Here is a 54,588-nt window from a genome sequence, read left to right as displayed (position 1 = left end):
CCCCCTCACCGCCGCCCCCCCGGGGCCCCCCGGGGGGCCCCCCCGCCCCCCCACCCCCCCCCCGCCCCCCCCCCGGCGCCGCCCCCCCCCCCCCCGGGGGCCGGCCCCCCCGCCACCGGTGCGGTGCGGGCTCCGGCCCACCGTCGCGGTGTGCCGGAGCCCGGGGGTCACTCGACCCCGGCGTTGAGGAAGATCCCGCCGTCGACCACGAGGGTCTGGCCGGTGATCCAGCCGGAGTCGTCGGAGGTGAGGAAGGCCGCCGCTCCCCCGATGTCCTCGGGTGTGCCCAGCCGCCCCATCGGATAGCGCCCGGCCACCTCCTCCTCGCGCCCCTCGTAGAGCGCGGCCGCGAACTTCGTCTTCACCACGGCCGGGGCGATGGCGTTGGCCCGCACGCCCGGCGACAGCTCGTGGGCGAGCTGGAGGGTGAGGTTGACCATCGCCGCCTTGCTGATGCCGTAGGCGCCGATGAAGGGCGAGGCGGACAGCCCCGCGACGGAGGCGATGTTGACGATGGTGCCGCCGTGCTCCTTCTGCCAGGCCGCCCAGGTGCGCTGGGCGAACCCGAGCGCGGAGAGGACGTTGGTGTCGAAGACCTTGCGGGCGACGTTCAGGTCCAGCTCCGCGATGGGCCCGAAGACCGGGTTGGTGCCCGCGTTGTTGACCAGGTGGTCGACGCGGCCGAACGCCTCCATGGTGCGCTCGACGGCCTCCGCCTGGTGGGCCTCGTCGTGGGCCTTACCCGCCACGCCGATGGCCCGGTCCGCGCCGAGCCGCTTCACCGCCTCGGCGAGGGCGTCCTCGTTTCGGCCGGTGATGCACACCCGGTCGCCGCGGGCCACGAGCGCCTCGGCGATGCCGTAGCCGATGCCGCGGCTCGCCCCGGTGATCAGGGCGACCCTGCCGCTGTCCTGCACTGCCATGAGCTTTTTCCGTTCCGTCGTTTTCGCGGTGCGGCCGTCGGCGGCCGTCAGTTGAGCGGGCCGCCGGCCACGTACAGCACCTGGCCGGAGACGAAACCGGCCTCCTCGCCGGTGAAGAACGCGATGGCGTTGGCGATGTCCTCGGGCCTTCCCACGCGCTGGACGGGGATCTGGGAGGCGGCGGCCTTCTGGAAGTCCTCGAAGTCCATGCCGACGCGGGCGGCGGTGGCCGCGGTCATCTCGGTGACGATGAAACCGGGGGCCACGGCGTTGGCGGTGATGCCGAACTTGCCCAGCTCCTTGGCGAGGGTCTTGGTGAAGCCCTGCAGACCTGCCTTGGCGGCGGCGTAGTTGGCCTGGCCGCGGTTGCCGAGCGCGGAGCTGGAGGAGAGGTTGACGATCCGTCCGAAGCCGGCGTCGACCATGTGCTTCTGGCAGGCCCGGGACATCAGGAAGGCACCGCGCAGGTGCACGTTCATGACGGTGTCCCAGTCGGAGTCGCTCATCTTGAACAGCAGGTTGTCGCGGAGCACTCCGGCGTTGTTGACCAGGACGGTCGGCGCTCCCAGCTCGCCGGCGACCCGCGCGACGGCGGCCTCCACCTGCTCGGCGTCCGACACGTCGCAGCCGACCGCCAGCGCCCTGCCGCCCGCCGCGGTGATCTTCTCCACGACGTCCGCGCAGGCCGACTCGTCCAGGTCGAGCACGGCGACGGCCCGGCCCTCGGCGGCGAGCCGGACGGCGGTGGCGGCGCCGATCCCCCGGGCTCCGCCCGTGACGATCGCGACACGCTGCTCGGTGGTGGGCATGCTGGTTCTCCTCGCACTCGAATGGGTGAGCAACCGCTTAGTACCTTCGGCAGACGTGACGCTAGAAGCACGGACACGCTGTGTCAACGGCCGAAGGCACGGTGAGGCCCAGCCCACGTCCGGGCCTCCGCCCCCTCCGGTGCGCCGGGTACGGCCAGGAGCGTGTGGTGCGCCCGCTCAGCGCACCAGCACCTCCAGCAGCCGCTCGGTCTCCGCCTCGGGGTCGGCGGTCAGACCGGTGTGCACCGGGCCCGGCTGGAGGACGGTGGAGCGGGGGGCGACCAGCCACCGGAAGCGCCGCCCGGCGTCGTCGGCCGCGGCCTGCCCGGCCTCCGCCCCGCCGCGGCACAGGCACTCCACCGCGTGCAGGGCCGCCCGCACCCCCTCGACGTCGGCGTGCGGATCGAGCGCCCGCAGCCGTTCGGCGTCCAGATGGGTTCGGGCCGCGACGAAGGAGCGGGCCCGGCAGTAGACGACGACCCCGGCGTTGATCATCTCGCCGCGCTCCACTCGTGGGACCAGACGCAGCACGGCGTACTCGAAGACGTCACGCCCGCCGAACTGCCCGCTCACCGCGTCCCTCCGCCCTTGTTCAGCCCGCTGACGGCGTCCGCCCAGTCCTTCAGCCAGCCGGGCGCCCTGGAGGGCCCGTCCTGGCTCGGAGCACCGACGGTGATCCGCTCGTGGACCGTACCGGCCCGGGCGGCCAGCACCTCGGTGTAGGCGCGGCGCAGCTCCTCCGGGGTGTCGAAGCCGGGCTCACCTGCCAGCCACTCGTCGGGGATGTCGGCCGCGCATTCGGCCAGCAGTTCCCGCGTCACCCGCGGCGCCAGCTCGGCGGCGGCCGAGACGATGTCCGGGCCCATGGGCGCCAGGGCGTGGTCGGAGGCGTCGTACGGCTTGTCGGCAGCGCTGGCCGCGGTGGCCCAGTTGTGGTGCCAGATCAGGCTGGCGCCGTGGTCGATGAGCCACAGGTCTCCGTGCCAGACCAGCATGTTGGGGTTGCGCCAGGAGCGGTCGACGTTGCCCGTCAGGGCGTCGAACCACACCACGCGCCCCGCCTCCCGCGCGTCCACCCGGTAGGCGAGCGGGTCGAAGCCCATCGAGCCGGGCAGGAAGTCCATTCCCAGGTTCAGCCCGCCGCTGGCCTTGAGCAGTTCCTGCACCTCCTGGTCGGGCTCGCCCAGACCGATCACCGGATCCAGCCGCACGCGCACCAGATCGGGCACGCGCAGACCGAGCCGCTGGGCGAGCCGCCCGCACAGCACCTCCGCAACCAGGGTCTTGCGGCCCTGCCCGGCTCCGGTGAACTTCACGACATAGGTGCCCAGGTCGTCGGCCTCGACGATGCCGGGCAGCGATCCGCCCTCGCGCAGGGGTGTCACATAGCGCGTGGCGGTGACTTCGGGAAGCATTTTCACAGGCTATCCGACGTGCCAGCCTTGCAATCCACGGTCGGCCCCAGAAGCCCCCGGACCGGCGACCCCGCCGGAACCACTCCCGAACCACCCTGGGGAGAATCTGGGGAGTTTCAGCCGCCGCCCGGCCTCCCCCGCCTGCCCAGCAGTCCGTCCATGACGGTGCGCCCCTTACTCCCGGCCTCCGGCATGAAGTGAGCGTAGTAACCGAGCGTGACGGCCGGCGAAGAGTGCCCGAGCCACCGCGCCAGGGTCACCACGGACTCCCCCGCCTCCAACATGACCGAGGCGTAGGTGTGCCGCAGCACATGGAAGCCGTCCCTCGGCGCCGCCTCCCGCGGAACAGCGCGGGGTGCCCGACCACAAGATTGGTTATGGAATTCGTTTTCATGTAATCTCCGGCGAGACGCCCCCGACCGGAGGAACACCATGGCCGTACCCAAGCGGAAGATGTCCCGCAGCAACACCCGCCACCGCCGCGCCCAGTGGAAGGCCCGCACCCCGCGACTGGTGCCGATCACCGTGGACGGCACGTCTTACCTGGTTCCGCAGCACCTGGTCAGGGCCTACCAGCGCGGCCTGCTGCGACCCGAGGACTGAGAACGGCATGACACACCAGCGCCTGCCGGTGACCGTCCTGTCCGGGTTCCTCGGCGCGGGCAAGACCACCCTGCTCAACCATGTCCTGGCCAACCGCCAGGGCCTGCGGGTGGCGGTCATCGTCAACGACATGAGCGAGGTCAACATCGACGCCGCCCTGGTGCGCGGCGGCCAGGCGGCTCTGTCGCGCACCGAGGAGCGCCTGGTGGAGATGACCAACGGGTGCATCTGCTGCACCCTGCGCGACGACCTGCTGGAGGAGGCCGACCGCCTCGCCCGCGAGGGACGGTTCGACCACCTGCTCATCGAGTCCAGCGGCATCTCCGAGCCGATGCCGGTCGCCGCCACCTTCGCCTTTCCCCGCGACGACGGCGCCACCCTGGCGGACCTCGCCGACCTGGACACCATGGTCACCCTCGTCGACGCCGCGAACTTCCTGCCGGAACTGACCGCCGGGGACGGGCTCGCCGAGCGGGGCCTGGACCAGTACGAGGACGACGAGCGCACCGTCAGCGACCTGCTGATGGACCAGATCGAGTTCGCCGACGTCATCGTCCTCAACAAGCTCGACCTCGTCGGCGCCGGGGACGCCGACCGGCTGCGGGCCGCCCTCACCCGGCTCAACCCGGCCGCCCGCATCGTGCCCGCCGTCCACGGGCGGGTGGACCTCGGCGAGGTCCTGGGCACCGGGCTGTTCGACCTGGGGAAGGCGCAGCAGGCGCCGGGCTGGGTGATGGAGCTCAACGGCGACCACGTGCCGGAGACCGAGGAGTACGGCATCTCCTCCACCGTCTTCCGCTCCGAGAGGCCCTTCCACCCCGAGAGGCTGTGGTCCTTCGTGACCGAGCGCCTCGACAGTGGGGAGTTCGGGCAGGTCCTGCGCTCCAAGGGCTTCTTCCGCCTGGCCTCCCGCCCGCATGTGACCGGGCTGTGGTCCCAGGCCGGCTCCGTCACCCGCTTCGAGCCCTCCGGTGCCCGCGAGGCAGGAGACGGCCAGGGGCAGGAACTGGTGTTCATCGGCACCGGCCTGCGTCCGGAAGCGCTCGAGGCCGCCCTGTCCGCGTGCCTGCTGGCCGACGGCGAGGCGGCTCCGCCCCACGATCCGTTCCCCGTGTGGGACACCCACGGCATCGAGGACGCCTGCGAACACGACCACCCGCAGCCGCTGCCGGCGGCGTGACGGACTCCGGGCCGGGCGGTGGTGCAGCCACGGCACCGCCCGGCCCGGCCCCGGCCGGCGCACCGCGCCCGGACACGGGCCGAGCGATGGGAGCGCGGGACCGTCGGGGAGTTCGGCGGCCCTTCGCTGCCAGTACCGCGTGGCCTCGGCCCGGCCCCGGCCGTCGGCCGCGGCGGAACACTCATGTGCCCGCTCGGCGAAGGCCGCGGGCGGTGACACCCCGAAGGACGGGGTCGGCAGGAAAACGAAAACCGTTTCCCATAGAATGTCACCATGTCCAGTGACGCCACGTCACCGACGGGCTTCCCCGCCCCCGGGGGAGGATTCGCACCCCCTGAGCTACAGGAGTTCCGCGCGACGCGGCGGCCCCAGGGAGAGCCGCGGACACGGAAGGGGCCGGCCCCGCCCCCTTCCCGCGGCGGGACCGCCCCGCGGGCGCGCGCACTGCCCGCGGAGACGCCCGAGAGTCGGCCCGCCGCTCGAACACACCGGGGCACCCCGGCAAACGACGCCCCCCGGCCCTCCGACCGGTGGTCCCCGCTCCCCGGAACCCGCCGACGGCAGGCGACGGTCCTGCGATTACTCGAAGGGCTGGATGTGTTCGCCGGTGCCCGGCAGATCCACCGGCACCTCCAGCGCCAGGGGAATCCGGTCAGCCTGAGCACCGTGTACCGGGCGCTCGCCGCTCTGGAACGCCTCGGCCTGGTCGATGTCGTGCGCGACGGCAGCGGGGGGAAGTCCTACCGCTACAGGGACACCACCGAACACCGGCACTACCTGGTCTGCCGCAGCTGCGGGCACAACGTGCCCGTCCCCTGCCGGGAGTTCGAGGAGTGGCTGGCGGCTGCGCAGCGGCAGCACGGGTTCGTCGACGTACGCCACGTGCTCGTCTTCGAAGGACGGTGCCGGAAGTGCCCGGACGGACGGACAGCCTGACAGCCCGCATCCCGCCGACCGGAGCGAGCGGGCCGCAAAGCCCCGGCGGCGGTTCCGCTGCACCGCGCAGCCGCCGGTCCTCAGTGCTCGTCCCAGTGGCCCTCGTGGAGGGCGTGCCGGCATCCATCGTGGACGTAATCGATGTGGTCACCGTGCGGGACGGCGACGTGGCCGCAGCTCCCGCCGTGCCGGTGCGGGTGGTCACCGTGGACCGCGTGCCCTTCGGGCTCGCACTCGTCGACGTGACCCTCGTGGACGCGGTGGATGTGGCCTTCGTGCACGTAGTCGGTGTGGTCGCCGTGCCCGAAGGCGACGTGGCCGCAGCCCTCGCCGTGCCGGTGCGGGTGCTGGGTATGGGGGGCGTGTGCGGTAGCCATGTCCTTCGCCTGCCTGTCGGAGCGTTCTGGACGCCTTGGCCGCGTATGACTCAGGTTCCAGGTTCCTCCCGACCGGTGGTTTCTTCAAATCCCACCTGCTCCACGACGGCCGGCGCCGCCCCCGCCGCGTCATACGGGACCGTCCTCGAGCGGGGGGTCGAAGAAGGCTCTCCAGCCCTCCCGGCCCAGCGGCGGTTCCGCGTCGGTGAGCAGCGCGTCGTCCAGCACCGGGCGGTTGCGTCCCCCGTCGGGGCCGACGCCGGTGAAGACGGCCTCGCTGCGCCGCTCACCGCGGTGGTCGTCCCGGAACCACGAGGCGAACGTGCGGCATTTCGGCGAGGCCGTCTCCCGGGCACGCCGGGCATCCGCGCGGAGTGTGACTGCCGGTGAACTCAGGGGCCCTCGGTGAGCTGCTCGGTCCAGATGGTCTTGCCACCGGGGGTGTAGCGGCTGCCCCAGCGGTGGGCGAGCTGGGAGATGAGGAACAGACCGCGGCCGCCCTCCTCGGACAGGCGGGCGCGGCGCAGGTAGGGCTGGGACTGGCTGGGGTCGGAGACCTCGCAGACGAGCCGGTGGTTCCTGATCAGCCGCAGGCCGATGGGGCCGCCGGCGTAGCGGACGGCTTTGGTGACCAGTTCGCTGACGATCAGCTCGGTGGTGAAGTCCAGCTCGCCCAGGTCCCACTCCGCCAGCTGGGCGGAGGCCAGGGCCCGGGCGCGTGCGACGAGGCTGGGGTCGGCGGGCAGTCGCCAGAAGGCCGTGTCCCCGGGCGGCACCCGGTCCACACGGGCCAGGAGCAGGGCGAGGTCCTCGTCACGGTTCTGCTCCCGCAGGCGGGCAAGGAGGCGGGGGCCGACCTCGCTCAACGGCTGTTCGGTGCTCGCGGCGGTCCGGGCGCTCTCGCACATCCGCTCCAGGTCCCGCTCGGTGTTCCGCACCGCCGCGGTGAGCGGTCCGCTGTGGAAGGCGAGGACATCGCCCGGCCGCAGGAGCAGTTCCACCGGTTCGAAGGGTTCGGTGCCCCCTCCCAGCGGCGGCCCGGGACGGAGTTCGACGTCGTCCGCCGCGCAGCCCCGCCTCCTGGCCAGGACGGGGCCGGGGTGCCCGGCACTGGCGACGAGGCACCGTCCGGTGACCGGGTCGTAGGCGGCGTACAGGCAGGTCGCTCCGTGCAGGGAGCTAACGGCCGGTCCCGCCCGGTGCCTCTCGTCCTCACCGATGCGGGTCACCAGGTCGTCCAGATGGCTCAGCAGCTCGTCGGGCGGCGGGTCCAGGTCGGCCAGGGTCTGCACCGCCGACCGCAGCCGTCCCATGGCGCCGGCGGCGTTCACTCCGTGCCCGGCGACCTTGCCCACCACGAAGGCCACCCGGACCCCGGACAGCCGGATCACGTCGTACCAGCTCCCGCCGGTGCCGGCCGCGGTACTGGCCGGCGCGTACATCCCCGAGGTCTCCGCCGCCGCCAGACGCACCACCGGAGGAGGCAGCAGGCTGCGCTGCAGAGCCTCGGCCGTGCGCCGCTCCCGGGTGTACCGGCGGGCGTTGTCCAGGCCCAGGGCCAGCCGGGAGCCGATCTCCTCGGCCAGGGTCGCGTCGCCCCGGTCGAACGGCATCCGGTCCCCGGTCCGCCACAGCGGCACGGCCCCCAGCACGGTCCCGCGTGCCCGCAGCGGGAGGACCAGGAAGGAGGTCGCGGCCTCGGGCAGGGTCAGCCGGGACCGGCGCGGATCCCGTGCCGCCGCCCTCCTCAGTCCGCTCAGGTCCGGCATGATGCCGGCCGACCCCCGCAGCAGGTGCTCCCGCTCGACGTCCCCGATCGAGAACGTCTCCCCGAGGCCGTAGACTTCCTCGGGCCACATTCCCTCCCCGGCGGCCACGGCGACGCGCCTCATGGAGGCGTCCGCGGCGAACTCCCCGAGCTCCTCCCCGGCCAGCACGTCCTCGGTCAGATCGACCGCACCCAGATCGGCGAACACCGGCACCAGCAGGTCGACCAGTTCCTCGGCGTTGCGCGCCACGTCCAGCGAACCGCCGACGCGTACCGCCGCCGCGTGCAGCAGGTCCAGCCGCTGCTGTGCGCGCGGACTGGAGGCCAGCACACCGCCTCCGGCCAGGGCCACCCGCATCCCGAACTCGTCCTCGAGTTCGGCTCCCGCCGCGGGCACCAGCCAGACGAGGAAACGCGCCCCGCCTCCACCTGCGAGCGCGAACACGCTCACGTCCACGTCCACCCGGCCGCCGCCGACGCGCCGTAGCACCACGCGCCCGTCGCTGCGACGGCCGTGCCCGGCGCTCTCCGCCAGCCGCGCCCACTCCGAAGGCTCCTCGAGGAAGGAGCCCAGCTCCCTGCCGCTGAGCTCCCCGGCCGAGCCGCCCAGCAACTCCAGCACGGGCTGCGTGCACGTCATCACCGCACCGGCGGTGTCCAGCACCAGCTCGGCGGGCTGCCCCCAGCCCGCCGCCCCGGTTCCGGGGGGACCGCCACGGCCGGTCATACGCCTCCCAGCACGATGTCGTCACAAAGCCCCGTGCTTCCCAGGAGAAGACCTCGCTCCGTCCGCCGCAACCCGGCTGCGCCCCGAGGGGCAGGCGGCGGTCCGCCCCGGCAGGGCCTGCCGGGGCCCTCACCCCCGGCCCCGGGCGAACGCCTCTGCGCTCCTCCGCCACGGGGCCCCGCCGGCCGGGGAAGTACCCAGACGTGCCCAGGCGCCTCACCGGTCAGCACCTCGTGGGGCGGGCCGTCCCCGGCCGGCCGGCGTGGGGCAGCAGGCAGCGGCCGGACCGTCCGGCCGCCGCCGGATCGCGGGTGACGTACACGGCCCTCTCCCCGGTCACGGGACCGCCGCAACACTCGTCACACCGTCCACGGCAGTCACGCGTCGCGATGACACCGACGTGCCCGACCCGCATCGACGACATGCCGCGTATACGAGGGCACAGCTTCCCTCCGGGGAGGATCCGGGAGGATCCGCGCCACCGGGGAGTCCCTGGGAAGGATCGACCGTGCAACCCGGCACATCCCGGAAAGACGCCGAAAGGCTTGTCCGCGCAGGTCACTCATAGAATTGGCCGCGTCATCGCAGGTCAGCGCCGCCGGGTGGGCAACTTTGCGATATAGGCGCCCATGTCGTCGGCCTCGATGATGCCGGGCAGCGAGCCGCCCTCGCGCAGGAGTGTCACATGGCGCGTGGCGGTGACTTCGGGAAGCATTTTCCCAGGCCATCGGACGTGCCGACCTTGCGATCAACGGCTTTCTCCAAGGGTCCCGGGGCCGGGATCCCGCCGGAACCACTCCTGAGCCGCCCGGGGAGAATCCGGGGGTTTCAGCCGACACCCGACTCCCCCGCTCTCCGGCAGTGGCGCGCGCCACCGGCACGGTGTTCGGGCACTCTCGACGACACCGGCACACGTGCCGCCGCACCCCCTTCCGCCACCTTCCGAACCCCGCGCAAAAAATTCTCCAGAGACTGTTATTCTGCGTGACCAAGCGTCTCCGGAGGGGCATGGTGGCGAAACAAGAGAGAGCCTTCAGGACCCAGGAGAGGTTCCTGGACGCGTCGGCCGAGGAGTTCTCGCGGCACGGCTACGCGGGAGCCAACCTGCAGCGCATCGCAGCCCATGTCGGCATGACCAAGGGCGCCCTGTACGCCCACTTCTCGTCCAAGAACGCCCTCGCCGCCGTGTTCATTTCCGAGTTCGACCAGATATGGCGCGAACTGCTGCAGGACATGAGCGACAGCGACCCGCCGCTGACGAACCTGCAGCGCCTCACGGCAGGCTTCCTGCGTCACATGCACACGGACATCCGCTTCCGCGCCGGCCTCCGCCTCGTCTGCGAGGAGGCCTGTACCCGGGGGAAGGCTCCGGCCGTGATGGCCGACCTGTCGGCCGTACTGACCCAGATCGTCGGCGAGGCCCAGGAGCAGGAGGAGCTGACCGCCGCGCAGAGTCCGGAACTGATCAGCTCACTGGTCCTGTCGCTGATCTTCGGCACGTACCACACCACGGCACTGGACGACCCCTTCGACGGCACCGAACAGGTCTGCCAGGTGCTGCGGCTGCTCTCGCGAAACACCACGGCGCCGGCCGACCGGCCCGAAGGGCCCTGCCGCGCCCGGTGAGAGCACCGCCCCGCCGGAGGGCGACGCCACCGCGCACCTACCGTCAGCTTCCGGTCACGCCAGGCATCGCCCGCGCACCGCAGGACGTCGCCGGCCAGCCGGTCCCGACTTCCGGGATCGGCGACCGAAATGTCCATGCGAAGCCCGTGGGCTCGTGAAACAGCGGTGCCCCGAGTGATCGGAGGCGCGGCGCGGGCCCTCGGACGCCACAGCCCGCAGCGGCCACGCCATACTGAAGCCTTCGGTTTTCCGCCATTCTGAAGTAAGATTCCTTCTCAAAGGTATGTAACCGGACCGCCGACCATGCCCGAGACCCGGGGAGAGGCAAGGCATGGGTTGTTCTGTTTCCCGACGAGAGGGCGACAACGGCCCGACCCCCTCGCCGCACGCGGGGCTGGGGCGGGAGGAGGGCGGCTCCGCCCCCGCCTCCGGAGCCCGCCGGGGCCCGTGCCGATTCGGTCCGGCGGAGCGATGACCGGGAGGGACGGCGCGGTGCCGGTGTACCGGGCGGACGGGAGCCCTCTGGATCGCGTCGGCGGACATCAGGAAACCACTTCTGCAAAGAGCGTCGGGATGATAAATCGCGTGACCCCGTGGCCGCCGACTTCGCATCGGGAGAAGACGCTCAAGCAGGAGCGCGCGGTACGGACGCGGGAGCGCGTGCTGGACGCCGCCGCCAAGGCGTTCGCCGTCAAGGGATACCCAGCCGTCACCATCCTGGACGTGGCCCGTTCCGCGGGGATGACCAAGGGCGCGGTCTACTTCCACTACGACAACAAGGAAGCCCTGGCGGTCGCGGTCACCGACCTGTTCTACCGCCGGATCGCGGCCATCGCCGACTCCGTCGAGGAGTTGGGGCTCCCACCCGTCAGCTCCGTGGTCGAGCTCCTGATCCGGACGGCCGTGGCCTTCCGCGACGAGACCGTGCTCCAGGCCGGGGCGCGTCTGCAGTTGGAGCGGCAAGTGACAGGCGTCCGGCTCCCGGTCCCGTACGAGGCGTACACGGACCTGATCACCTCCTGGCTGGCGAGGCTGGAGAGGACGGGCCCGCGGGACGGCTCCCCCTCCCCCACCACGCTCGCCACCGTCCTGGTGTCCGCCTTCTTCGGCGCGCAGCACATCTCATGGGTGCTCAACAACCGTGCCGATCTCCCGGAGCGGACCGTCGCGATGCTGCGGACGATCATTCCCTGCACCGAGGAGGACATCGACCTGTGCCCGTCCGCCCCGCGCCGCTGAGGGACGGGGCGCCCGGCGGCGGGTGGGCGCGGTGCGACCCGGGCCGAGGGCCTCCTCATCCGGCCCCGCCGGTCGGCCAGCCGAGCCGCGTGGACGCGTGGCGCACCGCCTCCTCCGTGGTCAGCCGCGCGCCGCGCTCGAACGCCCGTGTGAAGGCGGGATCGCCCAGGGTCTCCCGGGCCGCCGCCGCGATGCGGTCGACATCACCGCGCTCGGCGGGTGGCAGCGGAGCTCCCAGGCCGCGCCGCGCCTCGTTCGCCGCCCCGAGCAGCACGGCCGCGCACTCGGCGGCCTGCCCGTGACCGCGGCCGAGCAGCGCCGCCGCTCCCGCGAGGCCTTCCAGGGAGAGGGCGAGAGCGCGGGGCTCGCCCAGGGATCGGGCGATCTCCAGGCCGCGCAGATGACAGGCTGCGGACCGGTCCGCATCGCCGCGGAGTTCGGCCACGAAGCCGAGTTCGGCGAGGAGCAGATGGTCGCCCGCCTCCGAGGACACGTCCGCGTAGCCGTCTCGGATGCGCGTCAGGTGCGCCTCGGCGCCGTCGAGGTCCCCGGAGCGGCGCGCGCCGAGTGCGAGGCCCATCTCCGAATGGATCTCGCCGTACTTGTAGCCCTGCGCCACGGCGATGCGGCGTGCCTGCTCGTGCAGATCGCGGCCCCGTTCCCAGTCGTGGGCCAGCAGCGCGAGCCGGCCGAGTCCGGACAGCCGGGCCGACACCTCCGTCTCCAGGCCCAGTTCCCTCGCTATGCCCAGCCCTTCACGCTGACGGCGTGCCGCGTCCTCGTAGTCACCTCTGATCTCGGCGAGCACGGCGAGTGGTGTGACGGTCTGCAACTCCCCCCAGCGGTCCCCTAGTTCGCGGAAGATTTCGGCGCTGCGCAGGCCGTCGCGGCCGAGTCCCGTGAGGTCGCCGCGGATCAGCGCGAGTGCCGCCCGCAGGCCGAGGGCGGCGGCGGTCCCCCATCGGTCGCCCGCCGCGGTCAGGAGGCCGAGGGCGCGCGTGTTCAGTCCGTCACCGGCGGCTGCTTCGCCCGCGCTGAACATCCCGTACGCGCACAGCCACAGGGCGCGGGCGCTGCGCACGGGGTCGGGGACGGCGTCGGCGGCCGCGTCGAGGTCCGCCTCGGTGCGGTCGCCGGTGAGCAGCGCGAACGCGGCGTGCAGCAGAACGGGTTCCGGCGCCTTGTCCCCGGCCGCGGCCAGGACGGCCGCCAGACTGCGGCGGGCCTCGGTGAAGCGGCCGCACAACAGCCACCACCAGGACAGGGCGGTGACGAGCCTCACCGCTTCGTCGGCCCGACCCTCGGCCGCCCGGCGGACCCCCTCGTCGAGTGCCGCGCGTAGATTGCCGGCCTCGGCGTCCAGACGGGCGAGCCAGGTCCGCTGGTCCGCGCCTCGCAGCCCGGGCTCGGCACGCTCGGCGAGTGCGAGGTAGTGGCGCAGATGACGGTCCCGTACGGCGGTGAGGTCCTCCATCTCGTGCAGCCGCTCCGCCGCGTACGCGGTGACGGACTCCAGCAGCCGGTAGCGGGGCCCGGCGGGGCCGTTCACGACGACCACCAGTGACCGGTCGACCAACCGCGTCACCAGATCGAGTACTTCCTCGCGGGCGACACCGTCGCCCGCGCACGTCGCCTCGGCTGCTTCCAGGTCGCAGCCGTCGCTGTGCACCGCGAGGCGGCGCAGGACGATCCGCTCCGGCGCGCTGAGCAGCTCCCAGCTCCAGTCGATCATGGCCCGCAGGGTCTGCTGGCGGGCGGGTACGCCCCGCTGCCGGGATGTCGTCAGCACCCGGAACCGGTCGCCGAGACGGGCCGCCAGTTCCTTCACTCCCAGAGCGCGCACACGGGTGGCCGCGAGTTCGAGGGCGAGCGGGATGCCGTCGAGGCGGCGGCAGATCTCGGTGACGGCCTCCTGGTCGGACGTCTCCCGTTCAAGACGGAAACCGGGAGCGGACGCGGCGGCGCGTTCGGCGAACAGACGTACGGCGTCGGCGGTCCGCAGGGGCTCGACCAGGAACACGGCCTCTCCGGCCAGGCCGAGCGGCTCCTGGCTGGTGGCCAGCACGCGCAGGCCGGGCGCGGTGCGCAGCAGCAGCTCGGCCAGTTCGGCGGCGCCGTCGACGACATGCTCGCAGTTGTCCAGGACGAGCAGGGCCCGGCGGTCCCGCAGGGCGGCTGCGAGCCGCTGTGCGGGGGGCCGCTCCCCGGCCCCGTTGCCCGGCAGGGCGGAGGGGGTGTCCTCCCGGATGCCCAGGGTGGCGGCGGCGATCTGGGCGAGGTCCGCGGAGGTTCCGGTGCGGACGCCGGCGAACTCCACGAGCCAGACGCCGTCGGGGTATCCGCCGGCCGTGGCGCCGGCCGCCGCCACGGCCAGGCGGGTCTTGCCGACGCCGCCGGGCCCGGTGAGGGTCACCAGGCGTGCGGTGTCCAGGAGCCGGGAGAGGCGGGAGAGGGCCTGGTCCCGGCCGATGAGCGGGGTGAGCGGGACGGGCAGGTTCGAGTCGGGACCCGCTGCGGGCGGTGGCGCGGCCGGCACGGAAGCCGTCCCGGCCCGGGCGGAGTCCGGTGCGGCCGGCACCGGGGGGAGCGGGTCCCGGCGGAGCACCGGGTCCTGGCGGAGCACCGCCTGGTGCAGTGCGCCGAGTTCGGGGCCGGGGTCGACGCCCAGCTCCTCGGCCAACCGGGCTCGCAGGTCCTCGTACGACGCCAGGGCCTCGCTCTGGCGGCCCGCGAGGTAGAGAGCCCGTATCTGGACGGCGCGCAAGCGCTCCCTCAGCGGGTGCCGGGCCACCAGGTCGGCCAGCTCCCCCGCGAGGAGTACATGGTCTCCCGCCGCCAGCCGCGCCTCGGCCTGTTCCTCCAGAACGGACAGCCTCTGCTCGGTGAGGCGGTGCGCGGGCCCCCGTGCGAACTCCTCGTCCGCGAAGTCCGCGTACGCGGGCCCCCGCCACAGGCCGAGGGCCTCGGTGAGCAGCGCCGCCCGTGCGCGGGGATCGCCTACGGGCCCGGCCTCGGCCACGAGGGCCCGGAAGCGGTCGGCGTCCACCTCGTCGACAGCCGGGTCGAGCCGCAGGCGGTAGCCCGGCCCCTCCCGCACCACGCGGTCCCGGCCCAGGACACGGCGCAGTTGGGAGACCTTGGCCTGGAGGGCTCCCGCCGGTTTGCCCGGCGGTCCGTCGCCCCACAGGTCGTGGACGAGGCGGTCCACGGACACCGGATCCCCACCGTGCGCGAGCAGGTCCGCCAGCAGCGTCCGGACCTTGGCCTCGGGAACCCTGACCGCCTTCCCCTCGTCGTCCCACACCGCGAGTGGCCCGAGTAACCCAAACCGCATGTGAGCCACGGTACACGCCCGGTTCGCGCCGCGCGCCCGCGCGCTCCGGCCCTTCCTCATCCGTCACACCCGCTCTCCGGGGGAGGCCGTCAGCGGACCGTCAGCGGCTCCGAAGTCCCTCCGAAGCGCCATCACGCACAGTCTTTCCGCCGGATGACGTGGCGCTCCCGGGAAGTACAGGGCGCCGGAAGGGAGCGGCGGGCATGACCAGGTACGCGGGGAGGAGGGCGGTCGTCGTCGGCCAGGCCACCGGTATCGACCTGGCCATCGCCAAGCGTCTCGTGGAGGGGGGCGCGGAGGTCCTGCTGACCGCCCGTACCCCTCGGGAGCGCGCGTACGCGAGCGCCGAGCTGGGTTCCGCGGCCCGGGTCGTCCCCCCTTCCGCCGTCGAGCACGGCCCCTGGCCCGCCGGCCAGGGCGTCGACTTCGTGTTCGCCGACGCCGTGGCGACGGCGCGCCCACTGCTGCCCTATCTCAGAGACGGCGGCGGGGTGGTGCTCACCACCCCCTCCGCCGTGCACGAGCTCGCCGCCGAGCTCGCCTCCCGCGGCATCCGCGTCAACGCGGTGGCACCGAGCTGCATCGAGGCGTCGGCGGACTGTACCGCGCCGCTGCCGCCGCTCGGCCGTCTCGGCTCCGCCGAGGAGGTGGCCCGCGCCGCGCTGTTCCTGGCGACGGACGCGACGTTCACGACCGGCGTCCGGCTCCCCGTCGACGGCGGCCTCGGCAACCCGTGACCGCACTCCGCTTCCAAAGACATCCACTCCCCGAGACCCGGAGCACATCACATGAGCACCTCACCCGAGATCGCGGATCCGCCCGGCCCGGGCGCCCCTGCCGCGCCGCCTGCGAAAGGCGGGGGCGAGGAGCGGGAGAAGCTGCCTCTCTTCGCCCTGCTGGCCCTGTCCACGGCCGTCTTCATCACCAGCCTCACCGAGACCCTTCCCGCCGGTCTCCTCCCCGCGATGAGCGAGGGTCTGAACGTCAGGGAGTCGGCGGCCGGGCAGACCGTCACGATCTACGCGATCGGTACCGTTCTGACCGCGATCCCCCTGAGCGCGGCCACCGCGGGCTGGCGGCGCAAGCGGCTGCTGCTGACGTCGATGACGGGCTTCGCCGTCGCCAACACCGTCACGGCTCTCTCGTCGGTCTACAGTCTGACGATGGTGGCGCGGTTCGTCGCGGGTGTCGCCGCCGGCCTGGCCTGGGCCCTGCTCGTCGGGTACGCCAGGCGCATGGCGCCCGTCCGCCTGCAGGGCAGGGCCATCGCCATCGCCATGGCGGGCATCCCGGTGGCACTCTCCCTCGGTGTGCCTGCCGGAACCTTCCTCGGCTCGATGCTCGGCTGGCGCGCGGCGTTCCTGTCGATGACGGCCCTCACGGTGGTGCTGCTGCTGTGGATCTTCATGGGTGTGCCCGACTACCCGGGGCAGGAGCGCGGTGAGCGGCCGAAGATGCTGGGGGCGCTGCGCGTGCCCGGGGTGTCCCCGGTGCTGTTCGTCGTCCTCGTCTTCGTCCTGGCCCACACCATCCTGTACGCCTACATCGCCACGTTCGTCAAGGACCTGGGCATGGGCGACGACACCGATCTGGTGCTGCTGGTCTTCGGTGGCGCCTCGCTGGTCAGCATCTGGATCGTGGGGGCGCAGATCCATCACCGGCTGCGCTCGTTGACGGTCGCCAGCGTCCTGCTGGTCGCCGTGGCCGCCGCGCTGCTCGCGGTCGTCGCCGACAACGCGGCCCTCGTGTACCTCGCCTCCGCGCTGTGGGGTCTGGGCTGGGGCGGTGTGCCCACACTGCTGCAGACGGCCGCGGGCGACGCCGGCGGCAAGGCGGCCGACGCGGCGCAGGCGATGCTGGTGACGCTGTGGAACGTCGCCATGGCGGGCGGCGGAATCGTCGGCGGTGTCCTCCTCGACGTGATCGGCAGCGAGTCCTTCCCCTGGGCCGTGATGCTGCTTCTGGCACCTGTGCTCGTGGTCGTCCTCATGGCGCACAAGCACGGCTTCCCCGCCAAGCGGCCCGGCGCGTAGGACGGCCCCGGCCACCCGGCTCCCCGGCCCCCGGTCGGCGGGGCCCGGGGCCACCGGCCGGGGGCTCCCCCTCCCGGACGGAGACGGGTCCGCACGGAGACCGGGTCCGCGCCGGTTCCCCCGGACGGCCGCCGAAGGCACACCGATCCCCTGCCTTCGGCGGCCACCCGCGTGTGAGGACAGGCGGCGTGCGGCCCTTCGGAGGGATCGCCCCGTATACCCCTCCCTCCGCCCGGATGGCACCGGTTCCCGAGGCCGAAATCCCTGGGCCGGCGTCCCATCGGGCGGCGTTCGGGCAGGTCAGGGGAGGAAATCGCGAACTCGGCGATCAGTTCGAAAATTTTTCCTTCGAGAAGGTATTTTTATCCCTCGTACAGATTGCCGTGCACCGGCTTCAGGTGCGAACGACGCGAGTATGAGGGGGCGTAGCTTTACATGTCGTCAAGCGGAGTGCCTACGACCGTGTCAGACGGAGGCTCGCGCACACAGGAGTTCCTGGAGGAGGTCTTCGAACCGCTCCACCGTGCGGAGCAGCGCCGCTGGGCACGGGCGTACCTGCAGGGTCTGGTCCACGCGTCCGGCAGGAAGACGCCGCGAGGCATGGCACGGACCGAGTTGCTCCCCCCGGCAACGGCGCACGGCCTGCACCAGTTCATCAACGCCAGCCCGTGGGACTGGGAACCGGTGCGCCGCAGACTGGCCCTGTGGGTCGCCGCGAACACGATGCCCCGCGCGTGGACCGTCGCCGAACTGACCATTCCCAAGCGCGGCGTCCACTCGGTGGGCGTACACCGCCGGCTGAACGCCGCGACCGGTCGGTTCATCAACTGCCAGCAGGCCGTGGGGCTCTTCCTCACCACCGACGCCCACTGCTTCCCGGTGGGCTGGAGCCTGGTTCTCGACGAGTCCTGGGACCAGGACCGGCAGCGCAGACGCCGGGCGCGCATCCCGGAGGCGGAGACCGCGCGCCCTGTGAACTCCTACATATTCGACCACGCGGCGGCCGTCGCCGCGCAGCCACGGCTGCCCCGCGTCCCCTGGGTCCTCGACCTCACCGGGTGCGACGACGCGGGAGGCCTGCTGGCCGGGCTCACCCGGCACCGGTTCGACGTCGTGTGCGAGGTCGAACCGGACCAGCCCGTGCTCGCCGGGCACCACGCGTCCTCCGCGACCACCGCCGGCCGGCTGCTGGAGATGCGGCGCACCCGGCGGCCGTACGCGGCGGAGCGCCGGACAGCGGGCGGCCTCTCCAGGACGGCGCCGATCCGCGCGTACGCCGGGACGGTGCGCCTGCCGCGGCACGACACCGACAGGGAAGGCGGTTCACAACGCTACCGACTCCTGGAACTCCGCGACCCGGGCGGCCGACGGCCCGCCCGGTACTGGATCACCAGCCTGACGGACCGGTGCGTGGAAGAGACCATGGCACTGGTGTGCAGCCGTGCCGCCGTCCGCACCGCCGTCGCCGCACTGCGGGAGCAGTTCGGCGCGCTCGACTTCACAGGCCGTTCCTTTCCCGGCTGGCACCACCACATGACCATGGTCTCGGCCGCCTACGTCCACCAGCACCTCCACGGCACGGCCCCCTCCCTCGCCATGTCCCCGGTACCGCACGCGGCACCGACCAGATCCGCCGGCTGACCGGCCGCCGAGAGAGAGGTCCTGGGCACATGAGAAACGTACTCGTGGTGGAGCGAGATACCTCCGCCGCCGAAGCCATGGTGCGCGATCTGCGCCGGCAGGGATACTCGGCCCACAGCGTCGACACGGGAGCGCGCGCCCTGCGCGCCCACCACAACGCCGGTCTGGTGCTGCTCTCCCTGGACCTGCCCGACATCGACGGCCCTGAACTGTGCCGCTCCCTGCGGGCCGAGAGCAACGTCCCCCTGATCGCCTTCACCCGCACCGACAGCGAACTGGAGCGGATCCTCGCCCTGAAGGCGGGCGCCGACGACTGCGTCGTGACCACCTGGGGACACCGGGAGCTGGGGGCCCGCATCGAGGCGGTACTGCGTCGTGTCCGCCCCAAGCCGCCGGTACCGGAGAGCATCTCCCTGCGTCCGCTCCACATCGATCCGCGGACGCGGGAGGTGCGTCTGCGCGGCCGGGTCGTCAACGTCACGTCGAAGGAGTTCGAACTGCTCTACGCACTGGCCGCCGACCCCGAGGCCGTGGTGTCCCGGAAGGAGCTGATGGCCAGGGTGTGGGGAAGCTCCTGGGGGCAGACCAGCCGCACCATCGACACCCACGTGAGCAGCCTGCGGGCGAAACTCGGATCCAGCCGCTGGATCATCACCGTCCGCGGGGTCGGCTACCGCATGGGCCACGCCTGGCAGATGCAGGAGGCATCCGCGGGCTGAGCGTCCGCGTACCCCGCGCGGGGCCCGGGCGGCACGCCGACGCTGTTGGTTAATTCGGGCCCGTGCGTGACGTCGGCTCCCAAGACCTGGTTGTGGTCTTGGGAGCCGACGTTGTCGTATGGGGTGGGTGTCGATGTCGATGCAGCCGAGCGGGCCGGTCGAGATTCCGGTGGAGACGGTGCGGGTGGCGCGGGCCGCGTTCCCGAAGGGGAGCCTGGCGATCCGGGTGCGGGACGAGTTGGGGCCGTTGTTCACCGACGAGGAGTTCACGGATCTGTTCGCGGCTCGGGGGAAGCCCGCCTGGTCACCGGGCCGGCTGGCGTTGGTGCTGGTGTTGCAGTTCGTGGAGGGGCTCACCGACCGGCAGGCCGCCGAGGCGGTGCGGGCGAGGATCGACTTCAAGTACGCCCTCGGTCTGGATCTGGCTGATCCGGGCTTTGACTTCTCCGTGCTGTCGGAGTTCCGGGACCGTCTGATCGAAGCGGACGCCGGGCGGATGATGCTGGACGGCATCCTGCACACGGCCCGGGAGAAGGGGCTGCTCAAGGCCGCCGGCCGGGCCCGGACGGACTCCACGCATGTGCAGTCCGCGGCACGGGAGCTGTGCTGGCTGGAGATGGTCGCGGAGACGCTGCGTTCGGCGTTGAACGCGCTCGCGCAGGCCGCCCCCGACTGGCTGGCGGGGATCGCCGAGCCGGACTGGTTCCGGCATTACGCCACCCGGGCCGAGGACTCCCGGTTCCCCAAGGCCCACGCCAGACGGGTGGAGGTCGGCCGGCGGATCGGGACGGACGGGACACGGCTGCTTGCGGCCGTCTTCTCGCCCCGGGCACCGGCCGGACTGCGGGAGCTGGAGCAGGTGGAGATCCTGCGGCAGATGTGGGTCCAGCACTTCCACCTGGTCGGGGGCGAGGTGAGGCGGCGGGACCCAAAAGACCGCCCGCCGGGCGCGACGCGCCTGGTCACGCCCTATGACCCCGAAGCCAGGGGCAGCAAGAAGCGCGACATCCTCTGGGACGGATACAAGACCCATCTGACCGAGACCTGTGAGCCGGATACCCCGAATTTGATCACGAACGTGGCCACGACCGTCGCTACCGTCCCCGACAGCGTGATGAGCGAGGAGATCCACGATGGCCCGGCCGAACGGGGCTGCCTGCCCGGCGAACACTGGGTCGACACCGGATATGCCACGGCCGCCCAGATCGCGGCCGCCCGGCGTGAGCACGGCGTCGAGTTGCACGGACCGCTGCAAGCGGTCACCGTCGCTCAGGCGAAGAACGGCCGCGGCTACGGCCAGGACGCCTTCACCATCGACTGGGACCAGCAGCAGGTGACCTGCCCGAACGGAGCTGTCAGCACACAGTGGGCTCTGCGCAGTTCTCAGCAGCAGCTTCCGGTGATCCGGGTCAGATTCTCCCCGGCCGACTGCCGCCACTGCCCCGCACTGCGAGACTGCGTCAGCTCACCCAAGGCCGAACGCAGGGAACTCACCCTGCGGCAGCACGACGAGCACCAGGCCCTTCACCGCACCCGCGCTCTCCAGCAGACCGACGACTGGAAGACCCGCTACAAGATCCGCGCCGGAATCGAAGGCACGATCTCCCAAGGCGTCGGGCGCTGCGGCCTGCGCAGATCCCGCTACCGGGGTCTGGCGAAGACCAGTCTCCAACACCAGCTCACCGGCGCCGCCATCAACCTCGCCCGCATCGACGCCCACCTCACCGGCACGCCCCGGGCCCGCACCCGCACCAGCCACTTCGCAGCACTTCGCCCCGCCGACCAAGTCGGCGGGGCGAAGCAACAAGGCCCGAATTAACCAACAGCGTCGGCACGCCGCCCGGGCCCCGCGACCTGTCACGCCGTCCGGTCCTCCAGGCGCCGCAGCAGCGGATGCGCGGCGCCGGCGCCGCGCCCCGCCTCACGCAGCGCCCACCAGGCGGATGCCAGGTTCGAGGACAGCAGGGGGCGGGAGGCGTCCTCCCCGGCGAGCTCGGTGAGGGCCGCGAGCGTGCCCATGCCCGTGCCGGTGAACAGCAGCGCGGAGCCGTCGGGGAGCCGGTGCCCGCGCAGCCGCTCCGTTATCGCCCGCGTGGTCACCCGGTACGGGTCGTAGTGGTCCTGCCTGTCCGGGTACCGCGCCGCCGGGACCGTCACCACGCCGTCGACCTTGAGCCCGGCCCGTTCCCAGAAGGCGCGGGAGGTGTCGGTGAGCCATGGCTGGTACGGCGAGACGAGCGTCAGGCGGGTCACACCGAGGGCCGCACAGGCCGCGAGTATCGCCTGCGTCGAGGACCGCACGGGGAAACCGGCGCGCTCCGACAACTCCTCGCACAGCGCGTGATCCCCCTCGGGGTCCAGCAGGTAGTGCGATGCGCTGCAGGCCACCACGGCGGCGTCCAGTTCCATACCGCCGAAGGCGCCGAGCATATCGGGAAGTACGCGGTTGTACGTCTCCAGCATGGCCCTGAGGCTCTTTCCCGGCGTCACCGGGAAACGGGAGGCGTACACGTTGAGAAGGGAACCGAGTAACTGGTTGAACTCGGGTTCCGCGGTGGGGTTCTCCGGAGGGACTACGACTCCGAGCCTGGGCAACGAGAAAAGGTCCATGGCGGCACGGTATGGGGCGCGCCGCGGCGGCGGGGTCCGGAGCCGGCCGAAATGACGTCCGGCACACACCGGCCTTGCAGTCCTTTTCCTGTCTGACATTCCTTGACACTTCCCTACGGAGTTCTGACCTCGGCCGTCTTGTCTCGTACCGCCGCCCGGTGAATCCTGTAGAGCACCGCCCGCCGAAATCTCCGACTTCGGTTCACCTGCCAAATCCGCAAGAAGGAGTTGAGGAGAATGACATCTTCGGAAAGTCCTGAGAGATATCCGAGACCGCCCCACATATCCGACGCGACCCTGCGGGACTCCGCGCACATGGCGGGCGTCGAGTTCGGCCCCGAGGACGCCGCGGTCATCGCGGACCTGCTGGTGAGGACCGGCGTCTCCCTGGTCGAGGTGGGCATGGTGTCCGGCCCGAACTCCAAGGACGCCGACCTCGTCCTCGCCACCCACGAGGCCGTCACCCCCGAGCGCAGCATGACCCTCGTGGTGGTGCGGGACCGCCGGCAGGTCGCCAAGGCCCTCGACGAGGCCGAGCGGCTCGGTGTGCGCCACATCATGTACTCCATACCCACCTCCGAACAGCACGCCGGGCTGAAGCTCGGCTCGTCCAGCCCCAGGTTTCTGCACGCGCTGGCCCGCTCGGCCATCTCGCAGGCCAAGGAGCGCGGCTTCCACGTCACCTTCAGCGGCGAGGACGGCGCCCGCACGCCCAGGGAGCGGCTCGTCCCCTACGTCACCGCGGGTTTCGAGGCCGGTGCCGACCGGTTCCGGCTCGCCGAGACCGTCGCGTACCTGTCGCCGTGGCAGATGGAGGAGGTGATCGCCGACCTCACCGCGATCGAGGGATCCGAGATCGAGATCCACTCGCACAACATGCTGGGCATGGCCGTCGCCAACTCACTCGCCGCCGTCCGCGCGGGAGCGCGGTGGATCTCGGCGACCGTGGGCGGCATCGGCGAGCGCGGCGGCAACGCCCCGCTGGCCGAACTGCTCACCTCCCTGCGCGTCCTCCACGACGACACCCGCTTCGACCTGACCCATCTCACCGAGCTGTCACGGGTCGCGCTGAGGGGATCCGGCCTGGGCGACGCCTTCCAGTCGGGGCCGACCACACCGCACGCGTTCGCCTACGAGCTGCCGGGGCAGCTCAGCCACCCGGAGGCGTACGAGACCCTGCCCGCCGAACTCGTCGGCAACACGCGTGAGCTGCGCGTCCGCACGCGCCTCACCCCCGCGCTCGTGAAGTGGGCGCTCGACGGCTCGGGCGTCCTCGTCGACATCGACGCCTTCACCCCGTGGCTCACCGAGCGGCAGGAGCGCGGCGGAGGCCCGCTCCTGGACCGGGATGCGATCCGCAAGGCAGCCGTCGACTTCCAGGCCTCCTGACCCCCGCCCGTTCCGGCGAGTTCCACCCAACCCGACCGACCTCACGACGACATACGGAGCTTGAGTCATGCCCACCGCGACCTTCACCGGCACCTGCCCCGAATGCGAGACCGATCTGACCGTCCCCCCGATCGTCCAGGGCGAGACGCTCTCCTGCCCCGAGTGCATGCTGACGCTGCGCGTCGAGGAGGTACAGGAGAACAGGCTCTCCCTGCAGATGGTCGAGGTGCAGCTCCGCGACTGGGGCCAGTGACATGCCCAGAAGAGTCGCGATCGTCGCGGACCGAGTCGGCTGGGAGGAACGCCGGCTGATCGACACCGCCCCGCACTCCGGCCTGAGCATCGACTGGGTCAACGACGAGTCCCTGTGCCTCGGCCATCCGGACGGCCCTTCCGTGGCCGACTACGAGGCACTGCTGGTGCGCAGCCGCAGCTACACCCGCGGCGGCCTGATCGCCACGCTCGCCGAGGCGGCCGGGGTGCCCGTCCTCAACACCGCCAGGGCGATCAACGCCTGCGAGAACAAGGCGGTCCTGCGCACCGTGCTGCGCGCCGCGGGTGTTCCCGTGCCGGACTTCCGGCTCGTGCTGTCCCGCAAGGACTTCACCAGAGCGCTCGACGAGATGGACGTGCCGCTGGTCCTCAAGCCGGTCTACGGCGGCATGGGCAAACGGGTCACGCTGATCCGGCACACAGACACCGCCCAGTCCGTCTACGACTACGTCGAGGACCTCGGGCACGCCTTCGAGCAGGCCTGCCTGGTGGAGCCGTACCTGGACGGCGGCGCCTCGGTGCGCTGCCTCGTCGTCGGCCGCGAGCTGGTCGGTGCCGCCGAGTTCGAGAGCGGCGGCACCGACTGGCGCAACAACGCGGCGCTCGGCAACAACAGCCGCGCGGTCGCCCACGACCCCGAGGTCCTGAAGATCGTCGACGCCGTGGTGGCCGAACTCGGTGCCGGGATCTACGGGATCGACCTCTTCCGCACCCCCGACGGCTACGCCGTCAACGAGGTCAACCACGCACCCGGTTTCCGGGCGGTGGCCTCGACGACCGAGGCGGACATCCCATCGGCCATCGGCCGCCACGTCCAGGAGATGCTCTCATGATCCGTGCAGGAGTCGTCGGCGCCTCAGGGCTCGCCGGCGGTGAACTGATCAGGCTGATCACCCAGCACCCCGACATGGAGCTGACCTTCCTCGGCGGCTCCTCCCACGTCGGCCGGCGTCCGGCCGAGCTGCACCCGGGTCTGCGCCTCGACCTGGGCCTGACGGTGGAGCCCGTCACCGAGGAGACCGCCGGCCGTGCCGACGTCTTCTTCCTGGCCACCCCGGCGCCGGTCTCGGCCGGACTGGCCGCGCTGCTCGCCGACCGGACCGCGGCCGTCATCGATCTCAGCGGCGCCTTCCGCATCCGCACACCGGAGCTGCACGACCGCTGGTATCCGAAGGCGAAGCGGCGCGCCGACCTCGCCGACCGCTTCGTGTACGGCGTGCCGGAACTGGTCGGCGACCAGATGGCGGACGCCGCCCTGATCTCGCTGCCCGGCTGCTACGCCACCGCGATCACGCTCGGTCTCGCGCCGCTCACCATGGGCCTCGGCATGGACCTGCGGACCGTGGTGGTGGACGGCAAGAGCGGGTCCAGCGGTGGCGGCCTCCAACTGCGCACCGCCGACCTGCACCCCCTGCGCAACGGCGCCATCGCCCCGTACGCTCCGACCGGTCACCGGCACGCCGCCGAGGTCCGCGACTTCCTGGAGCGGAGCAAGCCCGGCTCCGTCGGTTCACTGAGCATGTCCGCGTACGGTGTCTCGCACGTGCGCGGCCTGCTCGCCAGCTCGTACGTGTTCACGGACGAGGCCGTCGACCAGCGCGAGCTGCAGCGGGCGTACGTCCGCTTCTACAAGGAGCACCGCTTCGTGCGGGTGCGGCGGCACGCGGAGACGCTGATCCCGGTGCCCGACCCGCAGGCCGTCCTGGGCTCCAACTTCTGCGACGTGACGGTCATGCGGGACGAGGACGACAGCGCCGGTGGCCGCATCGTCGTCCTCGCAGCCCTCGACAACCTCGTCAAGGGCGCCGCGGGCCAGGCCGTGCAGGCCTCGAACAAGCGGTTCGGACTGCCCGAGGAGACGGGCCTGACGATGCAGCCGGTGATGCCCGCATGAGCCGTACACAGAAGAGCCGGGGGCCGGCCGTGCGGCCGACCGTGGTGAAGTTGGGCGGCAGTTGCCTGGACGACCTCGACGGCGCCTGGTGGGACGACCTGGCCCGGCACGGGGAGAACACCCCGCTGATCCTCGTGCACGGCTGGTCCAAGCCGCTGAAGCGGCTGAGCCCGCGCTACAGCGAGCCCTCGGCGATCCTGCGCGACCGGTACGGCAACCAGAGCCGCTGGACGACCCCCGAGGTCATCGAGGACATCAAGACCGTCAGCGCCAAGCTCGGCGAGGAGGTCGTCGGGCGGCTGGCGTCGCGCGGTATCACGGCGGAGCGGCTGCTCGGCAGTGACGGCCTGGTCGAGGCGGGCGAGGGCGAGCGCTGGTGGTGGCGGGACAAGCAGCTCGTCGAGATGGAGAACCTCGTCGGCCCGATCACCGCGGTGGACACGGCGCCGCTGGGAGACCTGCGCCCCGGCCACGCCCGCCTCGTCACCCCGCTGGCCCGGAACACGGCGGGCCGGGAGGTGAACACCGACGCCGACAGGGCCGCCGCCGCCATCGCCGGCGCCACCGGCGCCACCGATCTGGTCCTCGTCACCGATGTCGCACACCTGCTGATCGACGGAGAGCCCGTACGCCGGATCGGAGCGGAGGCCGCGGCCAGGTTCCGCGACAAGGGCGCCACCGGCGGCATGCGGAAGAAGCTGCGCGCCGCGGGCGAGGCACTGGAGCGGGGCGTGGAGCGGGTCGTCATCGGAAGTGCGCCCGTCACCGGCCTGCTCGAAGCCGACAGCGGCACCGTCATCACCCGAGCGTGAGGAGCGCGCACGTGACTCGATCCCGTGTACTCGTCGTCAACAACGGAACACTGTCCCTGAAGCAGCTCCGCAGACGCTTCGAGGAGCTGGGCTCGGACACCGAGGCGGTCGACGCGGCATCCGTACCGGCCCGGCTCGACGGCCGCTACCAGGCGATCGTCCTGAGCGGCACCAAGGTCCGTGCCTACGACCTCGGCTACTACAAACCGCTCGTCGACCTCGTCATGAGCGCCGACGTCCCGGTCTTCGGCATCTGCGGCGGAATGCAGATCCTCGCCGTCGCGGCGGGCGGGCGGCTCGCCGAGGGCCCCCAGCGGGTCGGCGGCTACGAGGTACAGGTCGACAAGGAGGAGCCGCTCTTCACCTACGTGAAGCCGACGGTGACGGTCTTCCACCGCCACACCCTCTACCTCCAGGAGGCCCCCGAGGGCTTCCGTTCCATCGGCCGCTCCGAGCACGCCCCCGTGGAGTTCCTGCGCTCCGACGACGGCCGGATCCTCGGCTCGCAGGCCCATCTGGAGTTCCGCGCCGACGGGCTGGAGATCCTGCGGGGCTTCGCACAGCTTTACCGGTGAGGGCGCTCGCGCCCGGGCACGGGCGCCCTCACCGGACATACACACCCGACTACCGAAGGATTTGGGGATGAGTGACGAGCAGAACCCTCCGAAGCCCGCGTTCACCACGCATCTGAACGGCAGTGGTGGCGAGATCAGGGGCTGGGTGGTCGTCGACACGCTCTACAACGGCCTGGCGATGGGCGGCACGCGGATGACCGCGGGCGTCACCGAGGAGGAGGTGGCGGACCTCGCCCGCGACATGACGCAGAAGTTCACGCTCGCCGGTCTGCCCATCGGCGGCGCCAAGGCCGGCATTGTCGCCCAGGGCGGTGACCGCGAGCAGACCTTCCGCACCTTCGGCCGCACCGTCAAACCGCTGCTGCACGGCGGTATCCACCTCGGCATCGACATGGGCGTCACCCCGGCCGACCGGGCCGTCTTCTTCGACGAAGCCGGTTACGACCCGCGCTACCGGCTGGGCGCCCCGGACATGCCGATCGACTGGCGCACCTACTACGAGCCGCTGATCGACTGCACCGGGCACGGCGTCGGGGTCGCCGCGGTCACCGCCCTGGAGACGAGCGGCCGCAAGGAGGCGGCCCGGGTCGTGGTGCAGGGCTTCGGTGCCGTGGGCCGGGCGGTCGCACGGTTCCTGGAGGAGCGCGGGCACATCGTCGTGGGCGTCGCGGACGTGGAGGGCACCATCAGCGCGGACCGGCTGCCGGTGTCCGATCTGATGGCCGTGACCGACGAGTTCGGGCGGATCGACCGGTCCCGCCTGCCGCAGCACGTCACCGTCTCCAGCCGACCGGACGCCTGGCTCGACATCGACGCCGACCTGCTGATCCTGGCGGCGCAGAAGCACGCGATCAACGCCGAGAACGTGCACCGGCTGCGCGCCGGCCTGATCGTCGAGGGCGCCAACATCGCCTCCAGCCCGGAGGCGAGGGAGAAGCTGGCGGCGTCGGGCGCCACCCTGATCCCCGGGGTGATCGCCAACATCGGCGGAGCCGCGTCGGCCGCCCTGGCCGTGACCCGGGTCGTTCCCTTCGACCTGCCGGCGGACGAGCGCAAGGCATGGGTCTTCGACTGGGTCGGCGACCGGGTGCGCCGCAACACCCTGGACCTCATGGAGATCGCCGCCTCGCGTGCCGGGGACCCGCTGCCGGAGCTGCTCGCCGCCCGCGGAAAGGAACGACGATGAGTACGGCGGCCACGAAGGGCACGACCGCGCTCCCCCGCCCGGAATCCGCGTCGCCCGGGGAGCGTGCGGCCGAGTACAGGCGCCGCGGCTGGTGGCGGGACGAGACGTTCCTCGACGACCTGCACCGCCACGCGCGCGAGCGCCCGCGCAAACTCGCCATCGCGGGCCGTCGCATCACCGAGTCCCGGACCGACACCCTCGACTACGCCGAACTGGCCCGGCTGACCGACCGGTTCGCCATGGCACTGCTCGAACTCGGCGTGCGGCGCGGTGACTTCGTCGCCGTCCAGCTCCCCAACCGGTGGGAGATGGTTCCGCTGATGTTCGCCTGCATGCGCGTCGGCGCCGTGGTCTGCCCGATCTCACCGATCTGCCCGGAAGAGGAGCTGCGCCACCGCCTCGGCCTCACGGGCGCCCGGGTGTGCGTCACGCTTCCGGACTGGTCCGGGACGCCCCTGGCACGCATCGTCACCACGCTCAAGGACGAACTCCCCTCCCTCGAGCACGTCCTGGTGGTGGACGGGCCGGCCCCCGAGGGGGCCCTTCCCTTCCACGACCACTTCGTCGCCACCGCCCGGGAGCGGCGCCGGGACACCGGGCTGGACGGCCTGGCGCTCACGGCCGACGAGCCCTTCGTGGTCCTGTTCACCTCCGGGACCACCGGTGAGTCCAAGGGCGTACTGCACAGCCAGAACACGGTCCACTCGGCCGTACGCGGCTACGTCGACGCCTTCGGGCTCGACGGTTCCTGGGTCGCCGCCGTGTCCACGCCGCTCGTGCACTACTCGGGCTTCGCCCAGGGGATCCTCGCGGGCGTGATGCTCGGTGGCACCGTCGCCTTCCAGGACGTGCGCGACAACGCGGCGCTCCTGGACCTGGTGGAGCGCTACGGGGCCACGCTCCTGTACGGGCCGCCCGCCACGCTGGCCGACGTGGCCGCCTCGCAGCGGGTCGAGAAGCGCGACACGAGCACGCTGCGGCACGTGGTCATCGGCTCCGCCCCGGTTCTCGCGGAGCTGGCCGGCACGGTCCACGAGGCCCTCGGCGCCCGCACCTACTCGCTGTGGGGCATGTCCGAGAACGGCCCGGTGACCATGACCCGGCCCGAGGATCCGGCGGACTGGGCCGCGCACAGCAACGGGCGCGCCATCGACGCCATGCAGACACGCATCGATCCGGCCGGTTTCGACGGCGAGCGCGACCTCGTGGGCCGGCTGAGGGTGCGCGGCGCGTCCCTGGCGCTCGGCTACTACAGGCGCGAGGAGGCGTTCGCGGCGGAGTTCGGCGCGGACGGCTGGTTCGACACGGGAGACCTCGCACGGGACGACGGCCGCGGTGGCATCCGCATCGTCGGCCGTGCCCGCGACGCGATCGTCCGCGACGGCCTCGTGGCGCCCATGACCGAGCTGGAGGCGGTCATCGGCAGCCATCCGAAGGCCGTGGAGGCGGCCGTGGTGGGCCTGCCGTCCGCCGCGGACGGCGGCGGGACGGCGATCTGCGCCGTGGTGGTCCCGCGCGGCGGGGCGGGGCCCTCGCTCGACGAGATCCGCACCCACCTCGAGAACGCGGGCCACGACCCCCGCTTCCTGCCGGACCGCGTGGAGTCGCTGCCCGCCCTCCCCAAGACCCTGACCGGCAAGGTCCGCAAGGCGGAGCTGCGGCGGCGGTACGCCCCGGCGGCCGGCTGAGCGGCTCCCGAAACCCCCGGAGGCCGCCCCGGCCGTTCCGAGCCCTCTCACCCTGGAGTCTGTTATATGCGCGAACCGACACCGGTCCCCATGTCCGCGACCCTCGCCGCCGACGAGGCGCTGGCCCGCAGACGCCGTGCCGGGGAGAAGGTTCTGTCCATGGCCAGCGGAGAGATCGGCCTGACCGTGCACCCCGCCCTGCGGGAGCGGCTCGCCGCCGCGGCGGGTGAGAGCGCGTACGGTCCGGTGGCCGGCGGTCACGCGCTGCGCGCCGCCGTCGCCGGGTACTGGGGGCGGCGCGGTCTCGGTGTCGACCCCGGACTGATCGTGGCCGGTCCGGGGAGCAAACCGCTGCTGTTCGCGCTGCTGCTCGCCGTGGGAGGCGACGTGGTGGTGCCCGTGCCGAGCTGGGTGAGCTATGCGGCGCAGGCCCGGCTGGCCGGGGCCCGCCCCATCCCCGTGCCGATCGTGCCCGGGCAGGGCGGGGTGCCCGATCCGGACCGGCTGCGCGCGGCGGTCGCCGAAGCGCGCGCCGCCGGGCGGGACCCCCGGTCCGTGGTGGTGACGGTGCCGGACAACCCGACCGGCACCGTCGCCTCGCCCGACACGGTACGGCGCCTGGCGGCGGCGGCCCGGGAGCTCGATCTGGTCGTCGTGTCCGACGAGATCTACCGTGATCTCGTCTACGACACCTCGGCGCCCGCCCAGTCGCCGGCCCTGCACGCCCCCGAGCGCACCGTCATCACCACGGGACTCACCAAGAGCCTGGCCGTCGGCGGCTGGCGCACCGGTGTGGCCCGGCTCCCCGACAGCGACACCGGACGCGCCCTGCACACCCGCCTCGTCTCCGTCGCCAGCCAGATCTGGTCCAGTCCTCCGGCGCCCGTGCAGGTCGCGGCCGCGTACGCCTTCGGCGAGCCGCCGGAGATCACCGAGTACGTCGCGGCCGGCCGCAGGCTGCACGAGACGGTGGCGCGCGCGGTCGCCGACCGTTTCACCGCGGCCGGGGCCGCCCTCGCCCCGGTGCGTGCCACCTGCTACCTGTACCCGGACTTCGAGCCGGTCCGGGACCGCCTGGCCCGCGTCCACGGTGTGCACGACGGCGACGGGCTGGCCCGGTTCCTCAGCGAACGCCACGGCATCGGGGTCCTTCCGGCGAGCGCCTTCGGGGAGTCCGGGGCCGCTCTGCGGATCCGGGCCGCCACAAGCCGTCTCTACGGCGACACCGACGAGCGGCGCGCGGCCGCCCTCACCGCGGCGGAGCCGCTCGAACTGCCGTGGATCCGGGAAGCGGTCGAGCAGGTCGGCGAAGCCCTGTCCGACCTCGTGCGCACCGCCCCCGGCGCCCTCTCCCCCCAGTCCTGACCACCATCAGTCCCAGGAGGATCCGTCCCATGTCCCTCGCCACACCCCTTTCCACCGTCTTCGAGGCCACTTACAGAGGCGAGCGCCACGTCGGCTTCGGGCGGCCCGAGGCCGGCACGCCGCAGACCCTGTACCGGGTGACCGACGGGCGCCTGGCGGCGGCCTTCGTCGCCACCGACGGTTCGGAGGCGGCCGTCAGGGCCGCGGTAACCGAGGGCGCCGAGGAGGTGACCGTCGCCGCCGACGACCCAGAGGTGCGGCTGCTGCCCCCGCTGCTGCCGACGGCCACCGGGAACGCGCTACTGAGCGGCTTCATGGGCACGCACAAGAAGAAGTGGGGCGGGCAGAGCGCCCCGGAGGGCGGGGACTTCACGCCGCCCAAGTGGTTCTTCAAGGGCTTCGGCGACTGGGTGCGGCTGCCGGGCGAGGCGCTGAACGTGCCCGCGGACCCGGTCGCCCTCATCGAGGAGCCCGAGGTGGCCCTCGTCTACGTCAACGATGCCGACGGCACCCCGCACTACGCGGGCTACACCTTCGGCAACGACCTGTGCGACATCGGCCTGCACCGCAAGGACCCCGGTTACAACCCCTACTGCAAGCTGTGCGACACCGCCATGTCGCCCTGGCTGTTCCTGGGAGAGCCTCCGCGGTCGGTGACCGGCCGGGTCACCATCGAGCGGGACGGCGCGGCCGCCTGGGAGGGGAACTTCGACTGCGGTGGCGACGCCCTGTACTTCCGGGTGCGGGACATGGTGGAGCACCTGTTCTCGTTCCCCGCGGTGCGGCGGCCCGGCCTGGTCAACTACGTACTCCTGGGCGCCGACGAGGCCAGTTTCCACGACGGGTTCCGCATCGCCGACGGGGACCGGATCGCCATCGACGTGAAGAGTCACGGCGTGGCCTTCGCGAACACGGTGCGGTACGTCTCCCCCGCTCCCCTGGCCTGAGCCGCCGGAGCGCCTGGGCGCCCCGGAGAGAACGCCAGGCCGCCGCGACCGCCCCGAAGGCGGCCGCGGCGGCCCGGTCCCGCCCCGCGCCTCGCCGCCCCGCGAACGCCGGCGCGTCGCCTGCCCGTCCGGTCCCGGCTTCGCCCGCGTTCGGCGGGACCGGGTACGAACTCCGTGAGGGCGAGCAACGCAGTCCGGCCTCGGTGACGCAACGCCGTCCGCGGCCATGGCCGACATCAGGACATGGGGTTACCGGAGCGGCCCCTGTTCGTCGACGAACACCGTGGGCGTGGAGAGGAACACATCGGCCTCGACCGGGCCGTAGGCGATGTTGAACGTGTCCAGCCAGTACGACCAGCCCCGGATACCCGTCGCACCACTGAAGCGGTAGTTGAGCTGCCGGCGCACCCACCGGCCGGGACCGAGCCGCACCGCCGGGGGCCGCCGCGGCCGAGGCGGCAGGGCGAACAGAGGCTGCACCCGCGGGAAGACCCGCAGCCTTCCGCCGGCCTCCCGAAACCGGACATCGACCCTGTCGCGATCTTCCCACGTGGCATGGGGCATGAAGCCGTCACGCTCATGCATGCGCACCACATGGGCGCAGGTGCCGGCCCCGGCAGGAGGGAGAGCGAAGCCGACCGGGGCCGCGTTCCTGCGCGAGGCGGCCCCCCTCCCCGGGACTCCTTCGTCCAGGACGTCCGTATCCACTGGACGGTGATCTCCACGGCGCACTCCCATCGTGCCGTCACGGCGATTGCCGGGTCTTCACGATCCGACGGGTGGCCGGGCCGGCGCCCGGTTCCCGTGCCGGGCGCTCGCGCTCGCCGCCCTGTTCGCGCGCGGCTCCCAGGGAGCGCGTGTGCGCCAGGTGGCGGCGCATGTGCTCCCCGGCCGCCGCGGCCTCGCCCGCCAGCATGAGGTCCAGCAGTTCGGTGTGCTCCCGCACGGAGGCCACCAGCCGCCCCGCTTCCGCGATCTCGGCGAGTGTGTGGAGCCGGGAGCGCTTGCGCAGGTCGTCCACCGTCTCGACGAGGCGTGAGTTGCCGGCCAGGGCGAGCAGGCCGAGGTGGAAGCGGCGGTCCGCCTCCAGACAACCGACGAGGTCACCGGCACGCGCGGCCGCCACGGTCTCCTCCGCCGTGGGGCGCAGGGCCTCCAACCGCTCCCGCGCGGCCGCTCCGGTCAGGCGGACGACGGTCGGGATCTCGATCAGGGCGCGGATCTCGGTGAGCTCGTCCAGGTCGCGCCCGGACAGCTCGGTGACGCGGAAGCCCTTGTTGCGCACCGGCTCGACCAGCCCCTCGCGCGCCAGGTCCAGCATGGCCTCACGGACGGGGGTGGCGGAGACGCCGTACTCGGCGGCGAGGGCGGGGGCGGAATAGGTCGCCCCGGGCCGCAGTTCGCCCGCGATCAGCGCGGTACGCAGGGCGCCGGCGACCTGGTCGCGCAGGCGCTCCTGCACCGAAACAAGTCTTCGGGGTTTCGGCTCGCTCATGGGTCCCCCTCGGCGGATTCGTAGTCTCACCATAAAATGTCACGTTGCGCGGCTCCCACGCGGTGCCGGTGGTCCCGCGGCGGGCGACGGTCCGGCCGACGTGCCGGGGCGGGCGCGACGAGGCTGGGGTCGGCGGGCAGTCGCCAGAAGGCCGTGTCCCCGGGCGGCACGCGGTCCACGCGGGCCAGGAGCAGGGTGAGGTCCTCGTCGCGGTTCTGCTCCCGCAGGCGGGCCAGGAGGCGGGGGCCGGGGTGCCCGGCACTGGCGACGAGGCACCGTCCGGTGCCCGATCCCTACGCGGCGTCCGCCCCGTACATCGATCCGCTGATCACCGGTTTCCGGCACGGCACAGCACCCGCCCCGACCCTCGAGCTGAAGTCCCTCTCCGCCCTGCAGGGCCCCGCGGCGGACCCCGGCGCCGGGCCCGGACACGGTGTGCGGGCCATCGCCTCGGCCCTGCCCGGCGTCTCCGTACTCGCAGTCGAGCCCTCCCCCGCCATGCGCACGGCCCTGCCCACCCGATTGGTGGACGACCCCGCCCTGCGCACCACCGTCACCGAGATCGCGGCCGACGCGCAGACCTACGACTTCCCCCCGCAGCCCCAGAGCCGTCCTGGCCATGAACATGCCGGGCCACTTCGCCCCCGAACAGCGCCGACGACTGTGGGCGAAGGTCGCGCAGCGCCCGGACCCCGGCGGAGCACTGCTGGTCAACAACCAGCAGCCCCACACGCCCGTAGCGGTACCACGTACCGGAGAAGGCACCCTCCACCTCGGCGAACAGGACCACGAGGGCTGGACACAGGCCGAGCCCTCCGGCACGGAACACCTCACCCGGAGGATGACCTACAGAACCCCGCACGAAGGGCGGTGCGCGTCCGAAACCACCGCCCACTACAAGTGGTGGACGGTCACCGACAACGAACTGCGCGCCGAACGGGCCGAAAACACCACCTGACATCCCGCACCACCGGCGAGGAGGAAACCGCCCTCCACGTAGTCAGCCACAGCGGCGAACCCGTCTCCTGACCCCCCGACCGGGGAGACGCCTCTGCGGCCTCTACCCGGTCACGGGACTGCCGCAACACTCGTCACACCATCCATGGAAGTCACTCACCGTGATAACGCTGACGCGTCTGGCCTGCACTGACGACGTGCTGCATGCGCGCGGGCGCGGCTTCCCGCTGGGGAGAATCTGGGGAGTTTCAGCCACCGCCCGACTCCCCCGCCTCCAACACGGCCGAGGCGTGTTGGTCAGAAGCTCATGGGGTTCGCTCGCCGAGGATGCACTGATCCGAAACGCTTTGGGTTCGGGCTCGTTGCTGGTGCGTGAGTGATCCGACGGCCGGCCCGGGCCCGGTCCCCCCGTCGGATCATGCCGGGGGCGGGCCCCCGGCACCCTCCACGAGGACTGTCCGGATCACCGCAGGTTCTTGTTGGCGCGGCCGCTCCAGACCGCCAGTGCGGCCGCCAGGGCGCAGGCGCCGCCGAGCCACAGGACACCCTGGAGGGTGAGCGTGTCGACGATGACGCCGCCGGCCAGCGCGCCGAGGCCGATCGACAGGTTGAACACCGCCACCCACAGGGAGGAGGCCGCCTCCACCGCCTGCGGAGCGGCCTTGATCATCCAGGTCTGCAGACCCACGGACACACCGCCGAAGGCCAGACCCCAGACGATCAGCAGGATGGCGCCGCTGACCGCCGTCCGGCCCAGCAGCAGGAACAGCGGCATGGCGATCGCCAGGGACACGGCGATGACCAGCACGCTCCGGTGCACCCTGCGGGAGAGCGCCGAGCCGGCGATGAAGTTGCCGATCATGCCCGCCATGCCGAACCCGAACAGCAGCGGACCGACATAGCGCTCGTCGATGCCCGACAGCCTCTGCAGCGCGGGGCTGACGAACGTGTAGGCGGAGAAGTGTCCGAACACGATGAGGACCGTCGCGATGATGCCGATGCGCACGCCCGGGTTGCGGAACTGCTCGGCCAGCAGACGCAGCCGGATGGCCTGCGAGGCGGCCAGCGACGGCAGGACGGCCAGCAGGGCGACCAGAGCGATGAGCGCCAGACCGCTCAGCGACGCGAAGGCGACGCGCCAGCCGGTGAGTTCACCGATCAGGGTGCCGAGCGGGACGCCGAAGACGTTCGCGGCCCCGACACCGCCGAAGATGATCGCGGTGGCGCGTGGCACGTTCTCGGTGGAGACGAGCCGGACGGCCAGACCGCTGGCAACCGCCCAGAAGCCGCCGATCGCCACGCCGACGAGCACCCGGGAGGACACCAGGACGGTGAAGTTCGGCGCCAGAGCCGAGGCCACGTTGGCCAGGGTCATCAGCGTCATCAGTCCGATCAGCAGGATCCGCCGGTCCAACTCCCCGACGAGCATCGGAACCAGTGGCGCCGAGAACGCGGCGACCAGACTGGGCACCGTCACCATCAGCCCGGCCGTCCCCTCCGAGACCGACAGCGCCGATCCCACGGAGGTCAGCAGGCCGATCGGCAACTGCTCGGCGGTCACCAGCAGGAATGTTCCCAGAGCCACTGCACTGACCGCCAGCCAGTGACTCTTCTGCGAGGCCTGCGGATCCCTCGCCTGGGCCGGGGTCTGTTCTGCGGTCGTCACCGGTGCCTCCCTCATGATTCGGGAGCGATCGCTCCCATACGAGACCCTAGTATGAGAGCGATCGCTCCACAAGTTGGGTAGGCTGAATCCATGGCACGCCCTCGACAGTTCGACGAACAAAGCGCAGTCGTCTCAGCGACCGAGCTGTTCTGGCGACGCGGTTACCACGCCACCTCAGTGCGTGATCTCGGCGACGAGCTGAAGCTCAAGCCCAGTAGCCTGTACCGGACGTTCACGGACAAGCACACGCTCTTCCTGCGCACGCTCGACCACTACCGCGCCACCGAGTCGACCGAGGCCCGGCAGCGGCTGCACGCGGGCGACCGCCCGGTTCGGGAGGTGCTGAGGGAATGGATGCTGTGGCTGGTCACCTGCCCCGCCGACGGCAAGCCCGGCCGGGGCTGCTTCGTGGTCAACACGGCCACCGAACTCGGCACCACCGACCGCCAGGTCCACCAGCGGACCGAGGCCGCCTTCGAGGTCACCCAGCGAGCCCTGCGGTCGCTGCTGGCCGAGGGGCGGGACCACGGCGAGCTGCCCGCCGACGTCGACATCGACGCCGCCGTGGAACTGCTGTTCACCACAGTGCTCGGACTGCGGGTGCGTGAACGCGCCGGCCACGACCTCGCACGCCTGACCACCGCGATCGACGTCGCGATCCGGGCACTGGGCCCCGCCCCCGCGGAGCCGGCCTGAGCGCGCTCGCCCGCCCCCCCGCGGCACCTCTCGCGGAAAGGGCCGGCGGACCGGAGGGAGGCTGGGCGGGACCTTTTGGCTCCGTGCGCCCCGGAGGGGGACTATCCCGGCACGCCGAACCACCGCGTGGCCACCTCGGCCGGGCCCGGAAACCGCGTCCGCCCTCCCTGCGCGCTCCAGAGGACGTAGCCGTCCGGGCGGATCAGGAGCGCCGGAGCCGGCAGCGCGGCGGGGGGCTCCGGCACCACCTCGACAACGGACAGCCGATCGGACCAGGGCGCGAGCGGGTCGGCCTGGTCCGCCGCCTGTGCCGTGTGGACCAGCAGCGGCCGCCCGCCGTGCAGCAGGGCGGCAAGGCTCGTGGGGCCCTGGGCGGTCTTCAGCCGCATGTCCGGGGCGAAGGTTCCGGCGAGGGCGTCGTCGGGAACGCCCACGTCGTAGCGGATGTCGGTGCCGCTGAGCATTCCGGTCAGGAACCGGTTCACCTGCGGCAGGTGCATCACCTCGCGGAACAGCTCGCGCAGCGAGTCCGTGAGCACCCCCGGGTGCATGAGGGCCACCTGGGCCCGCACGTTGTACAGGACGCGCGCCGCCACGGGATGCCGCTCGGCGTGGTAGGTGTCCAGCAAGCCCGGCGGGGCCCATCCCTTGACCTCGGCCGCGAGTTTCCAGCCCAGGTTGAGGGCGTCCTGCAGGCCCGTGTTCAAGCCCTGCCCACCCATGGGGAAGTGGGCGTGGGCGGCGTCCCCGGCCAGCAGGACACGGCCCTGGCGGTACCGCTCGGCCTGGAGGGCGGCGTCGCTGAACCTCGTGAGGTCGCGGGGGTCCGCCATCGGCACGGGCCGGCCCGCGATGCGCTCCATCTCCTCCCGCAGTTCCTCGAAGGTCACGGGCGCCCGGCGGTCCGGCGCGGGGCCCCGGAAGTCGTACGTGCACACCCGGCTGTGTCCGGCGGGGTTCAGCCACACCAGGGTCCATCCCCGCGGCGTGCGCTGCCAGCCGGCCGGCGCGGCCCAGGGGTCGAGCAGGCGCACCTCTCCCATAAGCGCCGACACGGTGGCGGACGTGCCCGTGAAGGGGATTCCCGCGGCGTCCCGGACGGCACTGCGCACCCCGTCGCAGCCGACCACCCACCGGGCGGTGACGTGGTGGCGGGTGCCGTCCTCGCCCCGGAGGTCCACTCGGACACGGTCCTCCTCCTGCCGGACGCCCACGCACTCCTGGCCGCGTAAGATCCTCGCACCCAGTGCGGCGGCCCGCTCGGCGAAGACGTGCTCGGCATACGCCTGGGGGCTTCCGATGATGACCGGCCCCTCCGCGCTCACGTCGGCGAGGTCGAGGTCGAACATCCCCGCGAAGTGGAAGGGGACGCTGGTCCGCCTGCCGTGCGCCGGCCTGGGCTGCACGGCTTCGCGCAGACCGCGGCGGTGCAGGCCCTCAACCGTACGGGCGTGCAGCGTCCCGGCCTTCGACATCCCGGAGGGCACCGGGAGTCTCTCCACCACCAGGGGCTGGACGCCCTGCAGCGCCAATTCGTGGGCCAGCAGCATCCCCACGGGACCTCCGCCCACGATCACCACCTCACAGGTGACCGGTTCGTCCGCGTGCTTCACTGTGCTTTCCTCACCTTCGTGCTGAGCGGGCCGGCGGGGCGGGGCACCCCGCCCCGCCGGCCCCTGGGACCGGGTGCCGGCCGGGGGTGTACCGCACCCGGTGGACGGCGGCTCCTTCGGCGGAGCGTTCGCGGGGGAGCATGCGCCGGGCGGGCCTCGCCGGTACGCAACGTGGACGACACGGTCACTCCTTGCCGGGAATGGGCCCACGGGGGGTCGGTCGCGCTCGGCGGCCACTCTGTACGTATCTACTCGTACCATCGTAGCCTTGAGTCCACAAGGCGGGTCGCGGTCCTCCCGGGCGGTGTCACCACAGATCGCACGGTCCGCGTATTTTCGTAGTATGGAGAGATGGGACTTCGTCACCCGGAGACTGACCAGATCCGCCTCGAGGACGTGTTCACGGCCTTGAGCAACCCGCTGCGCCTCAAGGTGGTGCGCATCCTCGCCGAGTCCGGCCCCACAGCGTGCGGAAGCCTGCTCGACGGCGTCCCCAGGTCCACGCTCACCCACCACTGGCGGATCCTGCGCGAGGGAGGGCTCATCCGGCAGGAGGCGGCCGGGCGCGAGTACACCCTGACCCTGCGCCGCGACGACCTCGAGCGGCGCTTCCCCGGTCTCCTGGACGCCGTGCGGTGGCCGCGTCAGGGGAGGCGGACCGACTGACCGTGCCGGAAGAAGTCGCTCGGGTCCCAGTAGGCCTTGACCTGCTGGAGGCGGCGGTGGTTGCCGCCCCAGTAGAGGTCGTGCCAGGGCACCGAGGAGGTGTTGTACCGCGCGTCGCCGAGGTCTATGTCGCAGTAGTTGACGAAGCATCCGGAAGTCCGGCCGTCCGGCACCGGCACCCCGCCCGTGCCCTCGTAGGCCTCCCGGTACAGGCCGCGCAGCCAGGCGAGGTTGACCTCGTCGTCCTCCGCCTCGGTCCAGTTGGTCTGGTACAGCACCTTGAACACCGAGTCGCGGTGCGGCAGCGCGGTGTCCGCGGAGGCCACGGCGTTCACCTGCGCGCCGTAGGAACTCACGACGACCTGCGCCATAGGGTTGTCCAGTTCCCCGGAGCGCACGTGCTGCCAGAGCGTGGCTATCTGCCGCTCGGTGAAGCCGCGGCGGTGGAAGGCGGACTTCTGGTCGCCGCGCAGCACGGGGTTCGTCATCACCGGGTTGCCCGTGCCGAGGTAGTGCGTGGCCTTCAGCCAGCTCCAGCGCCGCGGCACGAAGAAGTTGGCGAGCGGCCCGTGCGCGCTCGAGTTGTCCGAGGGCCGCTCGGGGGAAATGGACATCCCCCGGCAGGTGTAGGCCAGGAAGTCCTTCAGCACGCCCTCCGCGTTCGGGGTGTCCCCCGTCACGTACGTGAGCAGTCCGATCTCCCCGTTCGAGACGTGGTTCAGATTGAGGAAGGAGATCAGCCCGTCGGTGTCCCCCGGCTCGCCGTGGGCCTCGTGCCAGGCGCAGAAATTGCGCACCAGCGTGGTGAAGTTCGCCTTCGTCATCTTCTTCCAGGACCAGGAGAGGGCGCTGACGAGAGCCTCGGCCGGAGGCTTGGGCAGCAGGCCGGACGGGTCGCGGCCCGTGGCTCCCGGGGAGCGGAACCAGTAGCGGGTCACGATCCCGAAGCTTCCGCCGCCGCCACCGGTGTGCGCCCACCACAGGTCACGCAGGCGGCCCGTGTCCTCGCGCGTGGCGACCACCGCCCTGGCGGACCCCGAGCCGTCCACCGTCACGACCTCCACCGCGTACAGGTGGTCAACGATCAGGCCGTCACGGCGGCACAGCAGTCCCCAGCCGCCTCCGGCGACGTGTCCGCCGGCGCCCACCGAATAGCACATGCCGCCGGGGACGGTCACGCCCCAGCCCCGGTACAGGCGGTCGTAGACGTCGCCGAGAGCGGCTCCCGGCTCGACCGCGAACGCTCTTCTGTCCTCGTCGAAGTACACGCGGTTCATCTCCGACATGTCGATGACCACATCGATGTCGGAGTTGTAGGCGAAGTCCTCGTAGCAGTGCCCGCCGCTGCGGACCGACACCCGCCTGCCCGCCGCCGCGGCCTCCGCGACGACACCGACGACCTGCTCGGTGGTGGACACCAGGTGCACGCGCTCCGGGGAGGCGGTCCAGCGCCGGTTCAGGCCGACCGTGAGGTCCGCGTACCGCGCGTCCCCGGGGCGGATCGCGGTGGCGGCGAAGGGGGGCGCCGCCACCGCCGCCGTACCGCCGGGTGCGGCCAGCGCCGGCTGCGCCAGACCCAGCGCGGAGGCGCCGGCCGTCCCGCCCGCGGCGGCGAGGACGGAACGCCGTGTGAGATGTTTTCCATCGCGTGACATCAGAACTCCCGAATTTACCGGCGAATCAGTCGTACGTGCTTGTACCGCTTCGACCCCGAGGACTACTCCAGGTATTCGTCGCCGAATTCGAGGCCGACCTCGTAGCCGTAAGCCACATCCTTCAGGCGCTGTTCCTCCGAGGGCGGCGGCGTGTCCTCGTCCGCGGGGACGCCGACGTTGAGGAAAAACCTCTCCTTGCCTCCGGGAAGCGTCATGAAGAGCATTTTGGCCGGCTCTTCGGAGACGTTCTTGAACGCGTGCTCCGTGCCCCGCGGCACATAGACGAAGGTTCCCGCCGGTGCTGTGTGCCTGCCGTTCTTGTCCCGGAACTCCACGCTGCCCTCCAGGACGTAGAAGGCCTCCTCCTCCCAGTGGTGGATGTGCAGCGGCGGACCGCCGCCCTCCGGGACGAGCGCCTCGATGAGGAACAGCGACTTCCCGGTGTTGTGTTCACCGGATTTCACGGTGTACCGGTCACCGAAAGCCCATCTGCTCGGTCCCTCTCCGGGAGGCACGATGACGACCTCGTTCTTGTTCTGGCCCGCGAAGAAACCCAGGCTCACCGGGCACCGCCGTGGAGGGAGTCCAACTCCTTCATGTCCGTCTCCTGCAGGTCCAGGCCGGCGGCCGCGATGTTCTCCTCCAGATGGTCGAGGCTGGAGGTGCCGGGAATGCAGCAGATGTTCTCGGAATGCCGCAGCAGCCAGGCGAGAGCGACCTGATAGGGGGTGGCGCCCAGGCGCTGCGCCACGGCGTGGACGACCTGGGCGTCCAGCGGCACCTGCCGCGGCACCTTGGTGTCCGTCGCCGTGTCCTTCTCGTGCTGGAGGGTGAAGGTGCCCAGCGGGAAGAAGGGCATGAACGCGATCCCCGCCCGGGCGCAAGTCTGCACGAGGTCCTCGTGGCGGCGCCGCACGACGTTGTACTCGTTCTGGACGCAGACCACCGGGGCGATCTCGCGGGCCTCGGCCAGCTGCCCGGCGGTGATGTGGCTGACGCCGAGGTGCCGGATGAGGCCCTCCTCGCGCATCTCGGCGAGCGCGCCGAAGGGCCCGGCGATCGAGTCCTCCGGGCCCAGGCCGCCGCCCTCCTCCACGATCCGCAGGTTCACCACGTCGAGATGGTCGCGGCCCAGGCCGCGGAGGTTGTCGTAGACGGCCCTGCGCAGCTGTTCCGGCCGCAGCGCCGCCGGCCAGGCCTTGTCCGGGGTGCGGAAGGCACCCACCTTCGTCACGATGACCAGGTCCTCGTCGTAGGGGTGGAGGGCTTCGCGGATGACCTCGTTCGCGACATACGGGCCGTAGTAGTCGCTGGTGTCGATGTGGTTGACGCCCAGTTCCACCGCGCGCCGGACCACCGCGACCGCCCGCGAGCGGTCCTTCGGCGGGCCCCAGACACCGGGGCCGGGAAGCTGCATGGCCCCGAACCCCATCCTGCGGATGGTGAGTTCGCCAGCCAGGGTGAACTCACCGGCCAGGGCTGCAGGCGCGGTACCAGGGGTCGTGTCATTGGAGAGCATGGTCTGTTCCTCCGAGATGAGATGGTCGGCCGAGGCGGTGTGGCACGGCTCAGCCGCGGATGACGGTCTTGCTGCGCATCAGGAACTCGCCGAGGTACCCGTCGTGCGGGACGCCGCGGTCCATCCAGTGGGTGGGGTGGTCGCCGACGTACACGTTGGCGATGGTCCGATCGGTGACCAGCTCGTCGATCAACCCGATGTCCGAGTCCGGTACCTCGTCGGCGGTGAGCACGCCCAGGACGAGCGAGTCGCCCAGTACCCCGGCTCCGTCCGCACGGTTCCAGGGCGCCACCCACACGCAGGGGAAGGGCAGTTCGGCGGTGTGCCAGCCGCCCCGGAGGTGCGGCGCCTCGAAGACGGCCGGGCGCAGCACCGCGCCGCCGTCGGCGAGTTCGTCCACGACGCCGTCGCCACCGAGGTGCGCGATGGTCCCCCTGGCCCGCTCCAGCAGATGCCGTTCGAGGGCCCGCGCCCGCTCCAGCGGCTGCACGGGCAGCCCCGCCTTCTCGTCGTCGGCGGGCAGGCTGGGCAGCGCGGCGAGGCGCTCGGCCAGCGCTCGGGCCACCGGCGCCGGGTCGCCCTCAACGAGGACCGCGGTCGCGTTGACGCACTTCATGCCGCCGTGGTGTGCGATGGAGTCGACCATCGTGTCCAGGTGCGCGCGCCAGTCCGCCCCGGCGGTGACCAGGATCTTGGCGCGGCCAGGCCCCTGCACCAGGACACCGGGGTCGTCGGCGTACTTGCGCACGACGTCGTCGCCGCCGTACACCAGCGCCAGATCGGCGCCGGCGAGCACCTCGTCGGCCACCGCGTGGTCGGTGGGCAGCAGGACCACGTGGTCCTCGCCGAATCCGGCCGTGCGCAGCGCGGCGACCAGCCGGTGGGGGGTGAACGGCTCCCGGCGCGACGGCCGGACGGCGACGCGGAAGCCCAGCGCGAGGGCCTCCAGCCACAGGGCGTGCGGCGCCGGGTGGTTGCCCGCCGCGTTCACGGCAAGCACCTCACCGCGCCGTGTCCACACCGCGCTGCCGGTGCGTGTGCGCGCGTCGTGCCAGTCCAGCACGGCGCCGCCGGGCAGCGCGCCGTAGGCGCCGGCCAGGGCCCGGCGCGCGGAGTCGGCGATCTCGTCGGCGGCGGAGCGCACAGCGGGCAGCGGGATTCCGGAGACCCGGGCGACGGTGCTCTCGTACTGTCCGTACGTGAGGCCGTGCACCGTCTCCTCGCGGAAGACGCGGGCCGCGCGGGCCAGGGCCGCCAGGCGCCGCTCGCGCGGCAGCGGAACCGCCCGGTGCAGCGCGGTGAGCGCCCGGGTGACGTACAGCCGTGGCACAAAGCTGAGTTCGGCGGCCACCGTGCCGGTGGTGTCGGTGACGGGCTCGCGGTGGCGCGTGCGGTACGGGCCCCGGGGCCCCAGCGCGTCCAGCGGGTACGGCTCGGCCCCGGACATCAGTACACCCCCTCGATGACCTTCTCGTCGTCGAACTCACGCACCGGGGCGATGTCCGCGACCGAGTCCCCGACCTGGCCCGGCAAGGGGCGGATGCGGGTGGCCTCGTCCCGTTCCACGTTGTTGGGCAGGAACAGGCTCTTGCCGACGTAGTGCATCACGACGCGGCCGCGCTCGCCGTACTCGACCGGCCGCCGCTTCTCCAGGTCGATGACGTTGTAGGTCATGTACGGCGAGAACGGGTCGTAGACACATGGGTCGTCGTCGCCCAGACCGGGCCGCTCGGTGACGTGGCCGAGCGTCATGGTGTTGCCGAAACCGCTGCACAGCACGGTGTCGGGGAACAACTCGGTGCGGTACAGATTGCGGGTGTCGGGGTCGAGCTGGGTCCCCACCCACATGATGGCCCTGACCTTCTCCCGGACCAGCTCGACGAGTTCGTCGCGGCGGCACAGCCGCTCGAGCACCGGCGGGGTGAGCATCAGCACACCGATGTCCTGCGAGCGCAGCGGGTGCTGGAGCTGGTCGATGAGGTGCTCGGTGTAGGCGTCGGCCTCGGCCTGGTCGCCGCGCGCGATGATTCTCTTCACCCATCGCGGGTCGATGTCGACGGCGAAGGACAGGCCACCGCGCTGGGCGACCAGCTGCTGGAAGGAGGCCCCGACCATGTGCGGCCCGGACGGGATGGCCAGCAGCCAGTTCACGTCGCTCGGAACGCCGTGCGCGTCCAGTTGGGCGTTGCTGTGGGCCAGCAGCATGTCCAGCCACTCCTGGAGCATGACGACACGCTTGGGCGCACCCGTGGTGCCGCCGCTGTCGAAGACTCCGACGATGCTCGGGCGGGCTCCGTAGCCGCGCGGGATCAGGTCCTCGGCCCGCACCTCCCGCAGTTCGTTGGCGAAGTTGGGGAAGAGTTTCAGGTCCTCGAAGGTGCGGACGGCCTCGATGGGGTCGAAGTCCAGCCGGCCCAAGCGGTCCAGCCAGAACGGCGCCCCGGTCTCCTTGGAGAAGTGCCAGCGGATCGCGGCACGGAGGAACTCGTCGGGGGCGGGTGCGGTGCCGTAGGGCAGTTCGAGAAGGGGGTCAGCAGCAGGCATCGGAAAGCTTCCTTTCGGCCAGGACCGGCGGGGCGTGTGGTGGCCCCGGGTTCACTCGCCCTGTGGCGTCTCGGCGAGCCGGTCGAGCAAGTCGTCCGCCCAGTCGCGGGTGTAGGAGCGGAAGCGGGGGAATCCGCCGTCGTACGGGTCGCCCGTCCAGGCGAAGTCGGCGCCGGGGTTGTGCGTGTCGGTGCCGGACGCGGTGAACAGGTGCGGGCTGCCCTGCACTCGTGGGCCGCGCGCCACGGCGAGGTCGCGGTGGATCGCCTCGCGGGCCGTGCCCCGGGCCAGGGCGTCCGCGAGCGCCGCCTCGTCCACGAGCGGACACGCGGCGGCCACGGCGAGGATCTCGGAGGTGACGCTGATGCAGCGGCCCTGTGCGTAGAAGGCGTGCCGCAGCGCGTCGTCCAGCTGGTCGCTCGCACGCAGCCCGCCCACGGCCGGCGTCTTGGCGGCCTGCACCGCCTCCATGGCCGGCAACGTCGTGACCGGGTAGCGCCAGTCCGGTCCGGGCCACAGCCGCCAGCCGAGTGCCGGCACGAGCGCCGCGATCGCCACGGTCTCGGCGTCGATGATCGGCTTCGGTGTGGGCTCGGAGTTGAGCAGTTCGAGGGGGAAGGCCCTGTGGTCGACCAGGATCTCCCGGCCGCGTCCGGCGGCGGCGGTGCGCAGAGTGGCCATGGCCAGTGTCGCCCAGGGGCAGCCGATGTCCGACCAGACGGTCACGACGGCCCTGTCGGTCGCGTGCAGGGGAACGGTGTCGGCCGGGATGGTCATGCGGGACGCTCCTGCTGATCGGGCACGGGGCGGGGGGACTGGCCTGCATTCTGGGCACAGGGGCGGCCGCTCCCGCACGGCCGGCCGCGGACTCTGTCACGCGGGGCGGAATCCGTCACAAGAGGCCCGGCTACCTGACGGAGTCGGCTGCCGCCGGTCGACACCCGCCGGGGCCGTGGCGGATCATGGCGCACGGTCCCGCGTGGGGCGCTCCGCGGCCGCGGCGCCGTCAGCGCGCCCGGTGACCGCGGATGAGGGCCGAGGCGGTCTCGACGGCGCGGCGCGCCTGGAACTCGATCGCGGCGAGGGTGGCCCCGTCGACGGTGGCGTCGGCGTACGAGACGTGACCGGTGCCGTAGGGGTTGCCGGTCTTGGCATGGAACTGCACCGGGTCCGCGTAGCCGGGCGGAACGATGATCGCGCCCCAGTGGTAGAAGGTGTTGTTCAACGCCAGCAGCGTGCTCTCCTGGCCTCCGTGCGTCTGCGTGGTGGAGGTGAACGAGGAGACGACCTTGTTCACCAGCTTGCCCTGGGCCCACAGGCCGCCCGCGCTGTCGATGAACTGCTTGAGCTGCGCGGCCGGCAGGCCGAAGCGGGTCGGTGTGCCGAAGAGGACGACATCGGCCCACTCCAGGTCGCCGATGTCGGCGACCCGGCCGTCCTTGGTCTGCTCGTGGTGGGCCGCCCAGGCCGGGTTCGCGTCGACGGCGTCCTGGCCTGCCAGTTCGGCCACCTTGCGCAGCCGCACCTCCGCGTCGGCCTTCTTAGCGGCCTCGGCCGCGGCCTGCGCGAGCGTGTGGACGTGACCGGTGGCGGAGTAGTAGATGACGGCGACGTTCGTCATGTCGGTCACCCCTTCCTGGGTGTTCGGCGGCCGGGATCCGGCCTCGCGGCGAGTGACGGCAGCGGAGCCTTCCGCAACGGCGGAGCCGCGGCAATCGGAAGGCTGTTACTCCGTCAGAACGTCCGTGCTCGTCTCCGGCGGCCGCCTCACCCCGGTGCCGGGTCCGCACGCCGGCGCGATGTGACGGACTACGGGCAATCGCGACGGACTACGGGCCGTCGCGTTGCGGCCGTGGACGCCTCTCCCAACAGTGGTGTCTCCCGGCCCAGTCCGGATGCGAGCCCACTGGACGACACACGTAGCCACCGGGCCGACGCCCTGCCGACGCGCACGGACGCCCGTGCCGCTCCGCACACGGCCGAGCCCGCCATCAGCCGGAGTGACTCCGGCACGCCCCGCCGAGGGAATCCGATGACCGACATTGAGTCCTACGTTCGCTCCCTGCCCGCTCTCCAACAGCCCGATTGGGCCCACCACCCGCGCCTTGACCAGGCCCGTGCCCGTCTGCGGCGCATGCCCGCCCTCGTGGACGTCGAGGCCGTCCACCGTCTCGGCTCCCTGCTGGGCGAGGCCGCGGCCGGCCATCTGCAGATCGTCCAGGCCGGTGACTGCGCCGAAGACCCGGCCGAGGCGACTCCCGAGGACGCCGTGCGCAAGACGGCACTGCTCGACGTGCTCGCCGGGACGATGAAGCTCGCTTCCGGCAAGCCGGTTCTGCGGGTGGGCCGGATCGCCGGGCAGTTCGCCAAGCCCCGCTCGAAACCGACCGAGACCATCCACGGCATGGAACTGCCCGTCTACCGGGGTCACATGGTCAACCGGCCCGAACCCGACACCGAGTTGCGCCGCCCCGACCCCGACCACCTGCTCTCGGGCTACCGGGCCGCCAGCGACACCATGCACTACCTGGGCTGGCGCGGCACCGCCGGCCGTCGCTCGGAGTTCGGTGTGCCGGTGTGGACCAGCCACGAGGCTCTGCTGCTCGACTACGAACTGCCCATGCTGCGCCGCGAGCCCGACGGCTCGCTGCTGCTGGCTTCGACCCACTGGCCGTGGGTGGGCGAGCGCACCCGGCAGCTGGACGGCGCCCATGTCGCCCTGCTGGCCGCCGTGGTCAACCCGGTCGCCGTGAAGGCCGGGCCGAGCATGACGACCGAGGAACTGCTCGGCCTGTGTGAGCGTCTGGACCCCGGACGCAGCCCCGGCAGGCTCACCCTGATCGCACGGATGGGCGCCGACAACGTCCTGCACAGGCTGCCCGCCCTGGTGGAAGCCGTCGCCCGGGCCGGCCATCCGGTCCTGTGGCTGTCGGATCCGATGCACGGCAACACCCTCTCCGGCCCCGAGGGACTCAAGACCCGCCTGGTCGAGACGGTGGTGCGGGAGATCCGCGCGTTCCAGGAGGCGGTGCGCGCAGGTGGGGGCATCGTGGCCGGCCTGCATCTGGAGACGACCCCCGAGGCGGTCACCGAGTGCGTCTCGGACACGGTCGGCCCGGACCGCATCGGCGACAAGTACCTGAGCTTCTGCGACCCGCGGCTGAACCCGCAGCAGGCCGTCGAGGTGGCCTCGGCCTGGCGGGGCTGACCCCGCCAGGCCGACAACCGACCGGTGAACGACAGAAGGAGGTTTGGGACCGTGCAAGGAACCCTCGCCCTGGTCACCGGGGCGGCAGGCGGCATAGGGAAGGCCGTCGCCCGACTGCTGTCCGAGCGCGGAGCGAAGGTCGCAGCCGTGGACCTCGACACGGACTCGGTCGCCACCGCGGCCGCCGCACTGCGGGCGGAGGGCCTGGACGTGACCGGCTTCGCCGCCGACGTCACCTCCAGTTCCGCCGTGGAACGGCTGGTCGACGAGGTCGAGTCCCGGCTCGGCCCGGTGTCCTACCTGGTGAACGCGGCCGGTGTGCTGCGTCTGGGCCAGGCCCGTGCCCTGTCCGACCGGGACTGGAACGCCACCCTCGCCGTGAACGCCACGGGCGTCTTCCACGTGTCGCGCGCCGTGGTCAACCGCATGATCCCCCGCGGCGCCGGAGCCATCGTCACCGTCGCGTCCAACGCAGCGGGCACCGCACGTGCCGAGATGGCCGCCTACGCGGCCTCCAAGGCCGCCGCGACCGCGTTCACCAAGTGCCTGGGCCTCGAAGTGGCGCACCGGGGCATCCGCTGCAACGTGGTGGCCCCCGGGTCCACCGACACCCCGATGCTGCGCGGCATGCACACCGCCGACACCGCCGCCAAGGCGTCGATCGCGGGCAACCCGGAGCAGTACCGGGTGGGCATCCCGCTGGGCAAGGTCGCCCTCCCCGAGGACATCGCGCGGACCGTCGCCTTCCTGCTGTCGGACGAGGCCGGGCACATCACGATGCACGAACTCACCGTGGACGGCGGAGCCACCCTCGGTGTCTGAGCGCGAAAGGAACCGGAACATGCCCGGCATCCCCCCTGTCCAGCCCTACCCCCTGCCCACCGCGGAGCAGCTCCCCCGGAACACGGTCGACTGGCGGCCCGACCCCCGGCGCGCGGTGCTGCTCCTGCACGACATGCAGGAGTACTTCCTCAAGCCGTTCCCGCGCACCACCGAGCTCGGCCGTGCCCTGGTGGACAACACGGCGCGGCTGCGGGCCCGGGCCAAGTCACTGGGTGTCCCCGTCGCCTACACCGCGCAGCCCGGCGACATGACGGCCCGGCAGCGCGGGCTCCTGGCGGACTTCTGGGGCCCCGGCATGCGGGCCGCGCCCGAGCACCGCCGGGTCGTCTCCCCGCTGGAGCCGGACGACGGCGACTGGACGTTCACCAAGTGGCGCTACAGCGCCTTCTTCAGGAGCGGCCTGCTGGCCCGGATGCGCGAGCACCGCCGCGACCAGCTGATCGTCTGCGGCGTCTACGCCCATGTCGGCGTCCTGATGACCGCGGTGGACGCGTACACGAACGACATCCAGCCGTTCCTGGTGGCCGACGCGGTCGCCGACTTCTCCGCCGACTACCACCGGATGGCACTCACCTACGCCGCCGAACGGGCCGCCAGGGTCGTGACGGCCCAGGCGGTGCTGACCGAGCTGGAAGCGGCCACCACGGCGGCTCGCTGAGCATCTCCGGAGGCGAAAGGATCCCCATGACAAGTCAGGACGATGCGCTGCTGCTGTCACGCATCCTCGACGGCTCGACGGAAGACTTCGCTCTGCTGCACCGGCCCGAGGCGGCGGGGGACGACACCCTCGAGGTGCTGACCGGTGAGGCCGGCCGGGTCGGCGCGCTCGCCGACCTGGAACTGGACGAGGCGGCGGGCACCGGCGTCCGCCAGGAACTGCTGGTGCTCATCCCCTATCGGCAACTGGCCGAACGCGGCTTCGAGGCCCCGGACGATGGCCGGCCCCTTCTGGCGATGCGGGTGGGCGAACAGGCCTCGCTCCCGTTGCGCGGGAGCCTGGAGCTGCTGCCCAACCACCCGGTGAAGGTGACCGGGGGCCACTTCGACATCGATGACGACACGTACGCCGAGAAGGTGCGTCGCGTCGTGACGGACGAGATCGGTACGGGAGAAGGCGCCAACTTCGTGTTGAAGCGGTCCTTCGTCGCCCAGCTGCCGGACTTCGGCGTGCCGGACGCGCTGTCCTTCTTCCGCCGCCTGGTGGAACGGGAGGCGGGCGCCTACTGGACCTTCCTCATTCGCACCGCGGAGCGGACGTTAGTCGGAGCCACCCCCGAGCGGCACATCAGCGTCCGCGACGGCCGCGCGGTGATGAACCCCATCAGCGGCACCTACCGCTACCCCGCCTCCGGCCCCGACCTGGACGGCGTGCTGGCCTTCCTGGCTGACACGAAGGAGGCCGACGAACTGTACATGGTGGTGGACGAGGAGCTGAAGATGATGGGCCGGATCTGTCCCGGGGGCGGGCGTGTGGTGGGCCCGTACCTCAAGGAGATGGCGCGTCTGGCACACACCGAGTACTTCATCGAGGGCCGCACCGACCGTGACGTGCGCGACATCCTGCGCGAGACGATGTTCGCACCGACGGTGACCGGGTCCCCGCTGGAGAGCGCAGCCCGGGTCATCAACCGCTACGAACCGAACGGGCGCGGCTACTACAGCGGGGTGGCGGCCCTCATCGGACGCGACGCCGCGGGCGGCCGCACGCTGGACTCCTCGATCCTGATCCGGACCGCCGACATCGACCCGGCCGGAGTGATGCGGATCGGGGTGGGGGCGACGCTGGTGCGCCACTCGGCCCCGGCCTCCGAGGTACAGGAGACCCGCGCCAAGGCCGCGGGCCTGCTGGCCGCGCTCGGCGAGGCCGGCCCCACCCGGTTCGGATCGCATCCGGCGGTGCGCGAGGCGCTCGACGCGCGCAACGAGGGCATCGCGCGTTTCTGGCTGAAGGACACGGCCGGTCCGGGCCGGGACGCCGGTGCGCTGACCGGCCGCAGAGTCCTGGTGATCGACGCCGAGGACACGTTCACCGAGATGATCGCGCACCAGATCCGCTCGCTGGGCTGCGAGGTGGAGGTGCGCCGCTTCGACCAGCCGTACGACTTCGACGCGCACGACCTGGTGGTCATGGGCCCGGGCCCGGGCGACCCCCGGGAGACGGCGCACCCGAAGATCGCTCATCTGCGCTCGGCGGTGGCCCGGCTGCTGGACGAGCGGCGTCCGTTCCTCGCGGTGTGCCTGAGCCATCAGGTGCTCAGCACGCTGCTCGGCCTGGACCTGGTGCGCCGCCCGGTGCCCAACCAGGGCGCCCAGCACGAGATCGACCTGTTCGGCAGGGCGGCGCGGGTGGGTTTCTACAACACCTTCGCCGCCCAGTGCGCCGCGGACTGCTTCGACCACCCGGTGCACGGCAGGGTCGAGGTCAGCCGGAACACGGCGACGGGCGAGGTGCACGCGCTGCGGGCGGCCGGGTTCGCCTCGATGCAGTTCCACGCCGAGTCCGTCCTGACCGTGGACGGGCCGGACGTCATCGGCTCGCTCCTCCAGGGGGTGTCCGGCGCATGCATGCGGTGATCGTCTGGTGGGATCTGGCGCACTCGCAGCAGACCGTCGAGTCGCTGCGCGGATTTCTGCGCGAGGAGGCGGTGGAACGCTTCTCGCGGGTGCCCGGGCTGCGGCTGAAGTTCTGGGTGTCCGACGCCCGCGCCGGCCGGTGGGGTGCGGTGCTGCTGTGGGAGTCGCGGCAGGCGGCCGAGGCTCCGCTGCCCAACCGGGCCGCCCAACTGATCGGCTGCCCACCGACCGAGCGGTACGCCTTCGACGTGGAGGCCTCCGTGGAGGGCGAGTTCGCCCTGGAGGCCCTCGCCGGGCGCGGGATCGCGCTCGAGACCGCCGACCCCTGACGGACGGCCGCCGCCCTCTCCGTACCCCGGCGGACCAGCCCGACGCGCTCGTTCCCCCCTGACACCAAGGACGGCACCCCATGACCGGACCCGCGGCTGTGCTCATCGGCATGCCCGGAGCGGGCAAGACCACCACGGGCCTGGCACTGGCCGGCCTGCTCGGCGTCCCCTTCCGCGACACCGACCACGACGTGGCGCGCCTGGCCGGGCGGCCCGTGCCGGTTGTGCTGCGGGAGGCGGGCGAGGCCGCCTTCCGGCACCTGGAGCACCGGGCGGTCGCCGCCGCGCTGGCGGAACACACCGGCGTCCTGGCCCTCGGCGGTGGCGCGGTGCTCCATGAGGGGACGCGCGCCCGGCTGACCGGATGCCGCGTGGTGCACCTGTGGGCCGGTGTCGACGCCCTCGTGCCGAGGGTCCGCGGCGACCGTCCCCTGCTCGACGGCGGTGCCCCCCGGCACGGGCTCGCGCTGCTGATGCGCGCCCGGCTCCCTCTCTACCGGCGGCTGGCGGCGGTGTCGGTGTGCACCGAGGACCGCGCCCCCCGCGAGATCGCCGAGGAGATCGCAACGGCACTCGGCACCCGCCTCCCGAGCCCCCTCCCCTCCGACGACGAAGGACGGCGATGAACACCGCCGGCGCGCCGCCCCGCTTGTTCGACGCCCGCGTCCCCGGCTCGAAGTCGCTGACCGACAGGGCACGGCTGCTCGCCACCGCGGCGGACGCCACCAGCGTGCTCACCACTCCTCTGGTCAGCGAGTACACCGTGGCGTTCCGCGACGCGCTGGTCCGGCTGGGCTCCCGTGTGGACACCGCCCCGGGCGGGAGACTGCCCCTCAGGATGCGGGCACAGGGCCTCGGCGGCTGCAGTCTGGAGGTCGACGGCGGGCTCAGCAGCCGGTTCCTGAGCGGGCTGCTCATGGCGGGCCCGCTGCTGCGCACCCCTCTGCTGGTCCGGGTACGCGAGCTGGTCAGCCGCCCCTACATCGACATGGCGGTCGCGCTGATGCGCCACTTCGGCGCCGAGATGGCCCCGGGCGAGTTCTCCGTCCGCCCCACCGGCTACCGGGCAGCCGATCTGCGCATCGAGCCGGACGCCTCCACCGCCTCCTACTTACTGGCCGCCGCGGCGGTCACGGGGCGCGGGGTGACCGTGGACGGCCTCGGCCGGGGGAGCCTGCAGGGGGATATGCGCTTCGTCGACGTGCTGGAACGCGCCGGGGCCCGCGTGCGGCGCGGCCGGGAGGCGGTGACCGTCATCGGAACCTGCGCGCGACGGGCGTGCGCACCGAGACCGGGCGGGACTGGATCACCGTGCACCCGGGCGGCACCTCTCCGGCGCGTATCGCCTGCCACCGCGACCACCGGATCGCGATGGCTTTCTCCGTGCTGAACCTGCGCACCGGAGACCTCACCCCGGACGGTCCCGGCTGTGTCGCCAAGACCCTCCCCGGTTTCCACGAGGAGCTGCACCGGCTCTTTCCCCAGCACCCGCTGTCGGCATCCGTCCGGCAGTGGCGCCTCATCACCGACGGCATCGTTGGAAGGAATGTGACGAACCATGGCACACGTAGTGATCGCCGGGGGCGGCATCGGCGGGCTGGCGACAGCCCTGTCACTGGCCCGGTCCGGACACCGCGCCACCGTGCTGGAGCGCAGCGGCACCTTCGCCGAGATCGGCGCCGGCATCCAGCTCGGGCCCAACGCCTTCCACGCCCTGGACCGTCTCGGCGCCGGCGAGAGCGTGCGCGAGCGCGCGGTCTTCATCGACGAGTTGCGGTTCATGGACGGCACCACCGGCGAGAAGGTCGCCGCCATGGAGCTGACCGGTGCCTACCGTGAGCGGTTCGGCAACCCCTACGCGGTGGTGCACCGAGGCGACCTCTACCAGCCGCTGCTCACCGCCTGCCAGGAGCTGGACGGCGTCGAGCTGCTCGCCGACGCCGCGGTGGAGGGCCACGAGCAGGACGCCGGGGGCGTCACCGTGCGCACCGCCGACGGGCGCACCTTCCGCGGTGCCGCGCTGATCGGCGCGGACGGCATCCGCTCCACGGTCCGCGCGGCGGTGCTGGATGACGGCGAGCCCCGTGTGTCGGGCCACACGATCTACCGCTCGGTGATCCCCATCGAGAAGGTGCCGCAGGAACTGCGCTGGAACACGGTCACGCTGTGGGCCGGACCCAAGTGGCACTTCGTGCACTACATCATCGGCGGGGGCAGGTACCTCAACCTCGCGGTCACCCGGGACGACGCGGCGACCGTGCCCGTGGCCGGGCGGGAGGCCGATCGCCGCCACGTGCTCGCGCAGTTCCCGGGCATCGGCGCCACCGCCCGTCGGCTGCTCGAACTCGGCGAGGGGTGGCGCGAGTGGGTGCTGTGCGACCGCGACCCGGTGCGGACCTGGACCGACGGGCGCGTCGCCCTGGTCGGCGATGCCGCCCACCCCATGCTGCAGTACGCGGCCCAGGGCGCCTGCCAGGCGTTGGAGGACGCCGTGGTCCTCGGCGACCTGCTCGGCGGCATGAGCGACGACGACGTCGTCCAGCGCCTTGAGAAGTTCAACGCCGTGCGCCACGAACGGGCCGGGCGCGCCCAGCTGGTCGCCCGGCGCATGGGCGGCGAGCTGTACCACCCGGCGGGCGAGGAGGCCGAGGCACGCAACGCGATGCTCTCCGCGCTGACGCAGACGGAGATGCACGACAAGGTGTCGTGGCTGCACGGTGACCGTGACTTCACGGACAGCGGTGCCGGAGTGGC

At 72.2% G+C, this 54,588-nt stretch carries 49 protein-coding genes and 4 pseudogenes; 32 read left to right on the top strand and 21 right to left on the bottom strand.

What is annotated here, in order from left to right:
• Positions 1-167: 167 nt before the first annotated feature.
• The 5 genes and pseudogenes from ACW69E_RS25275 to ACW69E_RS25255 form a co-directional block, all read right to left on the bottom strand.
• Positions 168-923 carry an SDR family oxidoreductase gene (locus tag ACW69E_RS25275; RefSeq protein WP_457500605.1) on the bottom strand — a complete coding sequence of 252 codons (756 nt, stop codon included), beginning with the start codon at positions 921-923 and terminating at the stop codon, positions 168-170.
• 47 nt (positions 924-970) lie between these two features.
• A complete protein-coding gene (gene fabG / locus ACW69E_RS25270) occupies positions 971-1,732 on the bottom strand; it encodes a 3-oxoacyl-ACP reductase FabG (protein ID WP_457500604.1) in 762 nt (253 codons plus the stop codon).
• A gap of 177 nt (positions 1,733-1,909) precedes the next feature.
• Positions 1,910-2,305, bottom strand: a complete 396-nt coding sequence (locus ACW69E_RS25265) for a DUF3037 domain-containing protein (RefSeq protein ID WP_237879366.1) — start codon at positions 2,303-2,305, stop codon at positions 1,910-1,912.
• Positions 2,302-3,147: a HipA family kinase gene (locus ACW69E_RS25260; protein ID WP_457500603.1), complete on the bottom strand. Its 846-nt coding sequence runs from the start codon at positions 3,145-3,147 to the stop codon at positions 2,302-2,304. Before ACW69E_RS25260 ends, ACW69E_RS25265 begins: the two co-directional genes overlap by 4 nt.
• A gap of 116 nt (positions 3,148-3,263) precedes the next feature.
• Positions 3,264-3,485: pseudogene (locus tag ACW69E_RS25255) on the bottom strand (tyrosine-type recombinase/integrase); the annotation flags it as partial.
• A gap of 94 nt (positions 3,486-3,579) precedes the next feature.
• Between ACW69E_RS25255 and rpmF the strand changes: the two are divergent.
• The 3 genes from rpmF (at position 3,580) to ACW69E_RS25240 (ending at position 5,866) form a co-directional block, all read left to right on the top strand.
• Positions 3,580-3,750: a 50S ribosomal protein L32 gene (gene rpmF / locus ACW69E_RS25250; protein ID WP_457500602.1), complete on the top strand. Its 171-nt coding sequence runs from the start codon at positions 3,580-3,582 to the stop codon at positions 3,748-3,750.
• 7 nt (positions 3,751-3,757) lie between these two features.
• The gene (locus ACW69E_RS25245) at positions 3,758-4,930 is read left to right on the top strand and encodes a GTP-binding protein (protein WP_457500601.1); all 1,173 of its coding nucleotides are present in this window, start codon (positions 3,758-3,760) and stop codon (positions 4,928-4,930) included.
• A 273-nt stretch (positions 4,931-5,203) separates the two neighbouring features.
• Positions 5,204-5,866, top strand: a complete 663-nt coding sequence (locus ACW69E_RS25240; protein ID WP_457500600.1) for a transcriptional repressor — start codon at positions 5,204-5,206, stop codon at positions 5,864-5,866.
• Positions 5,867-5,946: 80 nt separating this feature from the next.
• On the opposite strand, the gene ACW69E_RS25235 is transcribed toward ACW69E_RS25240, so the two are convergent.
• From ACW69E_RS25235 to ACW69E_RS25225, 3 genes and pseudogenes are all read right to left on the bottom strand, one after another.
• Positions 5,947-6,243, bottom strand: coding sequence for a hypothetical protein (locus tag ACW69E_RS25235; RefSeq protein WP_457500599.1), 297 nt, complete (start codon positions 6,241-6,243; stop codon positions 5,947-5,949).
• Between the two features lie 392 nt (positions 6,244-6,635).
• On the bottom strand, positions 6,636-8,738 hold the full coding sequence (locus ACW69E_RS25230; protein ID WP_457500598.1) for a SpoIIE family protein phosphatase: 2,103 nt from the start codon (positions 8,736-8,738) through the stop codon (positions 6,636-6,638).
• Between the two features lie 610 nt (positions 8,739-9,348).
• Positions 9,349-9,453, bottom strand: a pseudogene (locus ACW69E_RS25225) (HipA family kinase); the annotation flags it as partial.
• A gap of 293 nt (positions 9,454-9,746) precedes the next feature.
• On the opposite strand from ACW69E_RS25225, the gene ACW69E_RS25220 reads away from it, so the two are divergent.
• Positions 9,747-10,364, top strand: coding sequence for a TetR family transcriptional regulator (locus ACW69E_RS25220; RefSeq protein ID WP_457500597.1), 618 nt, complete (start codon positions 9,747-9,749; stop codon positions 10,362-10,364).
• 585 nt (positions 10,365-10,949) lie between these two features.
• A complete protein-coding gene (locus ACW69E_RS25215) occupies positions 10,950-11,603 on the top strand; it encodes a ScbR family autoregulator-binding transcription factor (protein ID WP_457500596.1) in 654 nt (217 codons plus the stop codon).
• Between the two features lie 55 nt (positions 11,604-11,658).
• On the opposite strand, the gene ACW69E_RS25210 is transcribed toward ACW69E_RS25215, so the two are convergent.
• Entirely contained in the window at positions 11,659-14,937 is a 3,279-nt protein-coding gene (locus tag ACW69E_RS25210; RefSeq protein WP_457500595.1) for a BTAD domain-containing putative transcriptional regulator, read from the bottom strand.
• 203 nt (positions 14,938-15,140) lie between these two features.
• Here ACW69E_RS25210 and ACW69E_RS25205 point away from each other — a divergent pair, with 203 nt between their 5' ends.
• The 5 genes from ACW69E_RS25205 to ACW69E_RS25185 all read left to right on the top strand — a co-directional run bounded on the left by ACW69E_RS25205 (position 15,141) and on the right by ACW69E_RS25185 (position 21,149).
• Complete coding sequence (locus ACW69E_RS25205; protein ID WP_457500594.1) at positions 15,141-15,674, top strand: SDR family oxidoreductase; 534 nt, start codon at positions 15,141-15,143, stop codon at positions 15,672-15,674.
• 51 nt (positions 15,675-15,725) lie between these two features.
• Positions 15,726-16,970, top strand: a complete 1,245-nt coding sequence (locus ACW69E_RS25200) for an MFS transporter (RefSeq protein ID WP_457500593.1) — start codon at positions 15,726-15,728, stop codon at positions 16,968-16,970.
• 435 nt (positions 16,971-17,405) lie between these two features.
• Positions 17,406-18,611 carry an IS701 family transposase gene (locus tag ACW69E_RS25195; protein WP_457500592.1) on the top strand — a complete coding sequence of 402 codons (1,206 nt, stop codon included), beginning with the start codon at positions 17,406-17,408 and terminating at the stop codon, positions 18,609-18,611.
• Between the two features lie 29 nt (positions 18,612-18,640).
• Positions 18,641-19,330 carry a response regulator transcription factor gene (locus ACW69E_RS25190; protein ID WP_457500591.1) on the top strand — a complete coding sequence of 230 codons (690 nt, stop codon included), beginning with the start codon at positions 18,641-18,643 and terminating at the stop codon, positions 19,328-19,330.
• Positions 19,331-19,463: 133 nt separating this feature from the next.
• The gene (locus ACW69E_RS25185; RefSeq protein WP_457500590.1) at positions 19,464-21,149 is read left to right on the top strand and encodes an IS1182 family transposase; all 1,686 of its coding nucleotides are present in this window, start codon (positions 19,464-19,466) and stop codon (positions 21,147-21,149) included.
• A gap of 38 nt (positions 21,150-21,187) precedes the next feature.
• Here ACW69E_RS25185 and ACW69E_RS25180 read toward each other — a convergent pair whose 3' ends face one another.
• On the bottom strand, positions 21,188-21,940 hold the full coding sequence (locus tag ACW69E_RS25180) for a maleate cis-trans isomerase family protein (RefSeq protein ID WP_457500589.1): 753 nt from the start codon (positions 21,938-21,940) through the stop codon (positions 21,188-21,190).
• Between the two features lie 237 nt (positions 21,941-22,177).
• Between ACW69E_RS25180 and ACW69E_RS25175 the strand changes: the two genes are divergently transcribed.
• From ACW69E_RS25175 to ACW69E_RS25130, 10 genes are all read left to right on the top strand, one after another.
• A complete protein-coding gene (locus ACW69E_RS25175) occupies positions 22,178-23,329 on the top strand; it encodes an isopropylmalate synthase (RefSeq protein ID WP_457500588.1) in 1,152 nt (383 codons plus the stop codon).
• Between the two features lie 67 nt (positions 23,330-23,396).
• Positions 23,397-23,582 carry a lysine biosynthesis protein LysW gene (locus ACW69E_RS25170; protein ID WP_457500587.1) on the top strand — a complete coding sequence of 62 codons (186 nt, stop codon included), beginning with the start codon at positions 23,397-23,399 and terminating at the stop codon, positions 23,580-23,582.
• Between the two features lies 1 nt (position 23,583).
• The gene (locus ACW69E_RS25165) at positions 23,584-24,435 is read left to right on the top strand and encodes an ATP-grasp domain-containing protein (protein ID WP_457500586.1); all 852 of its coding nucleotides are present in this window, start codon (positions 23,584-23,586) and stop codon (positions 24,433-24,435) included.
• Positions 24,432-25,496, top strand: coding sequence for an N-acetyl-gamma-glutamyl-phosphate reductase (gene argC, locus ACW69E_RS25160; RefSeq protein ID WP_457500585.1), 1,065 nt, complete (start codon positions 24,432-24,434; stop codon positions 25,494-25,496). Before ACW69E_RS25165 ends, argC begins: the two co-directional genes overlap by 4 nt.
• The gene (locus tag ACW69E_RS25155; protein ID WP_457500584.1) at positions 25,493-26,308 is read left to right on the top strand and encodes an amino acid kinase family protein; all 816 of its coding nucleotides are present in this window, start codon (positions 25,493-25,495) and stop codon (positions 26,306-26,308) included. The genes argC and ACW69E_RS25155 overlap by 4 nt, the downstream gene beginning before the upstream one ends.
• Before the next feature lie 11 nt (positions 26,309-26,319).
• Positions 26,320-26,883, top strand: a complete 564-nt coding sequence (locus tag ACW69E_RS25150; protein ID WP_457500583.1) for a type 1 glutamine amidotransferase — start codon at positions 26,320-26,322, stop codon at positions 26,881-26,883.
• 67 nt (positions 26,884-26,950) lie between these two features.
• A complete protein-coding gene (locus tag ACW69E_RS25145; RefSeq protein WP_457500582.1) occupies positions 26,951-28,069 on the top strand; it encodes a Glu/Leu/Phe/Val dehydrogenase dimerization domain-containing protein in 1,119 nt (372 codons plus the stop codon).
• On the top strand, positions 28,066-29,757 hold the full coding sequence (locus tag ACW69E_RS25140; protein ID WP_457500581.1) for an AMP-binding protein: 1,692 nt from the start codon (positions 28,066-28,068) through the stop codon (positions 29,755-29,757). Before ACW69E_RS25145 ends, ACW69E_RS25140 begins: the two co-directional genes overlap by 4 nt.
• A gap of 90 nt (positions 29,758-29,847) precedes the next feature.
• Positions 29,848-31,122, top strand: a complete 1,275-nt coding sequence (locus ACW69E_RS25135) for a pyridoxal phosphate-dependent aminotransferase (protein WP_457500580.1) — start codon at positions 29,848-29,850, stop codon at positions 31,120-31,122.
• 29 nt (positions 31,123-31,151) lie between these two features.
• Positions 31,152-32,069 carry a fumarylacetoacetate (FAA) hydrolase gene (locus tag ACW69E_RS25130; protein ID WP_457500579.1) on the top strand — a complete coding sequence of 306 codons (918 nt, stop codon included), beginning with the start codon at positions 31,152-31,154 and terminating at the stop codon, positions 32,067-32,069.
• Between the two features lie 249 nt (positions 32,070-32,318).
• On the opposite strand, the gene ACW69E_RS25125 is transcribed toward ACW69E_RS25130, so the two are convergent.
• The gene (locus ACW69E_RS25125) at positions 32,319-32,654 is read right to left on the bottom strand and encodes a hypothetical protein (protein WP_457500578.1); all 336 of its coding nucleotides are present in this window, start codon (positions 32,652-32,654) and stop codon (positions 32,319-32,321) included.
• 160 nt (positions 32,655-32,814) lie between these two features.
• Positions 32,815-33,564: a GntR family transcriptional regulator gene (locus ACW69E_RS25120; protein ID WP_457500577.1), complete on the bottom strand. Its 750-nt coding sequence runs from the start codon at positions 33,562-33,564 to the stop codon at positions 32,815-32,817.
• Between the two features lie 619 nt (positions 33,565-34,183).
• Between ACW69E_RS25120 and ACW69E_RS25115 the strand changes: the two genes are divergently transcribed.
• Positions 34,184-34,522, top strand: a complete 339-nt coding sequence (locus ACW69E_RS25115) for a hypothetical protein (RefSeq protein WP_457500576.1) — start codon at positions 34,184-34,186, stop codon at positions 34,520-34,522.
• Positions 34,523-34,984: 462 nt separating this feature from the next.
• Here ACW69E_RS25115 and ACW69E_RS25110 read toward each other — a convergent pair whose 3' ends face one another.
• Positions 34,985-36,187, bottom strand: coding sequence for an MFS transporter (locus ACW69E_RS25110; RefSeq protein ID WP_457500575.1), 1,203 nt, complete (start codon positions 36,185-36,187; stop codon positions 34,985-34,987).
• A 90-nt stretch (positions 36,188-36,277) separates the two neighbouring features.
• Between ACW69E_RS25110 and ACW69E_RS25105 the strand changes: the two genes are divergently transcribed.
• The gene (locus tag ACW69E_RS25105) at positions 36,278-36,883 is read left to right on the top strand and encodes a TetR/AcrR family transcriptional regulator (RefSeq protein WP_457500574.1); all 606 of its coding nucleotides are present in this window, start codon (positions 36,278-36,280) and stop codon (positions 36,881-36,883) included.
• A 101-nt stretch (positions 36,884-36,984) separates the two neighbouring features.
• On the opposite strand, the gene ACW69E_RS25100 is transcribed toward ACW69E_RS25105, so the two are convergent.
• Positions 36,985-38,496 (bottom strand): FAD-dependent monooxygenase, encoded by a 1,512-nt coding sequence (locus ACW69E_RS25100; RefSeq protein WP_457500573.1) that lies wholly within the window; start codon positions 38,494-38,496, stop codon positions 36,985-36,987.
• Positions 38,497-38,847: 351 nt separating this feature from the next.
• On the opposite strand from ACW69E_RS25100, the gene ACW69E_RS25095 reads away from it, so the two are divergent.
• Positions 38,848-39,162 carry an ArsR/SmtB family transcription factor gene (locus ACW69E_RS25095; RefSeq protein WP_457500572.1) on the top strand — a complete coding sequence of 105 codons (315 nt, stop codon included), beginning with the start codon at positions 38,848-38,850 and terminating at the stop codon, positions 39,160-39,162.
• Here ACW69E_RS25095 and ACW69E_RS25090 read toward each other — a convergent pair.
• The 7 genes from ACW69E_RS25090 to wrbA form a co-directional block, all read right to left on the bottom strand.
• Complete coding sequence (locus ACW69E_RS25090; protein ID WP_457500571.1) at positions 39,141-40,817, bottom strand: FAD-binding oxidoreductase; 1,677 nt, start codon at positions 40,815-40,817, stop codon at positions 39,141-39,143. The genes ACW69E_RS25095 and ACW69E_RS25090 overlap by 22 nt on opposite strands.
• A 62-nt stretch (positions 40,818-40,879) precedes the next feature.
• The gene (locus tag ACW69E_RS25085; RefSeq protein ID WP_457500570.1) at positions 40,880-41,380 is read right to left on the bottom strand and encodes a cupin domain-containing protein; all 501 of its coding nucleotides are present in this window, start codon (positions 41,378-41,380) and stop codon (positions 40,880-40,882) included.
• The gene (locus tag ACW69E_RS25080; protein ID WP_457500569.1) at positions 41,377-42,336 is read right to left on the bottom strand and encodes an oxidoreductase; all 960 of its coding nucleotides are present in this window, start codon (positions 42,334-42,336) and stop codon (positions 41,377-41,379) included. Before ACW69E_RS25080 ends, ACW69E_RS25085 begins: the two co-directional genes overlap by 4 nt.
• Before the next feature lie 49 nt (positions 42,337-42,385).
• Positions 42,386-43,783, bottom strand: a complete 1,398-nt coding sequence (locus ACW69E_RS25075) for an aldehyde dehydrogenase family protein (protein WP_457500568.1) — start codon at positions 43,781-43,783, stop codon at positions 42,386-42,388.
• The gene (locus tag ACW69E_RS25070) at positions 43,783-44,880 is read right to left on the bottom strand and encodes a phenazine antibiotic biosynthesis protein (protein ID WP_457500567.1); all 1,098 of its coding nucleotides are present in this window, start codon (positions 44,878-44,880) and stop codon (positions 43,783-43,785) included. Before ACW69E_RS25070 ends, ACW69E_RS25075 begins: the two co-directional genes overlap by 1 nt.
• Before the next feature lie 51 nt (positions 44,881-44,931).
• Positions 44,932-45,657, bottom strand: a complete 726-nt coding sequence (locus ACW69E_RS25065; RefSeq protein WP_457500566.1) for a DsbA family oxidoreductase — start codon at positions 45,655-45,657, stop codon at positions 44,932-44,934.
• 229 nt (positions 45,658-45,886) lie between these two features.
• Positions 45,887-46,501, bottom strand: a complete 615-nt coding sequence (gene wrbA / locus ACW69E_RS25060; protein ID WP_457500565.1) for an NAD(P)H:quinone oxidoreductase — start codon at positions 46,499-46,501, stop codon at positions 45,887-45,889.
• A 411-nt stretch (positions 46,502-46,912) separates the two neighbouring features.
• Here wrbA and ACW69E_RS25055 point away from each other — a divergent pair, with 411 nt between their 5' ends.
• The 9 genes and pseudogenes from ACW69E_RS25055 to ACW69E_RS25015 form a co-directional block, all read left to right on the top strand.
• On the top strand, positions 46,913-48,088 hold the full coding sequence (locus ACW69E_RS25055; protein ID WP_457500564.1) for a 3-deoxy-7-phosphoheptulonate synthase: 1,176 nt from the start codon (positions 46,913-46,915) through the stop codon (positions 48,086-48,088).
• 51 nt (positions 48,089-48,139) lie between these two features.
• Entirely contained in the window at positions 48,140-48,910 is a 771-nt protein-coding gene (locus ACW69E_RS25050; protein ID WP_457500563.1) for a 2,3-dihydro-2,3-dihydroxybenzoate dehydrogenase, read from the top strand.
• A gap of 19 nt (positions 48,911-48,929) precedes the next feature.
• On the top strand, positions 48,930-49,589 hold the full coding sequence (locus ACW69E_RS25045) for an isochorismatase family protein (protein WP_457500562.1): 660 nt from the start codon (positions 48,930-48,932) through the stop codon (positions 49,587-49,589).
• Between the two features lie 26 nt (positions 49,590-49,615).
• A complete protein-coding gene (locus tag ACW69E_RS25040; protein WP_457500561.1) occupies positions 49,616-51,505 on the top strand; it encodes an anthranilate synthase family protein in 1,890 nt (629 codons plus the stop codon).
• The gene (locus ACW69E_RS25035; protein ID WP_457500560.1) at positions 51,493-51,834 is read left to right on the top strand and encodes a hypothetical protein; all 342 of its coding nucleotides are present in this window, start codon (positions 51,493-51,495) and stop codon (positions 51,832-51,834) included. The genes ACW69E_RS25040 and ACW69E_RS25035 overlap by 13 nt, the downstream gene beginning before the upstream one ends.
• A gap of 80 nt (positions 51,835-51,914) precedes the next feature.
• On the top strand, positions 51,915-52,460 hold the full coding sequence (locus ACW69E_RS25030; protein ID WP_457500559.1) for a shikimate kinase: 546 nt from the start codon (positions 51,915-51,917) through the stop codon (positions 52,458-52,460).
• Positions 52,457-53,038, top strand: a pseudogene (locus ACW69E_RS25025) (hypothetical protein); the annotation flags it as partial. The gene ACW69E_RS25030 and the pseudogene ACW69E_RS25025, both read left to right, overlap by 4 nt.
• 74 nt (positions 53,039-53,112) lie before the next feature.
• A pseudogene (locus tag ACW69E_RS25020) lies at positions 53,113-53,241 on the top strand (3-phosphoshikimate 1-carboxyvinyltransferase); the annotation flags it as partial.
• 151 nt (positions 53,242-53,392) lie between these two features.
• Positions 53,393-54,588, top strand: a 1,196-nt coding sequence (locus ACW69E_RS25015) for a 3-hydroxybenzoate 6-monooxygenase (protein WP_457500558.1), incomplete at its 3' end; no start/stop codon positions are given.

The organism is Streptomyces sp. SS8 (genome assembly GCF_054072955.1).
Note: the sequence above shows the minus strand (reverse complement) of the source record. Positions and strands in the feature narration are given on the sequence as shown.

Coding starts and splice junctions, on each gene's coding strand:
- ACW69E_RS25275 (WP_457500605.1), bottom strand. CDS start 923: ATGGCAGTGCAGGACAGCGGCAGGGTCGCCCTGATCACCGGGGCGAGC.
- fabG (WP_457500604.1), bottom strand. CDS start 1,732: ATGCCCACCACCGAGCAGCGTGTCGCGATCGTCACGGGCGGAGCCCGG.
- ACW69E_RS25260 (WP_457500603.1), bottom strand. CDS start 3,147: ATGCTTCCCGAAGTCACCGCCACGCGCTATGTGACACCCCTGCGCGAG.
- rpmF (WP_457500602.1), top strand. CDS start 3,580: ATGGCCGTACCCAAGCGGAAGATGTCCCGCAGCAACACCCGCCACCGC.
- ACW69E_RS25245 (WP_457500601.1), top strand. CDS start 3,758: ATGACACACCAGCGCCTGCCGGTGACCGTCCTGTCCGGGTTCCTCGGC.
- ACW69E_RS25240 (WP_457500600.1), top strand. CDS start 5,204: ATGTCCAGTGACGCCACGTCACCGACGGGCTTCCCCGCCCCCGGGGGA.
- ACW69E_RS25235 (WP_457500599.1), bottom strand. CDS start 6,243: ATGGCTACCGCACACGCCCCCCATACCCAGCACCCGCACCGGCACGGC.
- ACW69E_RS25230 (WP_457500598.1), bottom strand. CDS start 8,738: ATGACCGGCCGTGGCGGTCCCCCCGGAACCGGGGCGGCGGGCTGGGGG.
- ACW69E_RS25220 (WP_457500597.1), top strand. CDS start 9,747: ATGGTGGCGAAACAAGAGAGAGCCTTCAGGACCCAGGAGAGGTTCCTG.
- ACW69E_RS25210 (WP_457500595.1), bottom strand. CDS start 14,937: ATGCGGTTTGGGTTACTCGGGCCACTCGCGGTGTGGGACGACGAGGGG.
- ACW69E_RS25205 (WP_457500594.1), top strand. CDS start 15,141: ATGACCAGGTACGCGGGGAGGAGGGCGGTCGTCGTCGGCCAGGCCACC.
- ACW69E_RS25200 (WP_457500593.1), top strand. CDS start 15,726: ATGAGCACCTCACCCGAGATCGCGGATCCGCCCGGCCCGGGCGCCCCT.
- ACW69E_RS25195 (WP_457500592.1), top strand. CDS start 17,406: ATGTCGTCAAGCGGAGTGCCTACGACCGTGTCAGACGGAGGCTCGCGC.
- ACW69E_RS25190 (WP_457500591.1), top strand. CDS start 18,641: ATGAGAAACGTACTCGTGGTGGAGCGAGATACCTCCGCCGCCGAAGCC.
- ACW69E_RS25185 (WP_457500590.1), top strand. CDS start 19,464: ATGTCGATGCAGCCGAGCGGGCCGGTCGAGATTCCGGTGGAGACGGTG.
- ACW69E_RS25180 (WP_457500589.1), bottom strand. CDS start 21,940: ATGGACCTTTTCTCGTTGCCCAGGCTCGGAGTCGTAGTCCCTCCGGAG.
- ACW69E_RS25175 (WP_457500588.1), top strand. CDS start 22,178: ATGACATCTTCGGAAAGTCCTGAGAGATATCCGAGACCGCCCCACATA.
- ACW69E_RS25170 (WP_457500587.1), top strand. CDS start 23,397: ATGCCCACCGCGACCTTCACCGGCACCTGCCCCGAATGCGAGACCGAT.
- ACW69E_RS25165 (WP_457500586.1), top strand. CDS start 23,584: ATGCCCAGAAGAGTCGCGATCGTCGCGGACCGAGTCGGCTGGGAGGAA.
- argC (WP_457500585.1), top strand. CDS start 24,432: ATGATCCGTGCAGGAGTCGTCGGCGCCTCAGGGCTCGCCGGCGGTGAA.
- ACW69E_RS25155 (WP_457500584.1), top strand. CDS start 25,493: ATGAGCCGTACACAGAAGAGCCGGGGGCCGGCCGTGCGGCCGACCGTG.
- ACW69E_RS25145 (WP_457500582.1), top strand. CDS start 26,951: ATGAGTGACGAGCAGAACCCTCCGAAGCCCGCGTTCACCACGCATCTG.
- ACW69E_RS25140 (WP_457500581.1), top strand. CDS start 28,066: ATGAGTACGGCGGCCACGAAGGGCACGACCGCGCTCCCCCGCCCGGAA.
- ACW69E_RS25135 (WP_457500580.1), top strand. CDS start 29,848: ATGTCCGCGACCCTCGCCGCCGACGAGGCGCTGGCCCGCAGACGCCGT.
- ACW69E_RS25130 (WP_457500579.1), top strand. CDS start 31,152: ATGTCCCTCGCCACACCCCTTTCCACCGTCTTCGAGGCCACTTACAGA.
- ACW69E_RS25125 (WP_457500578.1), bottom strand. CDS start 32,654: ATGCATGAGCGTGACGGCTTCATGCCCCATGCCACGTGGGAAGATCGC.
- ACW69E_RS25120 (WP_457500577.1), bottom strand. CDS start 33,564: ATGAGCGAGCCGAAACCCCGAAGACTTGTTTCGGTGCAGGAGCGCCTG.
- ACW69E_RS25115 (WP_457500576.1), top strand. CDS start 34,184: ATGAACATGCCGGGCCACTTCGCCCCCGAACAGCGCCGACGACTGTGG.
- ACW69E_RS25105 (WP_457500574.1), top strand. CDS start 36,278: ATGGCACGCCCTCGACAGTTCGACGAACAAAGCGCAGTCGTCTCAGCG.
- ACW69E_RS25095 (WP_457500572.1), top strand. CDS start 38,848: ATGGGACTTCGTCACCCGGAGACTGACCAGATCCGCCTCGAGGACGTG.
- ACW69E_RS25090 (WP_457500571.1), bottom strand. CDS start 40,817: ATGTCACGCGATGGAAAACATCTCACACGGCGTTCCGTCCTCGCCGCC.
- ACW69E_RS25080 (WP_457500569.1), bottom strand. CDS start 42,336: ATGCTCTCCAATGACACGACCCCTGGTACCGCGCCTGCAGCCCTGGCC.
- ACW69E_RS25075 (WP_457500568.1), bottom strand. CDS start 43,783: ATGTCCGGGGCCGAGCCGTACCCGCTGGACGCGCTGGGGCCCCGGGGC.
- ACW69E_RS25070 (WP_457500567.1), bottom strand. CDS start 44,880: ATGCCTGCTGCTGACCCCCTTCTCGAACTGCCCTACGGCACCGCACCC.
- ACW69E_RS25065 (WP_457500566.1), bottom strand. CDS start 45,657: ATGACCATCCCGGCCGACACCGTTCCCCTGCACGCGACCGACAGGGCC.
- wrbA (WP_457500565.1), bottom strand. CDS start 46,501: ATGACGAACGTCGCCGTCATCTACTACTCCGCCACCGGTCACGTCCAC.
- ACW69E_RS25055 (WP_457500564.1), top strand. CDS start 46,913: ATGACCGACATTGAGTCCTACGTTCGCTCCCTGCCCGCTCTCCAACAG.
- ACW69E_RS25045 (WP_457500562.1), top strand. CDS start 48,930: ATGCCCGGCATCCCCCCTGTCCAGCCCTACCCCCTGCCCACCGCGGAG.
- ACW69E_RS25040 (WP_457500561.1), top strand. CDS start 49,616: ATGACAAGTCAGGACGATGCGCTGCTGCTGTCACGCATCCTCGACGGC.
- ACW69E_RS25035 (WP_457500560.1), top strand. CDS start 51,493: ATGCATGCGGTGATCGTCTGGTGGGATCTGGCGCACTCGCAGCAGACC.
- ACW69E_RS25030 (WP_457500559.1), top strand. CDS start 51,915: ATGACCGGACCCGCGGCTGTGCTCATCGGCATGCCCGGAGCGGGCAAG.